We start from the raw sequence: 55,495 nt of genomic DNA, 5'->3' as shown, positions 1-55,495 counted from the left end.
TTGTTCAGGGGTGGGCCCGACTTCGAGTTCGACCTGGACATCCTCTTCGAGTTCGGGCTGGCCAGGTTCATCGACGGGCTCGGCGTGTGGATCAGCTCCCGAACGTGACGACCACCTTGCCGCGGGCGTGCCGCGACTCCACGGCCGCGTGAGCCGCCACCACCTCCTCGAACACGAACGGCAGCACCGGCAGGGTGATCCCGCCCGCGGCGGCCAGCGCCACCACCTCGGCCAGCCGCTCCGGGGAACGGCCCGCGCGCACCACCCGGGCGCCGTGCTCGGCGGCCGCCTTGTCGTCGACGATCGTGCCGACCCGCTCCGGCGGCACACCCAGCGCGATCGACTGCGCGATCGCCTCGCCGCCTCCGGCGTCCAGGGCCACGGTCGGCTTCAGGCCGGTGGCCCGCACGGCTTCGAGCAGGTCGATTCCGTACGGCACGGGCGTCGCGCCCATGGCCCGCAGCCGGTCGTGGTTGCCGGGACTCGCCGTGCCGATCACGGTGGCCCCGGCCCGGACCGCCAACTGGGTGGCGATCGTCCCGACACTGCCCGCGCCGGCGTGCACCAGCAGCACGTCACCGGCGGTCACGTCGAGTTCCAGCAGGGCGCCGCTCGCCGTCTGCGCCGCGGCGACCAGTCCGGCCGCCTCCGCGAAGGGCAGGCTGTCCGGTTTGGCGACCACGTTCGCGGCCGGGACGGTGAGCAGCTCGGCGACGGCGTTCAGCATGGTCGAGCCGAGGACCGGGTCGCCGGCGCGGACGTTCTCCACCCCGGGGCCGGCGCGCTCGACGACACCGGCGTACTCCTGGCCGATCTGCTGCGGGAACTCGGCCCGCACCCAGGGCATCGCGCCACGGCGTACCGCGACGTCGAACGGTTGGACACCGGCGGCCCGCACCCGGACCAGCACCTCGCCGGGCCCGGGCACCGGATCCGGCAGCTCGGCGACGTGGAGGACCTCGGGCGGACCGAAACGGTCGAAGACGGCAGCTCGCATGAACGAAGCCTGCAAGCTCAACGAGGGTTGAGGTCAAGCGGCAGGCTGGACGGCATGACATCACCGACCGCCATCCTGGGTGAGCGCCTGCTCGGCGCGCTCACCGGCGCCCTCGAACTCTGTACCGTCGAGCTCGGCCGCCGGCTCGGCCTCTACACCGCGCTGCGGGACGGCCCGCGCACCCCGGCCGGGCTCGCCACGGCCGCCGGCATCGACGAACGGTACGCCCGTGAATGGCTGGAACAGCAGGCCGCGGCCGGCTTCCTGAACCTCGGCGACGACGGGTTCGCGCTCGCCCCCGGTGTGGCCGAGGTGCTCCTCGACGAGGACGGGCCGGCGTACGCGGGCGCCGCCGGCGAGTTCGCCCTCGGCATCGCCCTGCTCACCCCACGGGTCGTCGAGGCCTTCCGGACCGGCGCCGGAGTGCCCTACACCGAGTACGGCCACGTGCGCCACGGCATCGCCGGCTTCAACCGCCCGATGTTCACCCATCTTCTCGGCGGCGAGTGGCTGCCCGCCGTGCCCGGCATCGACCGCCGCCTGCGCGACCTGCCCGGCGCCCGGGTGCTCGACCTGGGCTGCGGCATGGGGCACTCGTCGGTGGCCATGGCCCGCGCCTACCCCGCGATCACGGTCCACGGCGTCGACCTGGACGAGCACTCGATCAGCGAGGCCCGGCGGGTCGCGGCCGAGGCCGGGGTCGCCGACCGGGTCGGCTTCAGCACCGGGGACGCGGTCGCCGCCGCGGGCGCCTACGATCTGGTCACCGTGTTCGAGGCGCTGCACGACATGGGCGACCCGGTCGGGGTGCTGCGCAACGCCCGTGAGCTGCTCGCCCCCGGCGGCAGCGTGTTCATCGCCGACGAGCGGGTCGCCGACGAGTTCACCGCGCCGGCCGGGGAGGTGGAGCGGTTGCAGTACGCGTTCAGCGTCCTGCACTGCCTGCCCGCCACCCGGGCCGAGGACCCGGTGCTCGCCAACGGGACGATCCTGCGCACGCCGACCCTGCTCGGCTGGGCACGCGAGGCCGGATTCACCACGCCCGAGGTGCTCGGCATCGAGAACGAGTTCTGGCGCTTCTACCGGCTGCGGTGACCGTCGGCCCGCTCCCCGCGAGGAGTGGTTGACAGACCGCCCGGCGCGGGGCTCGATACGGTAAACGGGTGTCTCAGATCCCGTGGTGGGGACTGCCCCTGGTGGCTGTCGTGTTCGCGCTCGCCGGTGCCGCGGTGGCGCACCTCGTCGCCGCCCGTAACAAGGTGCTGCTGACCCGGGAACGCCGGGACCGGCAGTGGTATGAGGAACGCAAGGACGCCTACTGCCGGTTGCTGGCCGCCTTCGACCGGGCCACCCACAAGCTGCGGGCCGCGTACGAGGCGGGTGAGAAGCCGCCGACCGCGCTGGTGTACGTGGACCAGGTCGGCCCGGCCCTGATGCCGGTGCGGCTGCTCGCCTCCGGCCCGGTGCGCAGCGCGGCCCTCGCCGTCCATCTCCAGCTGGAACGCCTGCACGGGGAGATGAATCCGGCCGCCGTGGTCGGGGTGCACCCGCACACCCACTTCCGTGAGCTGCTGGCGCAGGTTCCGCTGGTCATGCAGCAGTTCGAGGCGGCGGTGCGCGATGAGCTGGGCATCGTGGACACCCCGCCGAAGCCGTCGCCGTCGCTGAACGGGCGGGCGCGGTCGCTCAGCGAGCCAGACCGAGAACGACGCTGAAGACGACCAGTACGACGGCCGCGGCCAGGAACGCCCACAGCAGATGACGGTTGTCCTCTTCCCGAGGGGACGCCGGTAGATCGGCCGTGACCGCGGTCAGATCGCCGTGGGTGCGGCAGGCGAGGGCGCGGTCGACGCGCTCGGTGAATTCATCAAGTGTCAAACGACCTGCGGCCGCATGCTTTTCGAGCATTGCGACGACACGGTACCGTTCCGCGTCGGAGGCCCTGAGGGTTGGGTCAGTCACGGCGACAGGGTAACCTCCGCGAACTTTCCCCCCACCTGAACGGGAGATCGAGATGGCCAACAGTTTGCTGGTGATAGAACGCCTGCTCCGAGACCGGGACGGCATCTGGAACCAGATCAACGAGGAGCGCGACCTCAAGCAGCTCACCGGGCAGATGCTGGTCAGCTCGGCGCTGAGCCTGGCGCTGTACGGCGCGGTCCTCGGCTTCTCCAACGGCGCGGTGCAGGCCGCCGCGTCCTTTGTGAAGCTTCCCCTGCTGTTCCTGGCCACCCTGGCCATCTGCCTGCCGACGCTGTATCTGTTCAATCTGGTCTTCGGGGCCAAGCTGTCGGTGCTCCAGGCGCTCACCCTGATCATGGTGACCATCACGGTGACCGCCGTGCTCACCCTGGCGTTCGCGCCGATCAGCCTGTTCTTCCTGATCACGGCCCAGAGCTACGCGTTCTTCAAGCTGCTCAACGTCGGGATCCTGATGCTGACCGCGATGGTCGGGCTGCGCTTCCTGACCGCCGGCATGCGGGCCCTCAACGAGCACCAGGAGGCCAAGGCGCTGGCCGCCAAGCGGGCCGCGCAGGCGCCGGTGGTCGCCGTGACCGCCGAACCGGCCGTGGACACCGCCGACAAGAACGGCGCCGTGCTCACCGCCCCGGCGCCGGTGAAGACGCAGGTGCAGATCCCCGATTTCGGCTCGCGTCCCCCGGCCGCCACCGACGGCTCGACCAGCATGACCCTGCTCTACATCTGGATCCTGCTGTTCGGCTTCGTCGGCACCCAGCTCGCCTGGACGCTGCGGCCCTTCTTCGGCAGCCCGGGCAAGGACTTCCAGCTCTTCCGCAGCATCGGCGGCACCTTCTACGCCGACGTCTTCGACACGATCGGCCGCCTGCTGGGCGGCTGAGCCCGGCGATCGGAGAGATCTGGCTGCAAATGTTTGCATCGGGCAGGATCGAAACGTGACCGATCAACGTGCTCCCCTCGATCCTGTCTCCGCCGCCATCGTCGACAGCGGTCTCGTCGCCGTCCTCCGGGCCCCGACCGCCGACGGGTTCGCCGCCGTCGCCGATGTGCTGGTCGCCGCCGGCATCACCGCCCTCGAGGTCACCCTCACCTCGCAGGGTGCCCTCGAGGCGATCTCCGGCCTGTGCCGGCAACTGCCGGCCACCGTGATGGTCGGCGCGGGCACCGTTCTCACCGACGACGACGCGAAGGCCGCGGTCGACGCCGGCGCGACCTTCCTGGTCGCGCCGGTCAGCGGCCTCGGCCCGCAGTCCGTCCCGTTCTACCCGGGCACGTTCAGCCCCACCGAGATCCACGCCGCGTTCCAGGCGGGCGCCCCGCTGATCAAGCTGTTCCCGGCCGGTGGCCTCGGCCCCGGCTACCTCAAGGACGTGCGCGGCCCGCTGCCCGGCGTGCGGATCATGCCGACCGGCGGGATCGGGCTCGACGACATCGCCAAGTGGCTCACGGCCGGCGCCGTCGCGGTCGGCCTCGGCGGCCCGCTGATCGGCGACGCCGCCACCGGTGGCAGCCTCACCGCCCTGGCCGCCCGCGCCCGCCACGCGGTGGACGCCGTCGCCTTCGCCCGCTCATGACCGGCGGGCTCCTCACCCTCGGTGAGTCGATGGGCATCTTCGTGGCCGACGGGATCGGCCCGCTGGAGCACGCCCGCGGCTTCACCCTCGGTGTCGCCGGCGCGGAGAGCAACGTTGCCATCGGCGTGGCCCGCCTCGGCGGTTCCGCGACCTGGCTGGGCCGTCTCGGCCCGGACGCGACCGGCGCTCTCGTCGCCGCCCGCCTCCGGGCATCGGGGGTCCGCGTGCTGGCCGTCCCCGGCGAGGCGCACACCGGCCTGATGATCCGCTACCGCAGGTCCGGCGAGTTCATCCAGGCCGACTACCACCGGGCCGGCAGTGCGGGCTCCCGCCTGGCCCCGGTCGACATCCCGCGCGACGAGGTGGCCGCGGCCGGGATTCTGCACGTCACCGGCATCACTCCGGCGCTGAGCGACACCGCCCGGGCGGCCGTCTTCCACGCCGTCGAGGAGGCCCGCGCGGCCGGCGTCCCGGTGTCGGTGGACGTCAACTACCGCGGCAAGCTGTGGTCGGAGTCCGATGCCGCCCCGGTGCTGCGCGACCTGGTGAGCCGGGCCGACGTGGTGTTCGCCGGCCCGGACGAGGCGGCCCTCGTCGTGGGCTCCGCCGACCCGGTGGACGGTCTGGCGAAGCTCGGGCCGTCCGAGGTGATCGTCAAGGACGGGGCACGCGGCTGCACGGCCTCGATCGCCGGGGAGCGGTTCGACGTCCCGGCGCTGCGGGTGACGGCGATCGACCCGGTCGGGGCCGGTGACGCGTTCGTGGCCGGCTATCTGGCCGACCGGCTGGCCGGGGCGGATCCCGCCCGGCGGCTGCACACCGCGATCGCCTCGGGCGCCTTCGCGGTCACCGTCCCGGGCGACTGCGAGGGCCTGCCGAACCGTGCCGAACTGGCCGCGCTGAACGGAAGTGACATCGTGCGGTGATTAGCCCGCGGGTGGGTGGGTAGGAGATGAACAACGGCGAATTCATCGATTTGAGGAGGCCGTGATGCAACCTACGCCGTTCACCCCGTGGGCCTGGCGTGAGCCGTCGGCACTGGGCAACGACCCGGTGACCGTGGAGAGCGCCGAAGAAACCGGGCGGGCCGGCGTGGACCTGGTCGGGTACCGCGTCGAGGCGACCGATGGTCACATCGGATCGATCGACAAGGCCAGCTACGACGTCGGTGACGCGTTCCTCGTGGTCGACACCGGACCGTGGATCTTCGGACGGAAGGTTCTCCTCCCGGCCGGCACGGTGCAGACCTTCGATCACACCGAGCGGAAGGTCTACGTGGACCGTACGAAGGAGCAGATCAAGGACTCCCCGGAGTACGACAAGGAGACCTTCGAGACGCCGGAGTACCGCCGGCAGGTCGGTGACTACTACACCGGTAGTTACCGCGACTTCCCGTACTGATCGCCGCGATCCGCCGCCCCGCCCGTAACCCCCACGGGCGGGGCGGCGTCCGTCCGCTCCAGGAATTCCGCCAGCCGCGCCGACCCGGTCAGCATGGCCCGGCCGCGGGCGGTGAGCCGCTCCCGCCACTGCTCGATCGACGCGGCCAGCGGCCCCGGACCGCCCGCCGCGCGGACCTGCTCGATCACGGTCGCGATGTGATCCAGCAGGTACCCACCGCGGCGCAGCAGGTGTGCCAGTTCGGCGTCGCGGACGTCGTCGGGGGAGTAGACGCGGGCACCCTTCGACCGCTCCGGGGTGAGGATCCCGGCCCGCTCCCATTTGCGCAGCGTGGCCGGGGTGAGGCCGAGCCGGTGGGCGAGCACGCCGACGGGGAGCGGCCGGTCCGCGGACGGCCCGGCCGGAGCCTCGACCAGGGCCGCGGCGACAGCGGCCACGGTGTCCCGGTCGCGGCGCGACTGCACGTGTGCGGCGTCGATCAGCGCCAGAGCGGCGTCGACGTCGTCCCGCAGCACCGCCCGCATGATCTCGCCGGCCGTGGCGTGGCCATACCCGGGAATCAGTCCCAGGTAGGCGGCCAGCGCACCCACATGATCGCCGGTGTAGATCCGGTACCCGCTCGGCGTGCGGCCGGCCGGCGGGATCACTCCGGCCCGTTCGTAGTTGCGGATCGCCTGCGCGGACAGCCCGTGTGCCCGCGCCAGATCCACCGGCCGGTGAACCCCGTTTTGAGACTTCAGCGCACTCTCTCCAGGTAGATCGAAGGAAAGTTTCAACCGCTGGTTCAACGATACGGTTGAGGTCATGGCTTTCGACACCGAGCTCCAGTCCCTGATCTCCGGGCGCCGGCCGCAGCTGCTCGCGCTCGGCGAGCCTTACCACGCCGAACCGGCCTTCCCGCGCCTGCGCAACCGGATCCTCGAGACGCTCGCCGGGCACGGGTTCCGGTCCATCGCGATCGAGTCGGACCGGGCCGCCGGGCTCGCGGTCGACGACTACGTGCGCGGCCGCCGCGACGACCTCGACCTGAGCACCGGCATCAGCCACGGCTGGGGCGACCACCCGGCGACCCGCGAACTCATCGACTGGCTGCGCGCCCACAACGGGAAGCTGCCGCCGCACGAGCGCGTCGCCTTCCACGGTTTCGACGCCCCGACCGAGATCGAGGCCGCCCCCAGCCCCGGAAAATACCTTCGTGAGCTGCGCGAATACCTCGGCGTCCCGGCGCCCGACCTCGATCGCCTGATCGGCGACGACGCCCGCTGGACCGCGCCGGAGATCATGTACGACGCGGCGCGATCACCCGGCGGGTCACCGGAGGCCGCCGCGCTTCGCGGCATCGCCGAGGACTTCAAGACTCTCCTGTACGCCCACGCGCCCCGCCTCGTCGCGGACACCTCCCCGGCCGCCTGGCACCGGGCGAAGGTGCTCGCCACCACGGCCGTCGGCCTGCTCACCTACCACGCGGCGATGGCAGTGCCCGGCACCCAGTCGGAGCGGATCGGCCGCCTGCTCGGGGCGCGTGACGCGATCATGGCGCAGAACCTGCTCGACATCCTCGCCGTCGAACACGACCGCGGCCCGGTGCTGGTCGCCGCCCACAACACCCACCTCCAGCGCGGCCCGAGCCGATGGGAGACCCACTGGGAGGGCGTCGACCACGCCGCCGAGTGGGCCGGCGCCGGCTCGATCGTCTCGGCGCTGCTCGGCGACCGGTACGTCTTCGTCGCCGGCAGCCTCGGCGCCAGCGCCCCGGCCGGGCTCGGGCGACCGGAGACCGGCACCTACGAGGAACGACTCGGCGCCGAGACCGCGCTGCTCCCACCGCCGGCCGGCGAGGACCTGCGGGAGCGGCGGACCGACCTGCTCGGCCACTTCCCGCTGTCCACCGGGATCGTCGAGGCGAGCGACGCGATCCTGCACATCGGTCACGGGCCCGGCGCGGCCGTCGCCGCCCGGATCAGCGGGATGCCCGGCGTGACCGAGACCCGGATCGAACCCGGCTCCGAGATGCCATCCTTCACCTGGGGTGACCGGTTCTTCTTCGCGGGCGAGGACCGGATGCGGCCGTTCGCCACGATCGTCCACGCCGACGTGCCCGACTTCGACGAACGGTCCCGGCTCTCCGGGGACGGCCGTCACCGGCTCAACATCGAGGTCGGGCGGGACGAGTTCCGCACCCTGTTCGGCTACGGCCCGGAGGAGTTCGCCGCACACAGCGAGAAGATCGACTTCGCGGAGGCGGACACGCTGATCCCACATCCGGCCTACGCCGTGCAGGGCTGGGTCAGCGTCGTCGACCCCGGCCCGGCCACCGCCGACGAGGTGGAACGCCTGGTCGGCCGGGCCCGCGCGCGGTCCGCCGCCCGCGAGCGGCGCCGGGGCGGGGAGTCCTAGGCGCGGGAGCGCAGGCGGCGCAGCATGCGGGCGTCGGCGAAGCCGACGGCACGGGCCGCGGACTCGGCCGTCGCGCCGTGGCCGATCAGGTACTCGGCTCGCTCCACGCGGAGCAGCTGCTGGTAGCGGAGCGGGGTACGCCCGGTCGCCGAGGTGAACAGGCGGGTCAGGGTGCGTTCGCTGACGCCCGCGACGGCGGCCAGGTCGGCCAGGGGCAGCGCAGCGGCGAAGTCGGCGTCGATGCGGTCCTGCACCCGGTGGACCACGTCGCTCAGGTGGGCCCGGTGGCGCAGCATCGCGCTGTGCTGGCGTTCGTCGCCGTTGCGGCGGCCGTACACCACCATCTCGCGGGCGACCCGGGCCGCGACCGCCGGGCCGTGGCGCTGGGCGACCAGGTGCAGGGCCAGGTCGATGCCGCTGGCGATGCCGGCCGAGGTGACCACCCGGTCGTCGCAGACGTACAGGACGTCGCGCACCACGGTGGCCGCCGGATAGCGGCGGGCCAGCCGGTCCTGGAGGCCGTGGTGGGTGGTGCAGCGGCGCCCGTCGAGCAGGCCGGCCCGGCCGAGCGCGTCGGCGCCGGCGCAGACGCTGGCCACCGTGCCGCCGCGGGCGTGGTGCTCGGCGATCCGGGACAGTGTCGGGGCGGCGAACCAGCCGTGACCGTCACGCCAGCCGGGCACCAGCAGGAGATCATCGGCGGTCAGGCCGGGCCAGGTGAGGTCGGCGCCGAGCGGCACACCCTGCCAGGTCGGCACGGGAGTCTCCTCGGCCACGTAGCGGAGCCGGTAGCCCGGCGCGGTGGAGAACACCTGCGCCGGGCCGGCCAGGTCGAGCAGGTGCACCTGCGGCGTCAGGACGAACAGCACCGTGCTCACGATCCGGTCACTCCCCGATGATCTCCGCGACGGTCCGGACGGTGGCGAAACGGCCGGCCAGCGCGTACTCGGTGCGGGTCACCACGTCCTCCGCGGACAGCGTACGCGGGTCGGCCAGTAGTTCCTCGACGCCTCGCTCGGCGGGGGCGTCGCGGTGCGGGATCGGGAAGGTGGCGGTGGCGTCGATCGCGAACGTCACCTCGTACCCGAGATCGGAGGCGACCCGCGCGGTGGTCTCCACGCACTGTTCGGTGCGCAGCCCGCAGACCGTGACCGAGCGGACCCCGGCCACGGTGAGCAGGTGTTGCAGGTTGGTCGTGGTGAACGCGTTGTGCACGGTCTTGGTGAGTACCGGCTCATCGGCGGCGGGCGCGAGGTCGTCGACGACCCGCACGTAGCCGCTCTCCGGATCGAAGACGCCACCCGTTCCCGGTTCGGCGTGGATCACCCAGATCACCCGGTCACCGGCGGCCCGGGCGGCGTCCACGAGCTGCCCGGCCTTCTTCACCACATCGGGGTTGCTCACCGTCGCCCACAGCGGCCGGGCACGGAACGATTCCTGAACGTCGATCACGACGAGCGCGTTGGTCATACCCCGATCCAACGCCGCCGGCACCCCGCGCGGCAGACACCATCTCGCCCCAGGCCGGAACGATCCGGTCAACAACAAATGCGACGGTACGGTCCTGGGGAGAAACACCGGCGGCGAAGGGCCGGCCAGGCGTCCGGTCCAGGCCGTCGTCCGCCCCCGGGCGTTCCTGCCAAAGACCCCAAAACAACCACCCACAAGCCAAAGCCAAAACAAGCTCCCGCTCCCGCTCCCGCTCCCGCTCCCGCTCCCGCTCCCCCTTCCGCGCCCGCGATCTTGGACGTTTTCCCACCGCTGGGGGTGGCTGATCGTCCAAGATCGCGCCGGGCGGGCGGTGCCAGCCGCTACCCCCGCCGTGCATGCGCGATCTTGGACGATCCACCACCGTTGAGGGTGGCCGATCGTCCAAGATCGCGCATGCTGGGGTGGTGCCAGCCGCAGTGGGTCGGGCGCGTGAGCGGCGTTACGGCAGTGAGGCGCGCGATGGGTGCCTGGCGTGCCTCAGAGTGCGGGGTCGCGGTGGGTGAGAGGCGTCTCGGCCGTGCGGTGTTGCGGGCGTGCAGGGGTCGCGGTGGATGGGGTGTTGTGGATGGGCAGGGGTCGCGGTGGATGGGGTGTTGTGGCTGGGCAGGGGTCGGGGTGGGTCAGAGGGACTGTGGCTGGGCGGGGTCGGGGTGGGTGACGAGGGGACGGGACGCCGTGGGTGAGACGGACTGTGGCTGGACGGGGGACGTGGTGGGTGAGAGGTGTGGGGTCGCGGTGGGTGAGGGGGACGGGGGCGCCGTGGGGTGAGAGGGACTGTGGGTGGGCGGCGGCGTGGTGGGTGGGAGGGGCGGCGGCCTGTGGGGCGGGCGGTTGTGGAGGGTGACCGACCGCTCAAGCCCGGCGGGCGCGGCACGGGCCTGAGTTGCAGCGGGTCGCGGTGATGCCACGGGACTCGGCACGTCCGTACGAAATGGAAATGGGAGAGGCCGGACCCGTCTGGCACCGGGTCCGGCCGTCTCACCGGTGGCTCCGCGCTGCTCACGCCGGGGGAAAGCGCTGGGGGAGCGCTTCGGCGTGGCGGCCGCGGGAGCCGTTTCCTACTTGTAGGTGATGTTCGAGGTGGTGAACTTGCAGTAGGTGCCGTCGCCGCCGGTGCTGCCCTTGTAGGTGGCCAGCTTGGTGGGTTCGGCGCCGGTGTTGTTGCCCTTGTAGGTGACGCAGATGGAGATCTTCTTGCTGCTGTCACCGGTGATGGTGATGCCGGAGAAGGTCGCCGTGTCGCCGTAGTTCGAGTTGATGCCGACGAGGCTCGATCCCGGGTAGGTGACGGCCACGTTCTTCACGACGACGGCCCGCTTGTACTGGGTCTTGCAGTTGCCGCAGGAACGGTACAGCTTGCCGAAATCGCTGACCGCGAAACCGCTGATCGTCAGGGTGCCGCCGCCATTGTGCTGGAACACCTTGTCGTCGGCGCCCTTCGCGCCGCCGCCGGTGACCGTGTACTTGGCGCTGGAGCCGCCCTTGAACGTGGCGGCGTCCTCGCCCACGTTCTCCCACCACACGTTGGAGATGGTGCAGGAGCCGAGGCAGTGCACGCCGTCCGCGGCCGGGGAGCCGATGATGACGTTCTTCAGGGTGGCGCCGTCGGCCAGGATGAAGAGCGGGTCCTGGCCTTCGTCCTGGTCACCGGTGCCGAGTGCGCCGCTGCCGTAGTAGCGCTTCAGGCCGCCGTCCAGGGTGCCGGACACCGACTTGCTGGCGGTGAGCGCGACCGAGCCGGTGGCGGACGGCCACGTCGCGGCCGAGGCGCCCTGCGTGTAGACCACGGCGCCGAGCCCCAGTCCGAGGGCGGCGATCGCCACCACACCGGCCCGCCACCGCTTCCGCAGATTGTTGAACACGCGAAGCCTTTCGTCGGGGAATCGCTCCCCGGGGAATGGGAGCGCGACCATCCTGAATGGCTGGAGCGTGCATTGTCAACTGCCGGGAATCAATTAAGTAACCGTCTATAAATGCGAATACAGAATTGCTTCCTACTGTCTAAGTGTGCGAAAAGCCCGGAAAGGTTGCCGGTAATTTTAGGCAACAGTGCGGTCACTTGACGTCGATGTCGGTGTCGTCCGCGACGTCTCCGACCGGCACCACCAGCACGTCGTGGGCGCGCAGATAGTCCCGGGCGCCCCGGTCGCCGACCGCGCTCGCCGCCACCCCGGCCCAGTGGTCGCGCCCGAGCAGCACCGGATGCCCGCGACGGTCACCGTAGCCACCCTGGGCCAGGGCGGACGGCGACGCGTGTGCCAGCACCCGCCGGACCGCCTCGGCGCTGACCCCGGGCATGTCCACGAGCAGCACCACGGCGGCCGTCGCATCGGTTTCCGCCAGAACCCCGAGCCCGGTCCGCAGCGAGGAGCCCATCCCGGACTCCCAATCCGGATTGACCACCGTCGAAGGCAGGTCCGGTGCGGCCGCCCGGACCTCGTCGGCGGCCGCACCGAGCACCACCAGGACCCGGTCGCAGCCGGCCGCCCGCAGCACCCCGGCGGCGTGCTGCACGAGCAGCCGGTCGCCGTGGTGGACCAGGGCCTTGGGCATGCCGTACCGGCGGCCGGCGCCGGCCGCCAGCAGCAGACCGGCGATCACCGGGGCAGCACCAGGCCACGGACCGCGGCCAGCGGCAGCGCGGTCCGCGGATGGTAGGCGGCCCGCCACAGTCCACCGTGTGCCGCGCCGGCCGCCTCGTCCTGCCAGGCCGCCGGGGAGGCCGCCCGCGGTTTGCGGAGCTGGTGCACCAGCAGCAGCGCCATGAGCCGGCTCGCGGTGGCCGGTTCGAACGTCTCCACGTCGAAGAGGTGCGCTCCGGCGTACGCGGCGGCCAGCAGACGGTTCTGGAGCACCGACCGGGTACGGGTGGGCGGCGCCACCGCGAAGCTCACCACCCCGTCCCGCCGGGTCACTGTGGCCCGCCAGCGGTGGATGCGCTTGGCGAGCGCGTAGTTCGGTCCCTGCTGCGGGACCAGGCTGTCGTTGAGGCCGGGGGCCACGTCGCACGGGTAGTTGGGGCGCAGCAGACGGCCACCGGAGAGGGCGGCGGTCGCACGGGCGCGGCGGGACCGGGCGGCGTACCGCTCGCGGGCGTGGGTGACGGCGGCGGCCGGGACCGCGTAGACGTCGGTCGGGGTGGCCAGGAAGGCGAGCGCGGTGTCCGGCCGGTGGTGCCGCAGGTGGGTGCCGAGCGCGTCGACGGCGGCGGCCAGCAGCGGGTACGCCGAGCCCGGCGCGTACACGTAGTTGCCGAGGACGAGCCGCCCGTCGATGCCGAGCAGCCACTGCGCCACCGCTGCCAGGTCCCGGAGCAGGTCGGCCCCGGGGGTGGGGCCGGCGGCCGGGGCGAGCAGCCGCCCGGCGCTCTGCGCGGCGACCCCCTCGACCCGCTCCCACAGGTGCGGGCGGGGCAGGTCGACGGCGACGACGGTGCCGCCCCAGCCGAGCACCGAGGCGACCGGGCCCATCTCGGTGCCGGCGCCGAGCGCGACCAGGGTCTGGTCGCTGAGGTCCAGCCAGTCCGGGGAGCCGGCCACCTCGCGGACCGCCTCGGCGCACGAGTCCTCGATGACGCCGGCGGCCACCCACGCGTCCAGCCGTCGCCGCAGCCCGTCGCCGCGCAGCAGCTCACCCCGGTACGGCAGGACCACCTCCCGCTCCGGCTCGCCGGAGCCCTTCACCTCGACCGTGTCCAGGGGCCGGTCCGGCGTCGCCAGCAGCGCCTGGGCCAGGGTGAAGTCGCCGTCGTCGCGGCGGTACCGGACGCGGGCCTGCACCGACGCCAGCCCGGCCTCGGCGATCTCGTAGCCGACCGACCCGTCGGCGGCCAGACCGGTCTCCACGAGGGCCCGGAAGTGCCGGAGGTAGCCGCGCCGCCAGTCGCTCTCCCGCTCGGCGGCCGCGGCGGCCGCCGGGTCGACATGGCGCAGGGCGTCGGCGACGACGGACCGGCCGAACGCGATGCTGCTGCGCCGTCCGCTCTCGTCCGCGGGGAAGTCGGTCAGGCCAGGGCTGTGATCCACCGCGCCAGTATTACCGCCTCCTACCCCGGTAGGAGAAGGGCTCCGACCAGCGGCCATCACAGCGACCGCCGGTCGGGCGATCCGGGCCGTTCCCGGGACGAGCCTGAGGACATGACCACCGTCGATTCGCTCGTGCGCAGCCCGGCCCGCTGGAACCGGCCGCTGCTCTGGCTCACCGCGGCCGCCGCGGTGCTGGCTCTCGTCTCGGCCGTCGGGATCGTCGCCGACGACCGGATCCTCACCGGTGTGCCGATCTGGCTGAAGCCGTTCAAGTTCGCCGTCTCGTTCGTCCTCTACGCCTGGACGCTGGCCTGGATGCTGGCGATCCTGCCCCGCCGCAGCCGCGCGGCCGAATGGTCCGGGATCGTCATCGTCGGCGTCGCGGTGGTGGAGCTCGCGATCATCGTGACCCAGGTGGCCCGCGGCACGACCAGCCACTACAACGTGGCGACACCGTTCGACGCGATCCTCTGGTCGGCGATGGGCACCTCGATCATGGTGCTGTTCCTCGCCCAGGTGGTGATCGGGGTGGTGACGCTGCGGCAACGGATCCCGGACCGGGTGGCCGCCTACGCGATCCGGCTGGGCCTGGCCGTCTCACTGCTCGGCATGGGGCTCGGCTTCCTGATGACCTCGCAGGTGACCGACGGCGGCGCGATCGGGGCGCACTCGGTCGGTGTCGAGGACGGCGGGCCGGGCATGCCGATCACCGGCTGGAGCACCGTCGGTGGCGACCTGCGCATCAGCCACTTCGTCGGGCTGCACGCCCTCCAGGCGCTGCCGCTGCTGGCCTACGCGATGGGACGGTGGACCGGCTGGGTGCCGCGCGCGCGGGCCCGCCTCATGCTGATCATCGGGTGCGCGTACGCCGTACTCGTGCTGTTGTTGACCTGGCAGGCGCTGCGGGCGCAACCGCTGCTGCAACCGGATGGTCTCACCCTGGCCGCGCTGGCCGCCCTCGCCGCGGTGACCACCGTGGCGAGCATCGCCGTGGTCCGGAGGACGACGTGACCGAGTTGCTGTTCGACCTGACGTTCCTGCTGGCCGCGCCGTTCTGGGCACTGATGGTCCTGCTGCCGCGATGGTCGTGGACGCACCGGATCGTGCGGAGCCCGCTGATCGTCCTGCCGATCGTGGCGATCTACGCGGTGCTGGTCGTGCCGAACTTCGGAGAGGTGTGGGCCGGGGTCAGCGACCCGACCCTGAGCGGGGTGCGTGAACTGCTCGGTTCCGCGGACGGCGCGGCCGCCGGCTGGGCCCACATGATCGCCTTCGACCTGTTCGTCGGCCGGTGGTCCTACCTGGACAGCCGGGAGCGTGGCGTGCCGGCGCTGGTGATGACGCCGATCCTGCTGCTCACCATCATGCTCGGGCCGCTCGGGCTGGCCGCCTACCTCGCGGTGCGCCAGCAGTGGCCGCAGCGCCTAGGCTGATCGGCATGGGCTGGGCGGGTCGGCTGTTCAACGTTCGCGACACACTGCCGCGGATGATCCTGCTGGAGCTCAGCGGCCTGTCCTACCTGCTGGTGTCCTGCCGGACGGAGACTCCGCCGACCGGTCCGCAGTGGGCGCTGGCGATCGCCGCGTTCGCGCTCGGCCTGCTGCTGCACAACCGGCAGCCGGTCAACCTGACGGTGCAGACCGCGCTGTTCGCGGTGGCGCTGAGCATTCTCGACGACGCGACGATCAACCAGGTCGGCACCGCGTGGGCGCTCGGCGAGCTGGCCTTCTGGGCGCCGCGGTTCGCCCTCGTCGGGGTGGGCGCCGGGGCGGTCGCCGCCGTCTACCTGATCTTCGGGCTGCCCGGGTCGGGCGACTCGGTGACCGAGGCGATCGTCGGCCTGGCCATCAACCTGGGCCTGCCGGTGCTGCTCGGCACGGTCGGGCGGACCAACCAGCAGCTGGCCGTGCAGGCGATGCGCCGGGCCGAGTCGGAGCAGCGGGCCGCCCGCGCCGACGAGCGCAGCGCCATCGCCCGGGAGCTGCACGACGTGGTCGCCCATCACGTCGCGTCGATGGTGCTGCGGGTCGGGGTGGCGCGCCACGTGCTGCCCGGGATCGGCCCGGAGACGGCCGCCGTCTTCGACGACGTCCATCGGACCGGGACCGCGGCCTTGGCGGATCTGCGTCGGCTGGTCGCGGTGCTGCGAGACCCCGATGGCGTACGGGGAGACGCCGCCCTGACCGCGATCGAACCGTCCGCCCTGCCCGCCGCGCTGGACGGCGCCGTGGAGACGGCCCGCCGGGCCGGGGTGATCGTGGAGGCCGAGATCGACCCGGCGGTCGGCGGCCTGGACGCGGTCCGCGGTCTCGCCGTGCTCCGGCTCACCCAGGAGGCGCTCACCAACGTCGCCAAGCACGCCGGCCCGTCGGCCACCGCCCGGCTGCGGGTGTCGGTGTCCGGCGCCGACGTGGACTGGGAGGTCGCCGACGACGGTGGCGCCCGGATCGCGCGGCCGGAGACGCCGCCCGGCGGTGGGCACGGGCTGACCGGGATGCGGGAGCGGGTCGAGGTGCTCGGCGGCGTGCTGACGGCCGGGCCGTCCGGGCACGGCTGGCGGGTGGGTACGGTGCTGCCCGGGGAGGCGTCATGATCCGGGTGTTGCTCGTGGACGATCAGCGGCTGGTCCGGGCCGGGCTGCGGATGCTGTGCGACGCGGCGGACGGCATCGAGGTGGTCGGCGAGGCCGGGGACGGCCGGCAAGCGGTCGAGCTGGCCGCCCGCCTGCTGCCCGACGTGATCGTCATGGACCTGCGCATGCCCGGCGTCGACGGGATCACCGCCACCAGCCGGATCATCGGCGCCCGGCCTGCGGCCCGGGTCCTGGTGCTGACCACCTTCGGCGACGACGACCACCTCTACCCGGCTCTCCAGGCCGGGGCCTGCGGTTTCCTGCTCAAGGACGCCCCGCCGGACGAGCTGCTGAACGGGATCCGGCAGGTGGCCGCGGGGGAGAGCCCGTTCAGCGGGGAAGTGCTGCGGCGGCTGGTGCGGCGCGCGGTCGACGCCCGCCCGGAGGCGCCCCGCCCCCGGGCGGCCGGGCTGACCGCCCGCGAGGAGGAGGTGCTCGGCCTGGTCGGCGAGGGTCTGAGCAACGCCGAGATCGCCGAGCGCATGCACATCGGGGTGACCACGGTGAAGACCCACATCACCGCGCTGATGACCAAGACCGGGAGCCCGAACCGGGTGCGCCTGGCGCTGCTCGCCCACCGGTCCTGAGCGGTCACCAGTCCAGCGCGGCCGCGTACTTCTGTGCGATCACGGCGGACTCGGCCAGGTCGGCCTCCAGCACCGGCAGGCCCGGCCGAACCACGATGGCGCCGAGCTCGACCAGCAGCTGTCGCAGGATCGCCTCGGCCGCGGCGGCCTGCGGCGCGACGCCCGCGGTCACCACCGGGACGCTCAGCTTCCCGGCCAGCGCCTGCGCCGGCAGTCGGTCGAGCAGCACCTTGAGCACTCCGGTGTAGCTGCCCTTGTAGGTGGGTGTCGCGACGACCAGGAGGTTCGCCTCGGTGATCACCGCGAGTGCCGCCTTCGTCGCCTCGTCGCCCGGGGTGAGCAGGCCGGTGCCGAGCGAGCCGACCTCGATCACGTGCGGCTCGGGTGACCCGAGCCGCCCGGCGATCGCCTCGCCGACCGCGATGGCCAATGTGGACGTCCGGGACCCGGCCCGCGGGTTGCCGGAGATCACCACGATTCCAGACATGTCGGTGCGCCTCTCAGGGGGATGGGTTCCGGCGTGGGAGCGGTAGGCATCGCACTTCTCCCACTGCTCCCACATACTCTAGGGTTTCAATAGGAAATTCGCACTATCGCGCCGGCGCCGGACGGCGAAGCGGAGATCAGTCAGGCAGTGATCTTGTGGCGAGGGATAAGGGTGTGCTGATCCCTGGGGGTATGACGCCGGACACCGCGGGGGGTATACCTATCTAGCAGATAGGAAATGTATCCTTACGCTGCGCCACCCGCACTCGGGGGGCGTTCCCCTGGGAAGGAGCCCGTCGTGTCCGCTCTCGCCGTTGCCCATCCGAACAGCACGTATTCCCGCCCGGTCCTGCTCCGCCCGGTGCCCGACCCGCCGCCGGAGGCCGGCGCCGACGAGCCGGTGACCGTGACGATCAGCATCGCGGGCGGTGCCGGTGGCCGGGAGCGGGTGCTCGCCGCGCTGCGGGAGCTGGTGCACGCGGCCTCCGCGGTGGAGGTGGACGAGCCGGTCGCCGTGCCCGCCGCCGGGCTCCGGCTCGACCCCCTCGCCCGGACCGCGTTCCGTGGCGGCCGCCCGCTCGAGCTCAGCCGCCTGGAGTACGACCTGCTGCTCTTCCTGGCCCGGCACCCCCGTCAGGTGTTCAGCCGTGCTCAGTTGCTGACCCACGTCTGGGGTCACCGGCACACCACCAACCGCACGGTCGACGTGCACGTCAGCCGGCTGCGCACCAAGCTCGACGACCCGGAGCTGATCACCACGGTGTACGGCCTGGGCTACCGCCTCGCCGACGACGCCGGGATCACCGTCGTCGACCACGGGTGACGCCGGTGTGTCGATGTTGGTGCCGTGCCGGTCAGCGACGTTCATCCCGAAAGGGTTATAGGCCCACGGTATGACGCGATCGTTTTACCTGGTCAGAGTGCCGTTGACCGGCAATCGGTGATCGTTCACATGTCTTGCAATTAGATAGATCAATTTAAATACTTGCGAGCACGGGCGCGCCGGACCGGCGTGCCACCCCCGTTCCCCCAGGGAGGAACCGTGCTCAACCCCAAGCTGCGCCGGCCGATCGTCGGCCTGGCCGCGGGCATCCTCGTCGCCAGTGGACTCGCCGCCTCACCCGCGACGGCCGCCCCGGTTGCCGGTGACCCGTCCTTCGCCCCCTCCGCACTCGCCTCCGGCCTCGACGCCCGTCTGGGCGCCCGCGACGCCGGCTCATACATCGACGCCTCCGGCAAGATCGTGGTCAACGTGACCGACGCGGCGACCGCCGCCGAGGTGACCGCGGCCGGCGCGACCGCCCGCTACGTGGCCCGCAGCGGCGCCACCCTGGCGGCCGCCGACGAGAGCCTGAAGGTCAACCTCAAGACCCCCGGTACGGCGTTCGCCATCGACCCGGTCAGCAACCAGGTCATCGTCAGCGTCGACGAGACGGTTACCGGCGCCAAGCTGGCCGCCGTCCAGGCCACCGTCGCGAAGCTCGGTGACGCCGCCCGCATCGAGTCCGTCCCGGGCAAGATGACCATCAAGATCTCCGGTGGCGACGCCATCTACTCCGGCGGCGGCCGCTGCTCGCTCGGCTTCAACGTGCGCAACAGCGCCGGCACGTACTACTTCCTCACCGCCGGCCACTGCACCCGCGGCACGTCGTCCTGGAACAACGGCTCGGCGACGCTCGGCACCACCGCCGGCAGCAGCTTCCCCGGCAACGACTACGGCATCGTCCGCTACACCAACACGACGATCACCAAGACCGGCGGCGTCGGCACCTCGGTCGACATCACCTCGGCGGCCACCCCGGCCGTCGGCGCCACCGTCTACCGCCGCGGCTCCACCACCGGCACCCGCTCCGGCCGGGTCACCGCGCTCAACAGCACAGTGAACTACGCCGAGGGGTCGGTGTCCGGGCTCATCCGCACCACCGTCTGCGCGCAGCCCGGTGACAGCGGCGGCTCGCTGTACTCCGGCACCACCGCGCACGGTCTCACCTCCGGTGGCAGTGGCAACTGCACCAGCGGTGGCGTGACCTACTTCCAGCCGGTGGTCGAGGCCCTCAGCGCGTACGGGGTCTCGGTCTTCTGATCCCACGGCCCGGTGTGAAGCGACCGTTCGCTCTCCGAACAGAGCCGGGCCGGAACGGGCGCCCGCCCCCGATCACCTGATCGGGGGCGGGTGTCATGTATCACAATCTATGGATGACCACAGTCGACAACAACCGCAAGGTGGACCGGGGCGACCGGGCGCCGGGCTGTCCGATGCGGGCCGGCGCCGACGGCGTCTGGCACATCCAGGACTACCCCACGGCCCGGGCGTTCCTGCGGCACACCGACACCCGGCAGGCGGGGCTCGGCATCGAGAACGCGCTGCGTCACGCCGGCCGGATGCGGCTTCCGATGCTCTACCGGGACGGGCCGGAACACCGGGAACAGCGCCGGCAGACCGCCCGGTACTTCACCCCGAAACGGGTCGAGACGGCGTACCGGGATCTGATGCACCGTCTCGCCGACCAGCAGTGCGAGGTGCTGCGGCGGCGCGGCGCCGCCGACCTGTCGGCGCTCTCCTTCCAGCTCGCCGTCGCCGTCGCCGCCGAGGTCGTCGGCCTCACCGAGAGCCCGCCCGGGATGCCCCAGCGGCTCGACCGGTTCTTCGCCATCCCGGACCCGAACGCGCGCGGGCTGTCCGCCGTCCGGCAGAAGGCCTTCAACAACTTCGTCCTGATGTCGTTCCTCTGGCGCGACGTCCGCCCGGCCGTCGCCGCCCGCCGCAGGTCCCGCCGCGACGACCTCATCTCGCACCTGATCGACGAGGGCTGCAACACCGCCGAGATCCTCGGTGAGTGCGTCACCTTCGCGGCCGCCGGCATGGTCACCACCCGCGAGTTCATCACCGTCGCGGCCTGGCACCTGCTCACCGACGAGACGCTGCGTGAGCGCTACACCACCGGCGACCAGAACGAGCGGGCCGCGATCCTGCACGAGATCCTCCGGCTCGAACCGGTGGTCGCCGACCTGCTGCGGTGGACCACGGCCGACGTCGAGGTCGGCGGCGTCACCATCCCGTCCGGGGCGCGCGTCGACGTCGGCGTGGCCGCGGCGAATCTGGACGCCACCGAGGCCGGTGAGCAGCCGGGCGCGGTGTGCCCGGGACGGCAGATCGGGGCTGGTCTCTCCTTCGGCGACGGCGCCCACAAGTGCCCCGGCGCCCACATCGCCATCCAGGAGACCGACATCTTCCTCAGCAGGCTCTTCGCCATGCCGGGCCTGCGGATGATCCAGGAGCCGACCGTGACGATCCGCCCGGACATCGCCTCCTACGAGCTGAAAGGAATGATCCTGGCGGTGTAGACCGGTCCCTAGGCGTCGTGGGCCCGCTCCTCGCCGCGGCGGCGCAGCATCTTGAGGCCGGGCAGCCCGGCGATGGCGAGGTGCAGGTCCTCGGTCACCTCGAGCAGCTTGTGCAGGTCCGGCCCGACCTGGTCGAGCTTGCCGAGCAGCGGCATCACGTCGTGGACCAGGTGCCGCTGGAGGGCCGGGAACTCGTCGATCATCCGGATCGCGGCGGTCACCTCGTCCGGCGTCAGCTCGGCGACGAAATGGGCGGCCAGCGGGGCGGCGTCGCGCAGCGTGGGGGAGTAGTCGCCGACGAGCACCTCGACCTCGCCCGCGACGGACTTCGCCCGGGTCGCGATGGCGCTGACCTCGCCGAGGGCGGTGGCCGCGTCGCCGACCACCACGCCCGCTGCCTCGGCGGTCACCGACACCCGCCGGATCAGGTCGCCGGCGGTGGTCGCGACCGCCGCCGCCTCGTCCACGGCCAGGGTCGCCGCGGTGGTGAGAGCCCGCGCCTCGGCCACCGTCTGCTCGGCCGCGGCGGCCACCGCGGTCACCCGCTTGATCAGGTCCTCGGCCTGGGCGACGGCCAGGGTCATCCGGTTGATCAACAGCTCGGTCTGGCCGATCAGCCCGATCGCCCGCACCGGGATGGTCGCGGCCGTGGCAGCTGTCTCGATCACTTTGCCGGCGGCTATCACGGTCACCTGGAGAACGGAGGACACGAGAGAGGGCATGCCTCCATTGTGCGCCGCGGGCGCACCCGCCGAGCGGTGACGGAACGTGCCGGTAGGGAAGCCGAGCGTCGAAAGTCGGGAATCCACAGGATTCCGGTGAGCCATGGAGGGCACCGGCACGGCAGTATGCATGGGTGCGACGTACCCGAAATCTGATTCTGATGGTGGCCGCCGCCGGCATTCTGGGGGGATCCGTCCTGGTGGCGAAGGGCATGCTGGGCGACGGCGAGGGCGGCGGGACCGGCCCGCTCGCCGGATCGTTCCAGGACGCCCCGAAGGCGTCGCCCACGCCGACCGGCCCCACCCCCGAGGAGCTGGCCGCCATCGAGCGGGCCAAACGGGTCAAAGCGCTCGACGCGGCCCTCAAGACGTATGCCTCCGGCAAACCGGAGTTCTCGGTCGCCGTCTTCGACCGCAAGACCGGGCAGACGTACGCGTACCGCGGCGAGGAGAAGTACGAGACCGCCAGCGTGGTGAAGGTGCAGGTGCTCGCCTGCCTCCTGCTCACCGCCCAGGACGACGGCCGCAAGCTGACCACCAGCGAGAAGTCACTGGCCGACAAGATGATCCGGTACAGCGACAACGCGTCCACCACCTCGCTGTTCGGCAAGATCGGGCGGTACACCGGGCTGACCGCCTGCAACAAGCGTCTCGGCCTCACCCAGACCAAGGTCAACAGCTCCTGGGGCCTCACCCGGACCACCGTCAAGGACCAGGTGAAACTGCTGGACCAACTGGTCGACGACGAGAGCGAGCTGTCCGAGGCGTCCCGCGCCTACGCGCACAAGCTGATGAGCACGGTCGCCCCGGATCAGGACTGGGGTGTGCCCGCGGTGGCGAAGACCGGCGAGGACGCCACCGTCAAGAACGGCTGGCTCCAGCGCTCCACCGAGAGCAACCTGTGGATCATCAACACCGTCGGTCAGGTCACCGGGGACGAGACCGACGTGTCGATCGCCGTCCTGTCGCACACCAACAAGACCATGAACGGCGGGATGGCACTGGTCGAGAAGGTCGGCAAGATGACTAGGACGTACTTGAAGTACTAGCGCGCGCCGCCCGCCGTCCCCACCACCGCGAGATCCAGGTGATCGACTGGTTCACCACCAGGATCACCACGATCGCGGCGAGCACACCCTGCCACGGCTCGGGGAAGATCGACGCCCCGAGCAGCCCGATCGTGGAGTAGACCAGCGACCACAGCACGCAGGCGGGCAGGTTGGCGATCACGAAGGTGCGCCACGACACCCCGGCGAAGGCGGCCGCCAGCAGCACCGGCACCCGCCCGCCCGGGATCAGCCGGGACACCAGCAGCACCGTGACCTGCCTGCGCTGCAACCGGGCCCGGACCGCGTTGAGCCGCTCCTCGTCGTTGAGCCAGTGCAGACGGCGGGCCAGCTGCTCGCCGCCGTACCGGCACATCGCGTACATCACCAGGTCGCCGGTGTAGGCGCCGGCCGCGCCGGCCGCGACCACCAGGCCGATGGCGTACGGGTACTCGTGCAACGCGAACGCCGCGGCGCTGCTGACCGCCGCCCCGGTCGGCACCACGGGCACGATCGCCCCGAACGCGACCACCAGGAACAGCCAGCCGAGCGCTCCCAGCGTGTCGATCACGCGGCCGGCTCCAGGCTGAGACTCTCGCCGTGGGCCAGCACCCGGACCCGGCTCTCCGGCGCCACCCGGGCGGCGTGCTCGGCGAACCTCTCGCCCGGCCCGTCGAACATGTGCCGCCGAATCCGGCCCATCCCGATCGGCCACAGCGTGCCGTAGTGCACCGGCACCGCCCACGACGCCCTCACCCGGCGCAGCGCCTCGGCGCCGTCGGCCGCGTCCAGATGCCCGTGCGAGCCCAGGGTGGGACCCCAGCCGCCGACCGGGACCAGCGCCAGATCCAGCGGGCCCAGCTCGTGCATCCCGTCGAACAGGCCGGTGTCGCCGGCGAACCACGTCCGCGCGGCGCCCTCCACGACGAAGCCGATCGCGATCGCCCGGTCCCTCGACCACGGGCCACGGCCGCCGTCGTGCCGCGCCGGAACGGCCCGGACCCGCACACCGCCGACCACGGTCGTCTCACCGGGCGCCAGCTCGACACACCGGTCCCCGGCCTCCGCGCCCATCACCCTCGCCGTGAAGGCGGCGGCTCCGCGGGGCACGATCAAGAGCGGCTTTCCCGGTACGGCGCGGAGCGATCCGACGTGGAAATGATCGGCGTGCAGGTGGGAGAGCAGGACCGCGTCCGGCGCGCCGGGCAGTCGCGGCGACGGGCCGGCCATCCGCCGCAGATGGGCGAGGCGGCCGGTGAGCACCGGATCGGTCAACAGGGTCGTGCCGGAATCGGCGAGCCACACCGTGCTGTGCCCCCACCAGGTGACCTCGGTCGTGCTCACCGCCCTACGGTACCCAGGCGGCGCACCGCCGAGCCGCACAGCCGCGCGTAGGCGTGCTGGAATCCCACCGCGAACGGCCCGGCCAGGCGCATGAACGTGCCCGCCGGACGGGAGAACGCGGTCACCGAGAACCACACCTCGCCGTGCTCGTCCAGCTCGGCCAGGAACGCCTCCTCGCCGGTCGCCGGATGCCCGGGCCGGGTGCCGTAGGCGAACCCGATCCGATCGTCCTCCTCGACCGTCCAGACCACCTCGCAGGGCGCCCGCAGCGGCCCGATCCCGACGGTCAGCAGCACCCCGGTGGCGGCCCGGTCCACGTCCGCCGTGATCCGCGTCCCGATGGCCCGGTGCATGCGGAAGCTCAGGATCGCCTCACCGGCCCGGCGCAGCACCTCCTCGCCGGTCCCGATCCGGGTGCGGTAGCGCAGATGCCGGTAGCCGGACGGCAGGCGCCCGGTCCGGGTGGACCCGACATGCGGGTAGGTCAGTTCCGTCACCCCTGCAGTGTGCCCTTCCGCTGTCGGGGGTGGCCGTCGAGTCGCCGCCGTGACATGACTCCGGCACACTGAGCGACGTGACTGGACCCCGCTCCGCGGTCGTGGTGAACCCCACCAAGGTGGCCGATCCCGATCACCTTCGGCGCACCCTCCACGAGGGCCTGCGCCGGGCCGGCTGGCCGCAACCCACCTGGTACGAGACGACGGCCGAGGACCCCGGCCGCGGCCAGGCGAGACGTGCCGTCGCCGACGGGGCCGAGCTGGTCTTCGCGTGCGGCGGCGACGGCACCGTCACGGCGGTGGTCACCGCGCTGGCCGGCACCGGCGTGGCACTGGCCGTGCTGCCCGCCGGCACCGGCAACCTGCTCGCCGCCAACCTGGGGCTGGGCAACGACCCGGCCACCGGGCTGGAGGTGGCGCTCGAGGGCGGCCGGCGCCGCATCGACGTCGGCGCCATCGACGACCGGTGCTTCGTGGTGATGGCCGGGATGGGCTTCGACGCCCAGATGCTCGAGGACACCTCGGAGAAGGCGAAGAAGCGGATCGGCTGGCTGGCGTACCTCGGCGGCGCCGCCAAGCACCTGCTGGACCGGCCGATGCGGGTCCGGATCCGGCTGGACGGGGGCCCGCCCATGCCGCGCCGCCCGGCGGCCGTGATCGTCGGCAACGTGGGCCGCCTCCAGGGCGGGGTGCGACTGCTCAGCAAGGCCGAACCGGACGACGGCAAGCTCAACGTGGCCATCCTCAGCCCCACCAACCTGGCCCACTGGGCGGCGCTCGTCTGGGCGGTGCTCAGCCGGCGCGAGCGGGTGCCGCTCATGGAGACCTATACCGCACAGCGGGTGGAGATCTACAGCAACCGGGCGCGGGCCCGTCAGCTCGACGGTGACACCATCGCACCCGGCAAGGTCATGAAGATCCACGTCCGGCCGAAGGCTCTGCTGCTCTGTGTACCGCAGCCCGACGCCGACCCGGACCTGGCGTACGACGCCGATGCGGCCGCGCGCCGTGCCGAACCGGTGCGGGAAGCGGCAGAGGAGAAGGCTTGAGCAGCACCGAACCCGTACCGGAGACCCGGATGATGCCGGGCGACAAGCTGTCGGCCGACGACGCGTTCCTGGCCCTGCGGCACTATGGCCGCTGGCCGCTGCTGCACGACGCGTTCGTCCGGTTCCGGTACGGCGACGGGTTCAGCCACTCCCGGGCGTTCGCCTTCCAGCTCTGCCTCGCCATCGTGCCGTTCCTGATCGCCCTCTCCGGGCTCGCCACCGATCTCGGCGTCGAGGACGGCGGCCAGGTGGTCGCGGACACCGTCATCGCCCTCACCCCCGGCGCCAGCGAGCCGCTGGTCACCGAGCTGCTGATGGACGACGACCGGACCGAGGAGGCCGGCGAGCTGGCGCTGACCCTCGGCATGATCACCGGCCTGTTCGCGCTGACCAGCGCCATGGCCCAGATCGAGCGGGGCGCCAACCGCATCTACGGGGTCGAACGCGACCGGCCGGCGCTGGGCAAATACCTGCGGGCCGCGATCCTGGCACTGGTCGCCGGGCTGCCCGCGCTCTTCGGCTTCCTGCTGCTGGTCGCCGGACGGGCGGCCGGCGAGTCGGCGGAACGACATTTCGGGCTGGCGCACGCGCCCCGGGTGGCCTGGGACGTGATCCGCTGGCCGCTCAGCCTGGCGCTCATCGTCTTCGCGGTCGGCCTGCTCTTCCGGCATTCGGTCCGCCGCAACCAGCCGGCCCTGTCCTGGCTGCTGTTCGGCGCCGTCGTGTCGACCGTGCTGTGGTGGCTGGCGAGCCTGCTGCTGGCCGGGTACATCCGGGTCAGCGACGGGTTCGGGGCGACGTACGGGCCGCTCACCGCGATCATGGCGCTGCTGCTGTGGGCGAACCTGACCGGCATCGCCCTCTTCCTCGGCCTCGCCTTCGCCGCCCAGTTGGAGGCCCGGCGGGTCGGCGTGCACCGCCCCGCACTGGAGGACCGCTGGGAGCCGGCGCCGGAGGAGCCGGTCACCGACTTCCCCGAGACCGACCCGGCTCCTTCGGTGCCCACCCAGCGGAAGCCCGGTGTGACGGCCGAGCCGTCCGGGTAAGGAACGGCGCACCCCGATTCGTTGGAGTACGCCGTGACCGATGACAACCGTGTAGTGGAACGCTCCGGCTGGGCGCCGGTACGACACTTCGCCGAGCGCAGCGTGCTCGGCCTGTTCGTGGTGGCCGCGATCGGCCTGACCTTCGGTGTCCTGCTGCTGCTCGTCCGGTTCCACTGGCAGCCGTTGCAGGACCTGGACCGGGCCGTCGCCGACGGGCTGAACCGGTGGGCCTCCGGTTCGGACGCCGTGGTCGCGGTCCTGCAACAGGTCTCCTCGTTCGGCGGGCGCGGCGTGCTGGTGCCGCTCGTCGTGCTGCTGGCCGCGCTGCTGCTGGTCCGCCGCCGCCCCCGCCCGGCGATCTACCTGCTGGTCACCGGCGCCGGGGCGCTGATCCTCGACCCGTCGCTGAAAGCGCTGATCGGGCGGCTGCGCCCGGTCGTCGAGGTGCCGGTCGCCTCGGCCCCCGGCAACAGCTTCCCGAGCGGGCACGCGCTCGGCTCGATGGTCGTCTACGGCATGATCGTGCTGGTCCTCCTGCCCGCCGTCCGCCGCCGGTGGAGGCCCTGGTTCATCGGCCTGGCCGCGGTGCTGGTCGCCGCGGTCGGCTTCACCCGGATTGCCCTCGGCGTGCACTTCCTCTCCGACGTGCTCGGCGGCTGGATGCTCGGGCTCGCCTGGATCAGCGTGACCGCCTACGCCTTCCGGATCTGGCGCCGCGAGGCCGGCCGCCCCACCCCGCCGATCACGGCCGGTCTGGAACCGGAGTCCGGCCACGACCTGCGCCCGGCCCCCGCCGAGGGCGCCGTGCTGCCGCACCCGTGGGCCAAGGGCGCCGAGATCCTGGTCGGCTGGGTCTTCGTCTTCGGCCTGCTCTACCTGACCGGTTACACCGTCACCCGCTGGACCCCCGCCTTCGACGAGGCCGTCCCCGCGTGGCTGCAGAGCTTCCGCACCCCGTCCCTGGACCACCTGAGCTGGATGTGGAGCAAGGCCGGCGACACGCACGCCATCCTGATCATCTCGCTGATCTTCTGCCCGATCGCGCTGGCCCTCTGGCGGCAGTGGCGGCCGGTGCTCTTCCTGGCCCTCACCATGATCGGTGAACTGACCCTCTTCCTCTGCGCGGCCGCCGCCGTCGACCGCCCGCGCCCGCCCGTCGAACAACTCGACGGCCAGATGCCGACCTCGTCCTTCCCGTCCGGTCACATCGCCGCCACCATGTGCCTCTGGGCCGTCATCGCGATCATCGTGATGGCCCGGGTCCGCCGGCCGTGGCGCTGGATCCTCCCGGCCCTCGCGGTGATCATGCCGCTCGGCGTGGCGCTCTCCCGCATGTACCGCGGCATGCACCACCCCACCGATTTTCTCGGCGCCATGCTGCTCACCGCCGCCTGGATCACCGTGCTCTGGTGGACGGTCCGTCCCAACGCGCACGCCGAGACCGCCACCGAGGCCGCCGAGGAGGCCGCCCAGGCCATCGACGGCCGCCACCTGGAGACAGTCGGATGAGGGCGCTGACCCGAAACGACGGCGACCGTCTGGAGGCGGCCGGATGAGAGTGCTGGCCAGAAACGGCGGCGGCCGTCTGGAGGCGGCCGGATGAGAGTGCTGACCTGGAACATCAAGAACGGCGGCGGCGACCGCCTGCCATCGATCATCAAGGTGATCGACCAGGCGCGCCCCGACGTGGTCACCCTCCAGGAACTGCAGGGCTTCCACCGGTACGGCGGGCGCCGCCTCCGGGAACTCGCCACCGCCCTGGACATGACCGCCCACCTGGCCCCCTCCGTCCTCGCCCAGCCGGTCGCCGTCCTGGTCCGCGAGCCGCTACGGATCGTGCGGCGCACCCGGATCAGCTGGCGGTTGCATCACGCCGCGGCCGTGGCGGTGGTGCCCACCCCGGCCGGCCCGTTGACGGTCGTCAGCGTCCATCTCAACCCGTTCTCGCCCTACCGTCGGATGCGCGAGGCCCGCTGGCTGGCCGCTCGCTACGCCACCCCGAACGGCCTGACCCTCATCGCCGGAGACATGAACGGCCTGGACCCGGCCGGCGACCACACGGCGGCGCTGGCCAGCCTGCCCGACCTCTATCGCAAACGGCACCTGACCCCCGACGGCCGCGCCGACACGAGGGCCCTGGCGGCTTTCCACGACGAGGGCTTCACCGACCTGTGGCACACCGCCGGCACCGACCTGTGGCACAGCGCGGGCACCGGCGACGGCCACACCGCCGGCACTGGCACCGCCGGCACTGGCACCGCCGGCACTGGCACCGGCGACGGCCACACTGTCCCCACCGCCTACGCGGGCCACGAATTCGCCCCCGTCCGCCTCGATTACCTCCTGGCCAGCCCGCCACTGGCAGCCAGGGCCCGGCGCCTCCAGGTGATCCGCGACGACCTGACCGCCCACGCCTCCGACCACTACCCGCTCCAGGCCGACTTCGGCCTCTGACCCACACCCCTCACCACGGGCCTGACAGCCAGCACTCCAGCCCCTCACAGATCTTGGACGTCTCCCCACCGAATTCGGTGGCCAATCGTCCAAGATCGCGATCGCCCGCGTCACCAGAGCATGTGTCAGACGGCGGCTACTCGCCGGTGGGGCCGCCGGCGATCTCGGCGACGATGTCGAGGTGGCCGAGATGGCGCGCATACTCCTGGAGCAGGTGGAAGAGGACCCGCTCCAGGTTGGCTGGGTCGGCGCCGTCCCAACGGGGGCCCGGTTGCCCGACCGCGGCCAGATCGCTGCCGGTGATCACGGCAGTCGTGTGCTCGCCCTGGGCGCGTAGCGTGGCCGCCAGGTCGGCCAGGGTCTCCGATGGGCCGACATGCCAGCGGTCGTCGCGCCGGTCGCCCCACGGATCGCCGACGTCACGGCCCTGGAAGCCCCACTCGATCCAGCGGAGCTCGACGAAGCGCAGGTGCTTGACCAGCTCCAACGGTGTCCACCCGCTTGGCAGGCGGCTGGAGCGCAGCTCGGCCTCGGGCAGCGCGGACGTTTTGGCCAGCAGACCTTCCCGGAAATAGTCCAGGTAGCGGACGAAGACCTCGGCCCGCCCGGCGGCCGGGATGGTGGGCGACGGAAAGACGATCGGCGCATCATCGAGCATGCCCCGATGATGTCAGCACCCCCTGACACTTTTCGGCGTCCGCCCGCGCTCGGCGTCGCCCGCGCTCGGCGTCCGCCTGTACCCGCGTCCGCCCGCGCTCGGCGTCCGCCCGCGTCTGCCCGGGCCTGCGTCTGCCCGCGCTCGGGGCCGTGTGCGGGCGGTGGTGTGTGCGGCCAGGTGCTGGTGGGCGTGCCTGTCGGTGGACGGCGCGGTGACGGCCCGGAGGGGGTGAGGTCTCGCCGCGCCATGCGCCGGTGGGCGCGTTACGGCCGTGACCCGGCGCCTGGCTCGCGTGGTACCCAGGGGACCGGTCGCCGCTCGTACCGGAAAGGGGAAGGGTGACCACCGGCAGTGCGTCAGTCCGCGACGATGCGGTCGCGGCCGCCTCGCTTGGCGGTGTAGAGGTTGCGGTCGGCGATGGAGAGCAGCGCCGAGAAGGTGTCGCGGCCCTCGGCGGTCGTGGTGACGCCGATGCTGGTGGTGACCTGGAGGGTGCCGGTGATGGGCTCCCAGCCGTGGGCGCGGATGCGCAGGCGGAGGCGCTCGCAGCGGATCGCGGCCTCCTCGGCGTCGACGCCCGGCAGGACCAGCAGGAATTCCTCGCCGCCCATGCGCGCGGCGACGGCCGGGCCGGGGGCGGACTCCTCCAGCAGCTCGGCGACGTGCTGGAGGACCATGTCGCCGGTGGTGTGCGAGAGGGTGTCGTTGATCCGTTTGAAGTGGTCCAGGTCGATGATGGCCATCGACAGCGGCAACTGGCGGGCGGCCGCCTCCAGCAGCAGGGCCGGTACGCGCTCGTTGACGTAGCGGCGGTTGTAGAGGCCGGTCAGGGCGTCCCGGTGGGCCATTTCGCGGAAGTGTTCGCTGTCGCGGCGGGCCTCGTCGGCCTCGAAGACGGCCTGCAACGCCCGCGCCCGGGCGTCGCGCTGCACCGACTGGAGGGCGGTGGCCGCGGCGTGGAAGGCGCGATGTTCCTCGTACGCCTCGGCGAACCGTCCGGTGCCGGCGAAGAGTGCGGCCTGCTCCTGCCGGACCCGGGCGCCGATGGCCGCCAGGCCTCGTTCGGCGCAGAGGCGACTGGTCGCGTCCAGGGCGGCCTGCGCGTCGTCGTGCCGGCCGGCCAGGCGGCGGGCCTGGGCCAGGGTGAGATGGCACTCGGCCACCGCGTCGCCCTCGGTGGCGGCGACCAGGTCGGCGAGCACCGGGGAGAGCAGCTCCTCGACGGCGGAGTAGCAGCCGCTCATCAGCTCGACCTGGGCCAGCGTGTCCAGCTCGTTGGCGGTGAACCGGACACCGGTCCGGTCCTGGGCCTCACGCATCTGCCCGACCAGCATCCGGGCCTCCGGCTCGTCGCCGAGTTCCATCGCGGTGTACGCCATGTTGTTGAGCAGTGCCAACGTCATCTCGTGGTCGCCGGCCGCCGCGCACAACGCGAGGGCCTCCTGGGAGCGGCGTTTGCCGTCCTCGTGGGCGCCGGTCTCCTCCAGCGAGACCGCGAGCGTCATCAGGTGCCGGGCGCGCAGGTGGGGCGGCACGTCGTCGGTGAGGAAGGCGACGCTCTGCACGGCGTGGGTCAGTCCGTCGGAGTAGTCGCCCACGTGCCGGTAGAACACCGCCAGCTCGCGGTGCGCCCGGGCCAGGAGGTACCGCGCCTCATGCTGCTCGGCCCAGGCCCGGACCTGGTGGGCCAGCCGCCCGCCCTCGCCGGTGCGCCCCTTGCGGAGCAGCACCCCGGCCTGGAGCAGGGCGGCGCGCTGGGCGACCTCCTCGGCGCCGAGTTCGGTGGCCCGCTGCCGCAGTTCGATGGCGGGCTCCCAGAGCGACCGGAACTGGGACGGGGGCCGGGATTCGAGTTCCGCCAAGGCGGACTCCAGGGCGCCGAGCTCGTCATGAGGCTCGGTGGGAACCCGGCTCGCCGTTTCCGTCGTCACTGTCCCTACTTCCTGTAGTCGCCCCGTGACAGATCACGGTCCGGTGCCACGGTGGCAGAAAGGATCCCGATCGGTTGCGAAACGGTTGCGGTGTCAACGGCTGGTGCAGACCGGCGCGGCGGCCGCGTCGCCCACCGCGACGGTGAAGCAGTAGTCGGGCTTCTCGTTGAGGCTGTAGACGACGTAGTCGGCGGCCCCGGCCGGCAGGTCCGCGATCTTGACGGGTGGCTGCCCGGCCCGGCCTCCGGTGATCAGCACCGCCTCCGTGGCGTCGCGGGGGTAGACCCACTGGAGGGAGACGCTGTCGCCGTTGTCGCGCAACCGCACGTTCTGTGGGGCGCCTGGCACGGTGGAGGGTTTCACCGGCTCCTGGACGGCCGGCCGGGTGGTCGGCTGGGTGGCCCCGTCCGCTCCGGGCAGGGTCAGGATGACCACGACGGCGGCCGCCGCCACCCCGGCGGCGAGCACCGTGGCCAGCAGCAGCGGGTGGGCGACGCGGGATCCGGCCGGCCGGTCGGCACGGACCGGGAGGCGCCGTGAGTTCGGCGGGTCGCTGCGGGTGCCGGTCGGCGCGGTGCCGACCGGCAGGGGTCGGCCGTCGTCGCCGTAGTCGGGCGCACGGTTGCCGGGCAGCGGCGGCGGCGTGTCGGCCCGGGCGTGCCGGCCGGTCAGATCTCCGGGCAGCCGGTGGACGTCGCTGAGATAGAGCGGCTGCTGGTAGACGGTGCCGTTGGGATCGGTCTCGCGATCGTCGGCCGGTGGCATGTCGTCGTAGAGCTCGTCGGCCGGAACCGGGTAGACGGTGCCGTTGGGATCGGTGGGCCGGTCGTCGGGCGGCGGCTGGCCGGGCGCCTCGGCCGGGAACACCGACGGCCGGGCCCCGGTCGTGTCGGGCACGGTGGGCCGGCGCGGGAAGGGCCGGAACGGGCGCCCGCCGGAGGAGTCCCGGGTGCCGCAGGTGTGCCGGCCGGATGCCGTGCCGCTGACCAGCGCGGCCGCCTGCCGGGCCAGCGGGTGGTCGGCCGGCAGATGGCGGGCGCTCAGCTCGCCGGCCAGCTCCAGATGCTCGCGGGCCTCCTCGTCGCGACCGCACTCGCGCTCCATGGCGCCCAGCCGGGCCAGCATCTTGATGCCGGCCGGTGCGGCGTCGCCGTGCACCCGGCTGTGCCGCCGCCAGGCGCGGGCCAGCCGGGCCCGGGCCGTGCCGCAGTGGCCGGCCGCGTGCTCGGCGGTGGCCAGGTCGGCCTCGGCGGCCAGCACCCGCGGCGAGTCGGGGCCGTCCATCAGGGCCAGCTCGCCGATCAGGTCGTGGTAGACGGAGGCGGCCCGGCCGTGCTGGCCGATCCGCTGGAGGACCGCGGCGTGCATGGCGGCGGCCGCGATGGTGCGCTCGTCGCGCGGGCCGTGCAGCCGCTCCTCGGCGGAGTGCGCGAAGGCGGCCCACAACCGGGCCGACTCGGGGTCGCCGAGGGCGATCAGGACCCGGGCGTGCAGAGCGGCGGCCACCGCGAGGTCGGCGGTGGCGCGGCGGGGATCGGCGTCGGCGCCGCGGAGGACGTCGTCGAGGACGGCCCGCGCGCCCATGAGGTCGCCGGCGGACGTGAGCGTCTGCGCCTGGGCGGTCAGTTCGGCGAGCGGAGGGGCCATGTATCCCATAGTGCTCATGCGAACACCCTGGGTACAAGTTTCCGGTAGCTAAGTGGACAGGGTAGAAACTGCGGTATGTCCCCAATAGGCGCTGTGAAACGTGAACTACTCGTCCGCCACCTGCAGGCATGGGCCGCGGGTGCGCTTCATCACGCCCGCCGGGCGACCTATGTGCACGGCTACGCCGACGCGGACGGTGGGGTGGCCGCGGAGGCGGCGATCCGGGTCCTGGCCGACCTGCCCGGCCTGTCCCGCGGGCGGGAACTGTCCATGGTGGCGGTGGGCGCCGACGTCGCCGGCGTGGGGGAGCGGCTCACCGCGGCGCAACGGGACGCCGGCGCGGGGGCCGGGCTCACGGTGCTTCCGGTGGGCGGCGGGACGGACGAGCGGCTGCCGGTGGCGTTGCGTGCGGCCGGCGCGGTGCGCGTACCGCTGCTGGGGTTTCTCGACGCGACGGCCGTGGGTGAACCGCCCGCGGTGACCACCGTCGGCGCGATCGCGGCCGGTAAGCCGGCCGAGGTGCTGCTGGCGCTGCCGCCCGGCAGCCCGGTCGACCCCTATCGGGGCCTGGGATTTCCGCTGGTGACGGCGGCCGAGCTGGCCACCGGGCCGGAGCCCGGAGAGGTGGTGGCTTTCGCCACCACCTCCGCGAAGAGCCTGGAGAGCTTCAAGGAGGCGCTCTGGGCGGTCGACGAATTCGCCGGGGTACGCCTACGTGATCCCGCCGATCCGGAGCGCCATCTGATCGACATCGCGCTCCGTCCCGATCCCGGACCGCTGCGCCGTGAACTGCTGGCCCACCTGTCCGAGGTGGGCCGGGCAACCGTGACCGAATTGCGCACCTTCGCCCTCACCGAGACCGTCTACCGGGCCGCCGACGCGACCCGGGTGCTGCACTCGATGATCGACGCGGGCACGGTCACCCGGGAACCCGCGCACGGACGGCTCGGTGGCGACGTGGTGATCGAGCGGGAACCGTCCTAGCGGGAGCGGCTCTTGTCCTGCTTCCACGACAGCGGGCCGGGCAGGTCGACGCGGTGCGCGCGGGTCTTGGAGTTCCACGACCAGCGCCCGATCTTGAGGCTCCAGGACGAGTAGCCGTTCTCGGTGAAGTTCAGGACCAGCGGACCGATCTTCTTCCGGCTGCGGTAGACGATGCCCATCGGAAAGCTCCTTTCTGATGGCGCATCGGTTCCCGATCGGCCGGATTCACAAACGTCAGCGTGGCTGCCAGGCGTCCGGGCGGGTGGTCAGCTTGCGCACGTGAGCCGGCATCCGCCCGCTGATCAGCTCGGCGAGGCTCACCTCGTCGACCACCTCACGGACCGCCGCGCGCACCGCCACCCACAGGTTCGGCAGGTTCTCGGCGGCGCCCGTGTACTGAGTCTCCTCCGGACGAAGGCCGCGCACGCCGGCGAGCGGTCCGTCGACCGCCCGCAGGATCTGACCGATGGTCACGTCCCGCGGGGGGTGCGACAGCGTGTAGCCGCCCTCGGCGCCCCGTTGCGCCCGCACCACACCGGCACGGCGCAGGTCGGCTAGGACCGCCTCGAGGAACTTGCGTGGCATGTTCTGGTCTTGGGCAATGGCCTGAGCGGACATCAGTGCGGGGTAGGCCTGCGCCAAACTGAGGGCGGCCCGGACCGCGTAGTCGCCGCGCGCGGAGATCTGCACCTGACTATCATGCCCCGGCCCCGCATCCCGGATGCACATACCCCAGGGGATTGTGGGAATTAGGGGTCAATCGGCCGGCGATCTCTGCCCCGGGATGGTGGCCGGCTGGCCGGTGATGAACCGCCCGCGGAACTGCCCCGGGCTCAGGCCGGTCTCCCGGTGGAAGAAGCGCCCGAAGTTCGTCGGCTCGCCGAAACCCAGGCCGCGGCCCACCTCGGCGACCGACATCGAGGTCGCCGCGAGCATCCGCCGGGCCTGTAGGGCGACCCGGTCGTCGACCACCTGCTTGGCGGTGCGCCCGGTGAGCGCCAGGCTGGCCCGGGTCAGGGTGCGCACCGAGCAGCCCAGCTCGGCCGCGTAGTCCTCGACCCGGCGGGTGTGCGGAAAGCGCTCCTCGAGGCGGCGCCGGAACCGTTCGAACGTCCGGCTCTCGACGTGCGCCCGCAGCTCCGAGCCCGGATCGAGGGTGGCGATCCGCAGCAGCAGGGCGGCCAGCTCGTGCCGCAGCAGCGCGGCGGGGACCGGGCCGGGCGGGCCGGCCGCGTCGGCGGCCAGGTGGGCGAAGACGTCCCGGAAGACGGCCGGGCCGGGCGGGGTGAGTGGCTCCCGGGCCGGGCCGGACGGATCGTCGGGACTCAGCCCGGGCAGTTCCTCCGGACCGAACAACCCTGGTCGGAAAACGATCGTCAGTGGATCGTCGCCGTCTCCGGGGCGGGAGAAGCGGGCCGCCTGTCCCGGACGGATCCAGAGCAGGGTGCCCGGGCCGCACAGATGCTCGGCGAAGTCGATCTCGGCGAGCAGCGGGCCGGTCGTGGTGAGGACGAGGGCGTGACACCTCAGCAGGCCGGTGGCAGCGCCGGCGGCCACCGGCAGGACGCAGCCACCGATACCCGACCAGTCCGGTGGAAGACAGGTGGGCGCCGGCTCGGTGTGATGAATGAGTGCTGGCATCGCGCCTGACGGTAGTCGTCGATGCGTGCCCGCGCATCCACTAGCGCACCGACTGAGGTTTATGTCCGATTTCCAGCTCGGTATTCGCTATACGTCCGATTCCGATTTCTTTTCGGAGATCCATTAATTTATCGGACAAAGGGCGACCCGCGCGGACCGGCAGTGTCCGCACGGGTCGCCCCGTTATCGCTTATCGGCCCGCCAGTAGTCGGTTGACCGCGGCGTCCACGTCCAGGTGGTCCGACTCCCGGCCGCGGGGCACCACCACGTAGGTGCGCCGCAGGAAGCGGACAAGGACGCTGCGCGGCACCTCGAACAGCGCGTTGCCGTCGGGCGACGACAGGGCCAGGGCGACGAAATCGCCACGCGGCGTGGCCCACGGCCACACCCGGACGTCGCCGATCCCGGCCGGCTCGTCGAGCCCGGTCACGAGAAGCTCCCGCGCGAAGGACCAGCTCACGGCTTCCCCACCGGCTGATTCTGCGTGGAACAACACGTGGACCGCGTACGGGTCGGCTGGGTCGTAACGCAGGCTGGCGCGCACGGGCAGTGCCGTCGCGTCAGGCGCTACGAGCCGCAGCGAGGTTTCGACCTCGACGGTCGTTGGACGAATGGTACTCATGGACGAACTCCCCCCGGCACCGCTGCGAGGCTGGTGAACCCCGCGTTTCCCATACTCAGGTGATCCCTGTCATTACGCTCCGCCATACGCTGATCTCACCCAGTAGTGGGAAGACGGTTCCGAAAACCCTTCCGCGCAGGACGAGAAGCGATATCTTGTCCTGTTCTGCCTGAGTACTCGGTTCCGCCCGGCGTCAGTGGTCCAGCGGTTGACTTACTCCGGTAACGTCCATTCCTCCCGGGTAGTGACGGGGCTCCCGGACACTGGGGGATGAAATGGGTGTAAAACCGGACGACGGGGTTCTTAGACGTGCGTGTGCTTGACCGTATCCGGTCCAACTCCACCGGTCGGCTCGCTCTGAAGGTCGGCATCGGTGTGCTCGGTGGCCTGGTGGTCGCCGTCGGGATCGTTCTGATCCCGTTCCCCGGCCCCGGCTGGGCGATCGTGATCCTCGGGCTGGCGATTCTCGCCGTCGAGTTCCACTGGGCTCGAGGGCTGCTCGCCTTCACCAAACGGCACGTGCAGAGCTGGACCCACTGGGTCGGCCGGCAGACGCTCGGCGTGCGCGCGCTGATCGGCCTGGTCGGCATGATCTTCATCAGCTTCGTGGTCTGGCTCAGCGTCCTGCTCAGCTTCGACCTCAACCTGTTCACCTGGTCACTCGACTTCGTCGGGTGGCGGTGACCCCCTGAGTCGCGCTGCTCGGGCGCCGTCTAGTAGAGTTCCATCTCGTTGAGGGCGATTAGCTCAGCGGGAGAGCGCTCCGTTCACACCGGAGAGGTCACTGGTTCGATCCCAGTATCGCCCACGAGTATTTTTGATCTGCGAAAAGGCCTGCCGCGATGATCCGTTGCGGTGGGCCTTTTGTCGTGATTACGGGCGCAGGTCGGGCTGACCACCGTCGACCTGAGCCTGGCGGTCGACTCCTGCCAGATCCACATCGTCGTGCGCGCCGGCGGCCGACCGCGGCCTGAGCGCTGTTTTAACGGTCGTCTCAGGTCCGCTCGGTATGAAGTGGGCATCGCCGGGCGACGCGGTCTACCGCGGCTGGGTCAGCGTCGGCCCCCACCGGACGGTGACTGAACCGTCCATTCGGCCCTGAAAGGCAGCCATTCATGATCTCTGTGCTCGTGGTGGACGCCCAGCCGCTGCAGCGCTTCGGGTTTCGCATGCTGCTGGAGAGCACCCCCGACACCGAGATCGTCGGCGAGGCCGAGAACGGCGCCGAGGCCGTTCGGCGGATCACCGAGCTGCGTCCCGACGTGGTGCTGATGGACATCCGCATGCCGGGCGTCGACGGAATCGAGGCCACCCGGCGCATCGTCGCAGCCGGTGGGCGTTCCCGGATCCTGGTGCTGACGACGTTCGACGTGGAACGGTACGCGTTCGCGGCGCTGCGGGCCGGGGCGAGCGGTTTCCTGCTCAAGGACATCCGCCCGGAGGAGTTGCTCGCCGGCATCCGGGCCGTCGCCGCAGGGGACGCGGTGATCGCGCCGGCGCTGACTCGGCGGCTGCTCGACGCGTTCGCCGACCGGCTCGACGATGATTTCTGCGGGCCCGTGCGGGAGGATCCCCGGCTGAACTTCCTGACCGACCGTGAGCGCGAGGTCCTCGTCGCCATCGGCCATGGCCTCACCAACGGCGAGATCGCGCAACGGTTCACGCTGTCGGAGTCGACGGTGAAGACCCATGTCGGGCGCGTCCTCGCCAAGATCGGTGCACGGGACCGGATCCAGGCCGTCATCCTCGCCTACGAGCTGAGACTCACCCGGCCCGGTTCAGCACCTCATCTCGCGCGTCCGTCGAGGGCGCGACCGTCGTTCTAGCTACTCCGGGCCCACGTCACCCGTTCATTGGCGACGTGTGTGAGCTCGAAGCTGCTTTTCGGCTCGTCAACCATCAGTGAGCTCACACACGTTCGACGCTTCCTCAGGACTTGCGGCGGGAGACCGTCATGATGCCCGTACACATCTCGTCGCTGGTGCCGTCGCCCCACACCACGTAGCGGGGCGGCAGCTTCTTCAGCTGCGGCACCTGTTTGCGCAGCCCCGCGTCGTGCGTACACGTCACCCTCAGCGTGTCCCCCGGACCTACCTCCACCGGCGACGGCAGCTTCACCAGCCGCTGGTTGTCGAAGTCGAACTGCGGCACGTCCAGGACGACCTTGGCCTTCGGCGTGCCCGGGTTGAGTTCGACCTTCAAGGCCCGCCCGAGCATGTGCATGTGGCCGAAACCGGCGAACAGCGTCATCGGCGCCTCCACCCTGTGGTCGCAGGTCTGGGTGTTACCGGGCTTCGGCACGCCCCGGCCGCACTCCTCCACCTGACGGTCCGCCATTTCGCCGACGTCCGGCCCGAACCGCTTCGTCACGTCCGCGATCGAGGCCGCCCGGTCACAGAGCGGACCAGACTCGTCGGCGGCGCAGGGCAGGTCGGTCGGCGCGTCGACCGACCACGTTTCGAGTTCCCGGGTCTGCGGCGTGCCGTCCGTCAGCCGCAGCCGCACCGCCGAGCGGTCCGACCCGGTCGGCTTGCCGTCGGTCGCGAGCAGGTTGTAGTGGATCTGGAGGACGAGCAGGCTGCCCGGCTCCAGCTTGTAGCCGGCGTCCTGGTCGAGCAGCGTCTCCGTGGCGCCCGGCGCCCAGGTGTCCACCCACGCCGCGTCCCCCTCTTCGACCTCGGCGCCGGCAACGCCGGTCCCGCCGAAACACTGCCAGCCGAGACCAGGGGTCTTCGCGTCCTGCTTGCGCACCGCGGCAGCGCCGCCCGGCTGCACCGCGTACACGATGGCGTGGTGCGCGATGGCGACGTTCTCCGGTGCGAATTGGGTCCCGGTCAGGAACGCCGTCCTGGTCAGGCCCGGATCGATCACCTGGCACCGGTACTCGTCCGAGCCGCCACCCGAAGGCTTCGCGGGCGTGTAGGCCTCGGCCATCCTCAGGTCGACGAACCGCTCGCCGGCCCGCAGCGGCTGTGGCGGAGCCGACGACCCGCCCGTGTGCGCGCTGTGCGGGCCGGTCGCGGCGGGCGCCGCACTGTTGTCGGTGTCAGACCCGCAGGCGGCGACGACAGCGAACGCCGTCACCAGCACCATGGTGCCCGCCACTGATTTCCACGGTGGGCTATCAGGTTTCGTCATGGCTCGAAAGCTAGGTCCGACTCCGTCCCGTTTCGTCGTACCGCGGTCGTCATTCTCGGGAGAGGGGCGGTACCGCGGTACTACTCCGGAGCGCCGTTCGGCACTCGCACGAGAACCATGGACGCGAGCCGAGCTCGCACGGACCGGGTGGGCGTCGACGCGTTGCTCATCCGGCCCGACGCGCTGGGCACCTGGCTCGGTCACCCGGGCTGAGCGCCGTTCTAACGGTCGTCTCAGATTCGCTCGGTACGAAGTCGGCCTCAGACGAACGACGTAACGCGTATGTAGGAGGCTATTGATGGCAGTCAACGCAGCGCTGTCCAGGGAAGCGCCGCCCGGTCGACTGGCAGGCCGATGGGTGCCGTGGTTGGTGATCGGCCTGTGGCTGGCCCTGGCGGCGGTCATGGTGCCGTTGAGCGGAAAGTTGAGTTCGGTCACCACCGACAGAGCCGTGGACACCCTGCCGGCCAGTGCCGAGTCCACCAAGGTGGCGGTCCTGGAGGACAGTCTCCCCGGCGGCGAGGACAACACGTTCGTCTTCGTGTACCACCGCGCCGGCGGCATGACCGACGCCGACCGCGCGACGGTCGAGCGCCACTACAACACCCTTGCCAAGCGGTACCCGCCGAAGGCGGCGGCCGGCGAGGACGACGACGGCCCACCGACGAGACTCTCCACCGACGGCAAGGCGATGATGTTCACCCTCGACGTGAGCACGACCTACGGCGGACCGGAAACCATCGTCGGCCCGTTGCGTGACGCCGCGAAGGACCGGCCCGCCGGCCTGGAACTCGAGGTGACCGGTCCGGCCGCGGTCGACGGCGACATGGACGCCGTCTTCGACGGCATCGACCTGCAGGTCTTCCTCACCACCGTCGTCGTCGTCACGGTCCTGCTCATCCTCACCTACCGCAGCCCGGTGTTGTGGTTCATCCCGCTCGTGGTCGTCGGCGCGGCCGCACTGACTGCGATGGCGACCGTCTACCTGCTCGTCAAGGGCTTCGGCATCGTGGTGAACGACCAGAACTCGGCGCTGCTGACGATCCTGGTATTCGGCGTCGGCACGGACTACGCGCTGCTGCTCATCGCTCGATATCGGGAGACGCTGCACCACCACGAGAACGTCCGGGTCGCGATGGTCCACGCGCTACGCGGCGCGGCGCCGGCCATCGTCGCGTCCGCGGCCACCGTGGTCGCCGGCCTGCTCTGCCTGCTCGCCGCGGACCTGAACAGCACCAGCGGGTTGGGCCCGATCGGTGCAGCCGGCATCCTGTGCGCGCTGGTGGCCATGCTGACACTGTTCCCGGCGGTGCTCGTGGTGCTCGGCAGGCGGATCTTCTGGCCGGCCATCCCCCGGTTCAGTACGGCCGTGGAGGAGAAGCCGGGGCTGTGGGGACGGCTAGGCATCGCCATCAGCCGCCGTCGATGGGTGGCGACGCTCGGCTCGTTCGGAGTCCTCGGCGTGCTCGCCATCGGGCTCGCCGGCAACACCGGCGACCTGCGGGAGCAGGACCAGTTCCTGTCCGCGCCGGAGTCGGTCACCGGCTTCACCGTTCTCCGCCAGCACTTCCCGGAGCTCGGCGGCCAGCCGATGACGGTCTTCACGCGGCCGGCGTACCAGGAGCGGGTGCTCGATGTCGTCAAGGGCACTCCGGGCGTGGCCGTGGCCATCCCGGGTCAGACCGTCGGTGGCTGGGCCGACATCTCCGTGTTCCCGACGGACGCGCCGGACACGGTCGCGGAGTACGACACGATCAAGCGGGTACGCACCGCCGTGCACGCGGTGAGCGGGGCGCAGGCGATCGTCGGCGGGCCGAGTGCGGAGAACCTCGACACCGAGGTCACCACCAGCCGTGACGAGAAGTTGGTGATCCCGCTGGTGCTCGCCGTCGTCCTGATCGTCCTCGGGCTGCTGCTGCGCGCGATCGTGGCCCCGCTGATCCTGATGGCCACCGTGATCGTCTCATTCGCCGCGGCCTTCGGCGGCAGCGTGTTCATCTTCGACACGATCCTCGGGTTCAAGGGCATCGACTATTCGGTGCCGCTGCTGGCGTTCCTGTTCCTGGTGGCGCTCGGCGTCGACTACAACATCTTCCTGGCCAGCCGGGCCCGGGAGGAGACCGTGCGTCTCGGCACCGGACAGGGCATGCTCAAAGCCCTCTCCGCCACCGGTGGCGTCATCACCTCGGCAGGCGTGGTCCTGGCGGCCACGTTCGCGGTCCTCACCACACTTCCGCTGGTGATGCTGATCGAGGTCGGGTTCCTGGTCGCCTTCGGCGTGCTGCTCGACGCCCTGCTGGTGCGGTCGGTCCTGGTGCCCGCCCTCACGCTGCTGATCGGTCGGCGGATCTGGTGGCCGAGTCGGCTGTCCCGGCCGACGGCGGAGCCGCCGAACGGGACACAGCCGCTCGCCGACGAAGAGGAGTTCGCGTTGCAACGGTGAGCGCGGCGACACGGAGGAGATCCGGGACGGGAACCCAGGCCCGTCCCGGATCTCCTGCGCCAGGCGCCGGGCAGGTCAGCGCATCGCGGTGTCTTCCCCGGCGGTGAGACGCGCGATCGGTGCGGTCGGGGCCGCGGCCGGAAGGTCGACCCGAAGCAGCGCGCCACCGCGTGCGGAGCGGGCGACGGTGGCCCGGCCGCCGTGGGCGTGGACGACCCGCTGCACGATCGACAGCCCGAGACCGGATCCCGGCAACGCCCGGGCGCTGTCGGCACGGTAGAACCGGTCGAACACCCGCGGTACGTCGGCGGCGTCGATGCCCGGCCCGGCGTCGTCGACCTCGAGCACGGCCGACGCGCCCTCGGCACGGAGCCGGACCTGGACCGGCTGGTCCGCGGGGGACCACTTGCCGGCGTTGTCGACGAGGTTGAGGACCGCTCGCTGGAGCGCAGCGGGACGCCCGCTCACCCACACGGAGGTCACGTCGAGCGCGATCTCGAGGTCGGGCACGCGGGAACGCGCCTGGGTCGCGGCGGCCACCACCACGTCGGCGAGGTCGAGCAGCTCGGTGCTCTCGTCGCTTGCGTCACCGCGCGCCAGGTCGGTCAGTTCGGCGGCAAGGGTGCTCAACTCGGCCACCTGGGCGCCGAGATCGTTGAGCAGCCGGGTCCGGCTCTCCGCCGAGAGGGCGGTGTCGAGGGTGCCGCGCCGGTCGAGCCGGACCAGCAGCTCGATGTTGAGGCGCAGGCTGGTGAGCGGGGTCTTGAGCTCGTGGGCGGCGTCCTCGGCGAGCAGCCGCTGGGCCCGCCGGGAGTCCCGGAGCGCGGCGAGCATGTCGTTGATCGCCTGGATCAGCCGCCGGATCTCTCCACCGCCCTCATCCGGGATGTCGGCGTCGAGATCCTGGGTGTTCGCGACACGTACCGCGGCGGCGGTCAGCCGGTCGATCGGTGCCAGTCCGGTTCGCGCCACGGTCCGCCCGACCAGGGCGCCGCCGACCACGCAGAACAGCCCGATCAGCAGCATGCCCAGCCCGAACCGGTTGATCGGGCTGTCGTCGGCGACGTGGGCCACCTGCACCGCGCCGTCGCCTGCCCGCAGCGTGTAGATGCGGTAGCCGTCGTCGTCGCTGTCCATCGACTCCATCAGGTCGGCTGACGCGCCCCGCGCCACGAGCCCAGCGTGCTCGCTGACCGGGGGCAGCCCGGGTTGGCCGGCCGGCGTCCGGGTCGAGCCGTCGGGCAGGATGACCCGCACCAGCCGACCGGATCCCGGATACGGCGGTAGCTGAACCCGCGCCAGACCGTCGCGCTGCGCGTTCGTCGCCAGGACGCGGGAGTCGGCGCGTAGCTGATTCTCGGCGGTGTTCCGCAACTCCCAGTCCAGTAGCTCGCTGGCCACCTGGAAGGCCGCGAACACGCTGGCCGCGATGGCCGTCGCCGCGATCACCGTCATCCTGGTCCGCAGGGACCGCCGGCGCCACCATCGGGTCAGCCGGCGCGGTTCCCGGTGGGGGCGCCTGCTCACGGAGGGGTCTCCCGCAACGTGTATCCCAGGCCGCGCAGCGTGTAGATCAATCGCGGCTCACCCTCGGCCTCCATCTTGCGGCGCAGGTAGCTCACGTACACCTGGAGGTTGTTGGCGGTGGTGCTCATGTCGAAGCCCCATATCGCCTCGAACAGCGCGTCGTGGGTCAAGATCCGGGTCGCGTTGCGCAAGAGAACCTGCAGGAGGGAGAACTCGGTCCGGGTCAGACGCAGCGGCCGCTCGCCCCGCCACGCCTCGAACCTGTCGGGATCGAGCCGGACGTCGGCGAACGACAGGATCTGCGACTCCCCGTCGGCGGTCGTGCGCCGGCGCAGCAGGGCCCGCACCCGGGCCAGCAACTCCTCGGTGGCGAACGGCTTGGGCAGGTAGTCGTCGGCGCCCGCGTCCAGCCCCGTGACCCGGTCGGAGACCTGATCACGGGCGGTCAGCATCAGCACCGGCAGATCCCGGCCCGCGGCCCGCAACCGCCGGCAGGTCTCCAACCCGCCGAGGCGGGGCATCATCACGTCGAGGATCAGCAGATCCAGCGTGTCACCGGCCGCCCCGTCGACCCCGTCGAGCACGGCGAGACCGTTGGCGACGGTGCTGGTGTCGTAACCCTCGACCTGGAGCACCCGCTCCAGCGACTCACGGATGGCCGCGTCATCATCCGCGATCAGGATCCGCACGCCGGCCCGCCCCCTTCCAGTCGATGCTTTTGCCGCTCATTCTCCCCGGCCAACCTGAAGCCAGGATTAGAGCTTGGCGATGAGCCGTTCCTGTTTCGCACCTACGGCGGGCGACTCCTCAACTCACCCACGGCGGCACCGATTCGTACCGGTGCCAACCGTGGGAAGGGGCGGAGGATGCCGCTCGCAATGGTCGCCGTTTACACCGGAGCCGGCTTGATTGCGCTGCTGTACGCCGTACTGACGTACCGGCGGCGGTCCGAGACGCCCCTGGCGCTCCCGCTCAGCCTCGTCATGGCCGGCGCGGCGGAATGGGCGCTGGCCAACGCCGGCGTCCTCGTGGCGCCGACGCGCGGGCTGGCGCTCGGTCTCAACTATGCGATCTTCCCCGGGGTGGCGCTGGTCATCGTGGGCTTCTTCTGGCACACCACGGTCTCCGCGGGGCGCCGGCCGCCGCGGATCCCGCTGATGCTGATCCACCCGGTGCTGCTCGTGGCAGTCACCGCCACCGATCCGTGGCATCACCTCTTCTACCGGCAGGCCGAGGTGGCCGCCCTCGGGATCGCCGTGCAGCACGGCCCGGCGTACTGGGCTCACGTTCTGTACGGCTACGCCATGATGGGCTTCGGCACGGTGCTGGTGATCAGCGCGATGCGCCGGGCGGTCCGCGGCCAGCGGCGGGTGTACCGGTGGTTCCTGGTCGGCGCGCTCGCGCCGACGGTGGGCAACCTGGTGACCGTGTTCATCTTCGTGGACATGCAGGGGCTCGATCTGACGCCGGTGCTGTTCCTGGTCTCCGGTGCCGTCTGGTGGTGGACCGACCGCTCCGGCGTGAACTCCGAACAGGTGCCGGTCACCTATGCGCAGGTCATCGCGGCGCTCAGCGACGCCGTGATGGTGCTGGACTCCAACGGACGGTTCCTCGACGTCAACCCGGCGGCGGCCAGACTTCTCGCCGCGGTGCACCCGGCGGGCGGCACCGTGATCGGCAAGCGGTGGCAGGAGATCGCCGGCCCGCACTTCACCACCATGGTCGCCGACGCCGGCCAGACCACCATCCACGGCGCCTCGGGCGACGTGTACGACTTCCGGGTCGTCAAGATCGAGTCGGCCGACGGGAGCTGTCCCGGCACCGTCGTCGTGGTCCGGGACATCACCGAGCTGGAGCGGCTCCGCGCCGAGCTGACCGAGCAGGCGATGCGTGACGGCCTCACCGGGGCGTACAACCGCCGGCACCTGACCGCCGTGCTGGAGGCGCAGGCCCGCGCCGCCACCGACGGCCAGCCGCTGTCGATCGTGATGATCGACGTGGATCACTTCAAAACCATCAACGACCGGTACGGGCACGCAGTCGGCGACCAGGTGCTCGTCGAGGTGGCCAGGCAGCTGACCGGTTCGGTCCGGGAGTGCGACATGGTGGCCCGCTACGGCGGCGAGGAGTTCGTGGTGGTGCTGCCGGGGATCGGCGCGCAGGCCGCGGCCGAACGCGCCGACTGGTGGCGCCGGCAGTGCGCCGCCCGGGCGGTCGACACGCCACTCGGCACCCTGAACGTCACGTTCAGCGCCGGCGTGGCGGAACTGACCGCCACCGGCGGCCCCGGTCATCTGCTGAGCCTCGCCGACGAGGCGTTGTACCGGGCCAAACGGGCCGGCCGCAACCAGGTCCTGGCCGCCGAGCCCACGCTGTCGATCATCGGGTGACTCGAACCGTCGCCGCCGGCTTCGCCTCTCGCTCCCTGCGCCCCCTCTGAGCTGCTGAAACCTGAGTTATCCACAGGTTTCGGAAGGGCGTTGAAGAGGGCCGTCCGAGACATCTAGCTTCCTAGATGTCATAGGTGCGGATGGGGGAAGCTGTGGTCGACCGGGGAAACGACGCGGTGTCGGTGACGCCCGCGGATCTGATCAGCCACGCCGGGCACATCGGTGTGATCGCCGACGTGCTCGGTGACGTGGGGCAGGCGTCCGAGGCGGTGCGGCTCGGCGCTCAGGCGTACGGCGAGTTGTGCGCCCTGGTCCCAGGGATGCTGAACGGGCTGCACGATGCCCTCGCCGACGGGATCCGGGTGGCCGAGGAGTCACTGCTCGGATCGGCCGCGCGGGTGCGCGCCACCGGCGAGCGCTACGCGGCAGCCGACGTGGCCGCCGCCCGGCGGGCCGGGTCGTGAGTGACGGCACACTCGTCGCCAAGCGGGTCGACCAGCCGCCCGACCCGTGGGCCGGGGTGTGGATCGTCGAGGACATCGAGATGATCGCCGCCGGCGTCCGTGACCGGGACTGGGTGGAGGGCGGCCTCGGCGGGGTCAGCGCCGGTCTCGACAGCCTGGCCCTGGTCTCCGACCCGATCGGGGTGCTCCTGCAGTACGGCGTCTCCTGGATCATCGAGCACGTCGAGCCGCTGCGGGACACCCTCGACCGGCTCGCCGGTGATCCCGCGCAGATCACGGCGTACGCGCGGACCTGGCGCAACATCGCCGAGGCTCTCGAGGAGGAGGCCGGCCGGCTCGACCGCGCGGTCCGGGGGGACGTGGCCGGCTGGGCCGGCCCGGCCGGGGCGGCCTACCGCGCGACCGCCCGGGAGCAGCACGGCACACTGACCGCGCTGGCCGCGGCGTCCGGCACGATGGCCGCGCTCACCGAGGGCGCCGGCCTGCTCGTCGCCGGGGTCCGCGAGCTGGTCCGGGACGCGATCGCCACCCTGGTGTCCCGGCTGGTCACCTACGCCGCCGAGGTGGCCGCCACCTTCGGCGCGGCGACCCCGCTGGTGGTCGAGCAGGTCGGCACGCTCGTCGCCTCCTGGGCCGCGCGGATCGCCCGCTGGGTGCACGATCTCATCGCCAGCCTGCGCAACCTTCTGCCCAGGGTGCGGCGTCTCGACGACCTGATCGAGGAACTGCGCAAGCTCAACCGGCTGCCGGACGGCGGCGCCGACCCGCCGCCGCGGCCGGGGAAGGACGGTGAGGACAAGCGGATCCACGACCTCGGTGACGATCCGGCCGTCGGCAGGCACCGTCCGGAAGAGTCGGAGAGCGCTCAGCGGATCGAGGCGGAGACCGGCGTCCGGCTCACCCGGGCCGAGACGGGCTCGTCCGCCGATTGGGTCGACGAGAGCGGGAAGACGTACGACGCGGTCGGCAACTTCGACAGCCGCTACTTCGAGCGGCAGTGGCCCCAACTGCAGTTCCAGATCGAACGGCATCTGGACAAAGCCGACCTGGTGCCGGTCGACGTGTCAAGGTTTACGCCGGAACAGAAGGCCATGGTGGAGCGGTTCATCGAGCAGCGCGGGCTGGGCCCGCGCGTCTTCGTGGTGGGGAAGTGATGGCGGGACTACTGGTGCTGAGACCGGATCTGGACTGGAGCGCCGGCGGCGGCCTGTTCTACTGGACCGTCGACTTCCTGGCCGACCGGCTGTCCGACCCGGAGGCGGTCGCCTACCTGCGGGAGATCTCCCGGGAGAACCTCGGGTCGCTGTGGCTGGCCGAGCTGCCCCCGGGCGCCCGTGCCCAGGCCGTCGAGCTGCTGCGCGACCAGCTGGTGCCGGCCGGCGACCGGGACCTGCCCGGCGGGGAGGGGAAGGCGGCGGTGCTCGACCGGCTCCGCGAGCTGGCCGACATGGCCGGCCGGCTCGGCTGACGGCCCCGGCGACCGGGCGCCTCGCTGCGGCGATCCGGTTTTGTCGTACCCGTGGGATACAACTTCGGCACCTGTTTCTGAGGAGGTCTGGTTGTGACCAACGGGGGTGCCGTCCATGAGCGGCGCAGCGCAGCGCCCGTCATCGCGCCCGCCCGGCCGCGCAAGCTGGCCAAGGCGCCGTTCGTGGAGCTGGCCGACGGCCGGCTCCAGGGGGTGGTCTCCAGCGGGTCGGATGTGGAGCGTGTCTACGTCTCGTCCATCACCGCCGGCGACCACGGCCTGAGCTGCAACACCAACAACAACCGGCCGTGCGGTGGCCTGTCCGGCGGGTCGCGTGCCTGCAACCACCTGCGTGCTCTCGCCGACGCCGCCGTCGCACAGTACGGTCTGGCCCGCGTCGCCCGCTATCTGAAGGTGACGCTGCCGGAGGACTCCGAGGACCTGTGGGCCGGGCTGCACACGACGACCGCGCCCAACCGCGCCGCCGAGGTGTTCAGCGGTTTCCTGCGCCACCTGGCATATCTGGAGGTGCCCCCGACCACCGATCCGCTGCCCGAGTTGCAGTGGTTCCCGGCGGCCGGGGCGGTGCGCTGATGCTCGCCGACACCCTGCGGGCGGTCCCGGCCGGCCTCACCGAGGCGCTCGGCCTGGTCGACGGCCTCGACGACGCCTTGGTGCACGGCCTCGCCCGGATCGACGAGGAGCGGGCCGCCGCGTGCGAGACCTTCGCCGCCGCGTTCGCCGGCTCGCCGCTCGCCGACCGGGTCGCCGACTCAATCGGCAAGATCATCGCTGGTGCGGTCACCGACGAGCATCTGGCCGTGCTGGCCGGGGCCCGCGCCGCCCTGCTCGGCGCCGCACACGACGCGCTGCTCGCCGGCCTCGACGAGGCGCTCGGCCGGTCCCGTGAGCGGTGGGCCGTCCCCGGCGGCTCCTCGCCCTCCGGTGGCCTGCTTGCCGGCGGCCGGTCCTGGCTTCGTGAGCTGGCCATCGCCGGCTGGCGCGGGGTCGACCACGAGCTGGCCGGCGGCGCCGCCCAGACCGTGCAGGCGCTGCTCGCCGACCCGGCCACCCGGCGGCTCGCCGTCCTGCTCGACGGTTTCGCCGCCGAGCTGCGCGGCGCCGCCCCGGTCGCCACCCTCGACCGGGTCCCGGTGCGCCGCTGGGCGGATCTGTGGACCAGGTCCGTGCTCCTGTCCCAGGATGGTTTTCCCGAACAGCCGGCCACCCCGGCGGAGGGCCGGTTCCTGCTGCTCGGCGCCGACCTGCACGAGCACCCCACGGTGTTCCGCGCTCAGGCGCACGGCCTGCTGGAGACGCCCGGCGGGCAGGTGCGGCTGGTCCGGGCGAGCGTGGCGGCCGCCAAGGTCGACACGATCAGCGGCCCGTCCGCCTGGCGCATGCTCACCGCGTTCCCGGTGTTCCGGGCCGCCCTGGCCGGGCACCGCGTGGTCGAGATCGCCGGCATGCCGCTCACCCCGTCCGGCGATCTGCTCTGGGACGAGTCACGGGCCGTCCTGGGCGAGCCGGCCGACCCGTTCGCGACGGCCCGGGTCCGCCTGGGCGGGGCGACCGCCGCGCCGGTGCCCCCGCTGGACCGCCATCCGGCCGTCATCGCCGAGCCGGTGCTGCTGGAGGGCTACACGGCCGGGGCGGAGTCGTTCGAGCTGGCCGGTGGCGTCAACCTCGCCGTCGATGTGGACCGGCTGCCCGAAGCCGGTCCACTGACCCCGGCGCTGGTCGCCGCCTCGACCGCCTGCCTGGGCCTGCTCCGCTGGGATGCCGGTCGTTGGGCGGTGCAGCCGCTCGCGGTCCAGGCGGTGGTCCGGAAGAAGCCGGTCACCGCCCACACCGCCGACTGGGCGCTCGGCCCCACCGACGCCAGGGCGGCAAAGGCCGAGGCCGCCGCCGGCACCGCGGTCGACGTGCTGCGCGAGCGCGCGGGAAGGCTGCTGCGGAGATGAGTGAATCATCGGGCGCGCCCACGGAGGAGAGCCGCCGTCAGATCCTCTACTGGCGGCTGTTGTCCCGCCTGTTCGACCCGGAGGAGCAGACCGCTCTGGAGTCGGCGAGCATGGCGATCGTCGGTGACCTGGGGTTGCCGGCCGCGCTGCTCGATCCGGCCGTCTCGGTGGACACCGTGATTCAGCGGTTTCCGGGGCTGGAGCCGGAGTTCGACGGGCTGATGAGCGACCCCGGCGACGACCGCGACGGCGAGGTCCGGCGCGCCGCCCTGGTGTCGAAACTGCTGCTCAACGTCTTCGGGACCGGCACCGGCAACGTGACCGCCGAGCAGTTGCAGCGCTGGCAGGCCGACGCCGGCCGGTTCGAGCGGGCGATGGGCTGTGAGCCCGGGCAGCTGCGCGGGCGGGCCGCGGGCGACGACTCCGGTCTCGGCGCGGCGCTGGCCGGTATCGAGGGCGACCTGGTCAGCCGGATGCGGCTGCGTGAGGTGCTGGCCGACAACCGGCTGGCCCGGCAGCTCACCCCGAGCATGTCGCTGATCGAGCAGCTGCTGCGCGACAAGGACAATCTGGACGGCACGGCGCTGGCCAACGCCAAGGCGCTGATCCGCCGGTTCGTCGACGAGGTGGCCGCGGTGCTGCGCACCCAGGTCGCCCAGGCCAGCGCCGGCACGATCGACCGCTCGGTCCCGCCGAAACGGGTCTACCGCAACCTCGACCTGGACCGCACGATCTGGAAGAACCTGCCGAACTGGAGCCCCGAGGACGAGCGGCTCTACGTCGACCGGCTCTATTACCGGCAGACCGCGAAACGGATCGAGCCGGCCCGCCTGATCGTGGTGGTGGACCAGTCCGGGTCGATGGTCGACTCGATGGTCAACTGCACCATCCTCGCCTCGATCTTCGCCGGTCTGCCCAAGGTCGACGTGCACCTCATCGCCTACGACACCCGGGCGCTCGACCTCACCCCATGGGTGCACGACCCGTTCGAGGTGCTGCTGCGCACCAACCTCGGGGGTGGCAACGACGGGCCGGTCGCGATGGCCCTGGCCCGGCCCAAGATCGCCGATCCGCGGAACACCGTGCTGGTCTGGATCTCCGACTTCTACGAGTTCGACCGGTCGCAGCCGCTGTTCGAGGGGATCGAGGCGGTGCACCGTTCCGGGGTCAAGTTCATCCCGGTCGGCTCGGTCAACAGCTCCGGCACCGAGAGCGTCAACCCCTGGTTCCGGCAGCGCTTCAAGGACCTGGGCACGCCGGTGATCTCCGGTCACATCCGCAAGCTCGTCACCGAGCTCAAGAACTTCGTCGCCTAAAGGTAAGGACTTTCCCGATGTCTGACATGCTGCGTGCCCCGGCCGAGGTCAAGTACGCCGAGGAGCTGGACTGGCTGGAGTCCGTCGACGACGGCCCCAAGCCGTTCTCGTGGCGCCTCAGCCCGAAGATGGTGCGACTGTTCATCCTCGGCTCGGAGCGGGCCGACGGCCTGGACCGGGAGATCGCACCGAAGTGGTTCGGCGACCGCAGCTTCGTCGAACGCTCGATCGTCACCCTCGCCTCGGACCGCGGGCTGCTGCTGATCGGCGACCCGGGCACCGGCAAGAGCTGGCTCGCCGAGCTGCTCGCCGCCGCCATCAGCCGCAACTCCACCCTGGTCGTGCAGGGCACCGCCGGCACCACCGAGGACCACATCAAGTATTCGTGGAACGTCTCGATGGTCATCGCGAAGGGCCAGTCCCGCGCCTCGATGATCCCGTCGCCGATCATGACGGCCATGGAGGGCGGCGTGATCGGCCGCTTCGAGGAGCTGACCCGGGCCACCAGCGACGTCCAGGACGCGCTGATCTCCATCCTCTCCGAGAAGTACGTGTCGATTCCCGAGCTGGACGACGACAACATCGTCTTCGCCAAGCCCGGGTTCAGCGTCATCGCCACCGCGAACAGCCGGGACCGCGGCGTCAACGATCTGTCGTCGGCGCTCAAGCGGCGTTTCAACTTCGTCCGCATCCCGGTGGTGACGAACCGGAAGAGCGAGGCGGAGATCGTCCGCTTCCGGACCGAGGAGCTGCTGCGCCGGCACAACATCGAGCTGGAGGTCCCGCCCACCCTGCTCGACGTGCTGCTACAGAGCTTCGCCGACCTGCGCGCCGCCTCCGCCGCGGCCTCCGGTGACGACGAGCGGCTGGAGTCGGCGCTCTCCACCGCCGAGCAGATCGGCGTCCTGGAGGACGCCATCCTGCACAGCACCTTCTTCGGCGCCAGCGCGCTGACCGCGGAGGCCCTGGCCGGTTCGCTGGTCGGTTCGCTGGCCCGGCGCAGCCCGGAGGATCTGGCCATTCTCAACAAGTACTGGCACGGCGTGATCGAGCCGCGCAGCCGTGAGCAGAGCGGGGAGTGGACCGGGTTCCTGGAGGGCGGCCGCCAGGCGATTGCGACCCTGTCGTGACCTTCGATTCGCTGCGTGAGCAGCTGATCTCCGCCGCCGAGGCGCTCGGCGGCGGGCCGGCGGCGCTGCCGGAGATCCTCACCGGGATCGTCGACGACGTCGACCACGCGCTGCGGGAGCCGCTGGAGATCTTCCCGGTCTGCCACCACTCGCCGGCCTCCGCTCTGGCCATGCTCCGGCGGCTGCGGGAGAAGCAGCCCAAGGTCGTCTACCTGGAGCTGTGCGAGGATCTCCAGCCGCTGCTCACCGAGCTGCGCAACTGCCGGCTTCCGGTGGCGTTGCAGGCTTTCGCCTCCGAGCTCGACGGCTTCGGAAAGGAGTCGGCGCCGCTGTCGGTGATCGCGCCGATCACCGAGGCGTCAGCCGAATACCAGGCCGTCTCCTACGCGCTGGAGACGCCGGGGGTGGAGCTGGTCCTGGTGGACCGGTCCACCGACCACGTCTTCCAGTGGGAACCCGACGTGACCCCGGCCGGGTCGGGTGAGCCGGAGGATGACCTGCACGGCGACGCGGTCGGTGTGGAGATCGGTGACCTGCGGCCCCGTTTCGCCGAGCTGGAGGAGCACCTGCTGCACCACGGCCGGGTCCGGCACTGGTCCGAGTGGTGGGACCAGTATGTCGAACAGCCCCTGGCCGGCGCCGACCACGAGACCTACCGGCAGGTGATGGTGCTGGTCGGCAGCCTGTTCCGGCGGCTGGCCCCGCACGACACCCGGCGCTACGCGAGCGACGAGGACCGGGAACGCTACATGTGGACCCGGATCCGCGAGCATCTCGCCGCCACCGGCGCCGACCCGGCCGACTGCCTGTACATCTGCGGCGCCTTCCACGCGGCCAGCCGGGTCCCGGAGGCAGGCTCCGCCCCGGGGACACCGGATTTCGCGATCAGCCCGCGGACCGGCACCACCTGGCTGTACGGCCTGATCCCGTCCAGCCACTCGGCGATCGAGGCACAGTTCGGGCTGGCGCCCGGCTCGGTGTCGATCGCGGCCGCCACCTGGCAGAAGCAGCTCACGAAGCACCGGCTCACCCCCTTCAAACTGGAGGGTCAGAGAAGCGGCCGGAAGAAGGCGCTACCCGTTCCGGCGGCGGCGCCCGGCCCGGTGACCGACCACCTCAGCGGCTACCTTGCCGGCCCGCCCGTGCTGGACGGGCTGGACGAGGAGGAGCTGCGCGGCTGGTGCGTCGACATCGTCCGGCTGGCCCGCCGCAACGGCTATCTCGCCAGCACCGCCGACGCGATCGCGGTCTTCGAGACGTCCATCCTGCTGGCCGGCATGCGGGGGCGGGCGCGGCCGACGCCGTACGACTTTCAGGACGCCGCGGTCACCTGCATCGAGAAGGACACCGTGCCGGGCCGGCGCGACGTGCGGCGGCTCTGCGAGATCCTGCTCGGTGGCGACCGGATCGGCCGGGTCGGCTACGAGGCCATGCCCCCGCTGGCCCGGGACGTGTTCGACCGGCTCGAACCGCTCGGCCTCAACCTGGAGCAGCGCAGCATCCAGCGGGCGCTGCTCGATCTGAACGCCCGGCCCGAGCTGGCCGCCTGCTCCCAGTTGCTCTGGATGCTGCGGTACCTGTTGCCCGGCCAGGCGATCCGCCCGATCATGGGCAGCCGCCGGCTCGGCGAGAAGCACTTCCAGGAGAGCTGGGACCTCGACCTCGGCCGCCACCAGCGTGCCGTCATCGAGCTGGGCTACGAGGGCGTCACCGTCGAGCAGGTCCTCGAACAGCGGCTGCGCCGGGAGGCCTGGGACCCGAAGGCGACCGCGGCCATCGCGCTCAAGGCCGTGGAGGACTCCCTGCTGTTCCTGGAGAGCCCACGGCTGACCGACGAACTCGGCACCCGCGCCATCGAGCTGCTGTCGGCGGAGCGCACGGTCGACGACGCGCCCGCGGTGCTCCGCCGGATCCGCCGGCTGCTCGGCCACTACCGCGCCACCGCTCCGGTGCTTCCGGCGTGGTGCGAGCGCTTCGTGACCACGGGGTACGCGCACTACTGCACCCTGCTGCCGACCGCCTTCGTCGACGAGGCGACCGGGGTGCGGCAGGTCGGGGCGATGCTCGGGTTCCTGTTCAGCATGGAGAGCCTCGCGCTGTCCCTGGGATGCGACCGCACCCAGCTGGAGATCGCGGTCCGGCAGTCGCATCCGGAGTCCCCGGCGAAGGTGGCCCTGCTCTGGGCAGCGCTGCACCAGCTGGGCGCCCTGCCGCTGGCCGACCTGCGGGCCCGGGTCGGTGAGCTGCTCGGCAACCCGCTGGTGGTGCCGGCCGTCCCGCAGTACGTGAGCGGCTTCGTGCAGGCTCTCGAACCGGTGCCGAGGCTGGCGCCGTTCGTGGTGGAGACCCTGTCCCGGGCGTTCGGGCAACTGCCCGACCCGGTGCTGCTGCCCTGGCTGCCCAATCTGATCATGACGTTGCGGCAGCAGGCCGCCGAGCTGGTGCCGCTGCTGACCAGGGAGGCGGGCCGCACCTTCCCGGGCACACTCGCGGCTCTCGACTCGTGGATCCCGCCGTGGAAGGCGCCGGTCCGTGCCCGGTCTTCCGTCGTGTCGGCGGGTCCGGCGAGCGCCGCCGCGGTACTCCTGGCGGCCGGCCGACCGTCGGCGGACGCGGTGGCGGCCCTTCTCGGTTGCGAGGGGGAGTGGACACCGGTCGCGGCGGGGCCGTTCTCCGGGGCGGGTGGGGAGGAAGCGGTGGTGGCGGCGCTGCTTACGGCGTACCCCGAAGCGGCGAACGCCGTCGCCGACCTGGTCGGCGCCTGATCGCCCGCGAAAGAGCGGCCGGCCACCGGGTCGGCGTGCCCGTGAAGGAGCGGCCGGCCACCGGGTCGGCGTGCCTGCGGAGAGTCGCCTGACCGGCAAATGCCGGGCAGGCGGCGGTGGTGGAAACGGGGCCGCGCCGGCCGGGAGGGGCCCGGCCGGCGCGGTGGAGAGGGGACGGCTACTTCAGGTAGGCGGTGGCGGTGCCGACCTTGCCCGGCGCCGGGGTGGCGCTGGTGCTGAGGACGTAGATTCGGAGGTTGCCCTTCGCGTTCAGGCTGACGGTCAGGGAACCGCCGGTGACGGTCTTGGTGTCACCGGTGACCGCGTCGACGTA

General features: G+C 71.9%; 57 protein-coding genes and 1 tRNA gene (2 of these 58 cut by a window edge). 34 read left to right on the top strand and 24 right to left on the bottom strand.

What is annotated here, in order from left to right; translation table 11 throughout:
* A protein-coding gene (locus IEZ13_RS01280; RefSeq protein WP_183215778.1) for a TetR/AcrR family transcriptional regulator C-terminal domain-containing protein crosses the window boundary here: on the top strand, positions 1-108 show its end. Its footprint begins 783 nt before the window's first position; the window shows 108 of its 891 coding nt (coding positions 784-891); the start codon falls outside the window, past its left edge; its stop codon occupies positions 106-108.
* On the opposite strand, the gene IEZ13_RS01275 is transcribed toward IEZ13_RS01280, so the two are convergent.
* The gene (locus tag IEZ13_RS01275) at positions 92-997 is read right to left on the bottom strand and encodes an NADP-dependent oxidoreductase (protein WP_183215776.1); all 906 of its coding nucleotides are present in this window, start codon (positions 995-997) and stop codon (positions 92-94) included. The genes IEZ13_RS01280 and IEZ13_RS01275 overlap by 17 nt on opposite strands.
* A 54-nt stretch (positions 998-1,051) precedes the next feature.
* Here IEZ13_RS01275 and IEZ13_RS01270 point away from each other — a divergent pair, with 54 nt between their 5' ends.
* Both IEZ13_RS01270 and IEZ13_RS01265 read left to right on the top strand, forming a co-directional pair.
* Positions 1,052-2,092 carry an SAM-dependent methyltransferase gene (locus IEZ13_RS01270; RefSeq protein WP_183215774.1) on the top strand — a complete coding sequence of 347 codons (1,041 nt, stop codon included), beginning with the start codon at positions 1,052-1,054 and terminating at the stop codon, positions 2,090-2,092.
* A gap of 68 nt (positions 2,093-2,160) precedes the next feature.
* Positions 2,161-2,712: a hypothetical protein gene (locus tag IEZ13_RS01265; protein ID WP_183215772.1), complete on the top strand. Its 552-nt coding sequence runs from the start codon at positions 2,161-2,163 to the stop codon at positions 2,710-2,712.
* Here IEZ13_RS01265 and IEZ13_RS01260 read toward each other — a convergent pair.
* On the bottom strand, positions 2,684-2,959 hold the full coding sequence (locus IEZ13_RS01260) for a DUF1707 SHOCT-like domain-containing protein (RefSeq protein WP_229794393.1): 276 nt from the start codon (positions 2,957-2,959) through the stop codon (positions 2,684-2,686). The genes IEZ13_RS01265 and IEZ13_RS01260 overlap by 29 nt on opposite strands.
* Before the next feature lie 52 nt (positions 2,960-3,011).
* Here IEZ13_RS01260 and IEZ13_RS01255 point away from each other — a divergent pair, with 52 nt between their 5' ends.
* From IEZ13_RS01255 to IEZ13_RS01240, 4 genes are all read left to right on the top strand, one after another.
* On the top strand, positions 3,012-3,857 hold the full coding sequence (locus IEZ13_RS01255; protein WP_183215769.1) for a hypothetical protein: 846 nt from the start codon (positions 3,012-3,014) through the stop codon (positions 3,855-3,857).
* Positions 3,858-3,912: 55 nt separating this feature from the next.
* Positions 3,913-4,551 (top strand): bifunctional 4-hydroxy-2-oxoglutarate aldolase/2-dehydro-3-deoxy-phosphogluconate aldolase, encoded by a 639-nt coding sequence (locus IEZ13_RS01250; RefSeq protein WP_183215767.1) that lies wholly within the window; start codon positions 3,913-3,915, stop codon positions 4,549-4,551.
* Positions 4,548-5,477 carry a sugar kinase gene (locus IEZ13_RS01245; RefSeq protein ID WP_183215765.1) on the top strand — a complete coding sequence of 310 codons (930 nt, stop codon included), beginning with the start codon at positions 4,548-4,550 and terminating at the stop codon, positions 5,475-5,477. The genes IEZ13_RS01250 and IEZ13_RS01245 overlap by 4 nt, the downstream gene beginning before the upstream one ends.
* Before the next feature lie 64 nt (positions 5,478-5,541).
* Entirely contained in the window at positions 5,542-5,952 is a 411-nt protein-coding gene (locus IEZ13_RS01240) for a PRC-barrel domain-containing protein (protein WP_183215763.1), read from the top strand.
* Here the strand turns inward: IEZ13_RS01240 and IEZ13_RS01235 are convergent.
* Positions 5,931-6,692, bottom strand: coding sequence for a TioE family transcriptional regulator (locus IEZ13_RS01235; RefSeq protein WP_229794447.1), 762 nt, complete (start codon positions 6,690-6,692; stop codon positions 5,931-5,933). The two genes, IEZ13_RS01240 and IEZ13_RS01235, sit on opposite strands and share 22 nt — an antisense overlap.
* A gap of 64 nt (positions 6,693-6,756) precedes the next feature.
* Here IEZ13_RS01235 and IEZ13_RS01230 point away from each other — a divergent pair, with 64 nt between their 5' ends.
* Entirely contained in the window at positions 6,757-8,349 is a 1,593-nt protein-coding gene (locus IEZ13_RS01230) for a DUF6194 family protein (protein WP_183215760.1), read from the top strand.
* On the opposite strand, the gene IEZ13_RS01225 is transcribed toward IEZ13_RS01230, so the two are convergent.
* The 5 genes from IEZ13_RS01225 to IEZ13_RS01205 form a co-directional block, all read right to left on the bottom strand.
* On the bottom strand, positions 8,346-9,227 hold the full coding sequence (locus IEZ13_RS01225) for a GlxA family transcriptional regulator (protein WP_183215758.1): 882 nt from the start codon (positions 9,225-9,227) through the stop codon (positions 8,346-8,348). The two genes, IEZ13_RS01230 and IEZ13_RS01225, sit on opposite strands and share 4 nt — an antisense overlap.
* Before the next feature lie 7 nt (positions 9,228-9,234).
* A complete protein-coding gene (locus IEZ13_RS01220; RefSeq protein WP_183215756.1) occupies positions 9,235-9,819 on the bottom strand; it encodes an isochorismatase family protein in 585 nt (194 codons plus the stop codon).
* 1,079 nt (positions 9,820-10,898) lie between these two features.
* Positions 10,899-11,702 (bottom strand): pectate lyase, encoded by an 804-nt coding sequence (locus IEZ13_RS01215; RefSeq protein WP_229794392.1) that lies wholly within the window; start codon positions 11,700-11,702, stop codon positions 10,899-10,901.
* Positions 11,703-11,895: 193 nt separating this feature from the next.
* Positions 11,896-12,441, bottom strand: a complete 546-nt coding sequence (locus IEZ13_RS01210) for a nucleotidyltransferase family protein (protein WP_268240062.1) — start codon at positions 12,439-12,441, stop codon at positions 11,896-11,898.
* Entirely contained in the window at positions 12,438-13,865 is a 1,428-nt protein-coding gene (locus IEZ13_RS01205; RefSeq protein ID WP_229794391.1) for a hypothetical protein, read from the bottom strand. Before IEZ13_RS01205 ends, IEZ13_RS01210 begins: the two co-directional genes overlap by 4 nt.
* Positions 13,866-13,976: 111 nt before the next feature.
* Between IEZ13_RS01205 and IEZ13_RS01200 the strand changes: the two genes are divergently transcribed.
* The 4 genes from IEZ13_RS01200 to IEZ13_RS01185 are packed head-to-tail and all read left to right on the top strand — an operon-like array spanning position 13,977 to position 17,084.
* Positions 13,977-14,876 (top strand): hypothetical protein, encoded by a 900-nt coding sequence (locus tag IEZ13_RS01200; RefSeq protein WP_183215752.1) that lies wholly within the window; start codon positions 13,977-13,979, stop codon positions 14,874-14,876.
* Entirely contained in the window at positions 14,873-15,298 is a 426-nt protein-coding gene (locus IEZ13_RS01195) for an ABA4-like family protein (RefSeq protein WP_183215751.1), read from the top strand. The genes IEZ13_RS01200 and IEZ13_RS01195 overlap by 4 nt, the downstream gene beginning before the upstream one ends.
* Before the next feature lie 5 nt (positions 15,299-15,303).
* Positions 15,304-16,458 carry a sensor histidine kinase gene (locus tag IEZ13_RS01190; RefSeq protein WP_183215749.1) on the top strand — a complete coding sequence of 385 codons (1,155 nt, stop codon included), beginning with the start codon at positions 15,304-15,306 and terminating at the stop codon, positions 16,456-16,458.
* Entirely contained in the window at positions 16,455-17,084 is a 630-nt protein-coding gene (locus tag IEZ13_RS01185) for a response regulator transcription factor (protein WP_183215747.1), read from the top strand. Before IEZ13_RS01190 ends, IEZ13_RS01185 begins: the two co-directional genes overlap by 4 nt.
* 4 nt (positions 17,085-17,088) lie before the next feature.
* Here IEZ13_RS01185 and IEZ13_RS01180 read toward each other — a convergent pair whose 3' ends face one another.
* Positions 17,089-17,571, bottom strand: a complete 483-nt coding sequence (locus tag IEZ13_RS01180) for an NADPH-dependent FMN reductase (protein ID WP_183215745.1) — start codon at positions 17,569-17,571, stop codon at positions 17,089-17,091.
* Positions 17,572-17,868: 297 nt separating this feature from the next.
* On the opposite strand from IEZ13_RS01180, the gene IEZ13_RS01175 reads away from it, so the two are divergent.
* From IEZ13_RS01175 to IEZ13_RS01165, 3 genes are all read left to right on the top strand, one after another.
* Complete coding sequence (locus IEZ13_RS01175; RefSeq protein WP_183215744.1) at positions 17,869-18,393, top strand: winged helix-turn-helix domain-containing protein; 525 nt, start codon at positions 17,869-17,871, stop codon at positions 18,391-18,393.
* Positions 18,394-18,612: 219 nt separating this feature from the next.
* Positions 18,613-19,653, top strand: a complete 1,041-nt coding sequence (locus tag IEZ13_RS01170; RefSeq protein WP_183215743.1) for a S1 family peptidase — start codon at positions 18,613-18,615, stop codon at positions 19,651-19,653.
* 113 nt (positions 19,654-19,766) lie between these two features.
* Positions 19,767-20,915: a cytochrome P450 gene (locus IEZ13_RS01165; protein WP_203833618.1), complete on the top strand. Its 1,149-nt coding sequence runs from the start codon at positions 19,767-19,769 to the stop codon at positions 20,913-20,915.
* A gap of 8 nt (positions 20,916-20,923) precedes the next feature.
* On the opposite strand, the gene IEZ13_RS01160 is transcribed toward IEZ13_RS01165, so the two are convergent.
* Entirely contained in the window at positions 20,924-21,637 is a 714-nt protein-coding gene (locus IEZ13_RS01160; protein WP_183215742.1) for a hypothetical protein, read from the bottom strand.
* Positions 21,638-21,771: 134 nt separating this feature from the next.
* Between IEZ13_RS01160 and IEZ13_RS01155 the strand changes: the two genes are divergently transcribed.
* Positions 21,772-22,686: a serine hydrolase gene (locus tag IEZ13_RS01155; RefSeq protein WP_229794390.1), complete on the top strand. Its 915-nt coding sequence runs from the start codon at positions 21,772-21,774 to the stop codon at positions 22,684-22,686.
* On the opposite strand, the gene IEZ13_RS01150 is transcribed toward IEZ13_RS01155, so the two are convergent.
* From IEZ13_RS01150 to IEZ13_RS01140, 3 genes are read right to left on the bottom strand one after another with little or no spacing between them, the layout of a single operon-like run.
* Positions 22,664-23,254, bottom strand: a complete 591-nt coding sequence (locus tag IEZ13_RS01150; RefSeq protein WP_183215741.1) for a DedA family protein — start codon at positions 23,252-23,254, stop codon at positions 22,664-22,666. The two genes, IEZ13_RS01155 and IEZ13_RS01150, sit on opposite strands and share 23 nt — an antisense overlap.
* Complete coding sequence (locus tag IEZ13_RS01145) at positions 23,251-24,027, bottom strand: MBL fold metallo-hydrolase (protein WP_183215740.1); 777 nt, start codon at positions 24,025-24,027, stop codon at positions 23,251-23,253. The genes IEZ13_RS01150 and IEZ13_RS01145 overlap by 4 nt, the downstream gene beginning before the upstream one ends.
* A complete protein-coding gene (locus IEZ13_RS01140; protein ID WP_183215739.1) occupies positions 24,024-24,524 on the bottom strand; it encodes a DUF1990 family protein in 501 nt (166 codons plus the stop codon). The genes IEZ13_RS01145 and IEZ13_RS01140 overlap by 4 nt, the downstream gene beginning before the upstream one ends.
* Positions 24,525-24,601: 77 nt before the next feature.
* Here IEZ13_RS01140 and IEZ13_RS01135 point away from each other — a divergent pair, with 77 nt between their 5' ends.
* The 4 genes from IEZ13_RS01135 to IEZ13_RS01120 all read left to right on the top strand — a co-directional run bounded on the left by IEZ13_RS01135 (position 24,602) and on the right by IEZ13_RS01120 (position 29,073).
* Positions 24,602-25,573, top strand: coding sequence for a diacylglycerol/lipid kinase family protein (locus tag IEZ13_RS01135; RefSeq protein ID WP_183215738.1), 972 nt, complete (start codon positions 24,602-24,604; stop codon positions 25,571-25,573).
* Entirely contained in the window at positions 25,570-26,619 is a 1,050-nt protein-coding gene (locus IEZ13_RS01130) for a YihY/virulence factor BrkB family protein (protein WP_183215737.1), read from the top strand. The genes IEZ13_RS01135 and IEZ13_RS01130 overlap by 4 nt, the downstream gene beginning before the upstream one ends.
* Positions 26,620-26,652: 33 nt before the next feature.
* Positions 26,653-28,128 (top strand): phosphatase PAP2 family protein, encoded by a 1,476-nt coding sequence (locus IEZ13_RS01125; RefSeq protein WP_183215735.1) that lies wholly within the window; start codon positions 26,653-26,655, stop codon positions 28,126-28,128.
* A gap of 90 nt (positions 28,129-28,218) precedes the next feature.
* Positions 28,219-29,073, top strand: a complete 855-nt coding sequence (locus IEZ13_RS01120; RefSeq protein ID WP_183215733.1) for an endonuclease/exonuclease/phosphatase family protein — start codon at positions 28,219-28,221, stop codon at positions 29,071-29,073.
* Between the two features lie 136 nt (positions 29,074-29,209).
* On the opposite strand, the gene IEZ13_RS01115 is transcribed toward IEZ13_RS01120, so the two are convergent.
* From IEZ13_RS01115 to IEZ13_RS01105, 3 genes are all read right to left on the bottom strand, one after another.
* On the bottom strand, positions 29,210-29,731 hold the full coding sequence (locus IEZ13_RS01115; RefSeq protein ID WP_183215732.1) for a DinB family protein: 522 nt from the start codon (positions 29,729-29,731) through the stop codon (positions 29,210-29,212).
* Positions 29,732-30,087: 356 nt separating this feature from the next.
* Positions 30,088-31,662, bottom strand: coding sequence for a GGDEF domain-containing protein (locus tag IEZ13_RS01110; RefSeq protein WP_183215731.1), 1,575 nt, complete (start codon positions 31,660-31,662; stop codon positions 30,088-30,090).
* Positions 31,663-31,755: 93 nt separating this feature from the next.
* Complete coding sequence (locus tag IEZ13_RS01105; RefSeq protein ID WP_229794389.1) at positions 31,756-33,327, bottom strand: fibronectin type III domain-containing protein; 1,572 nt, start codon at positions 33,325-33,327, stop codon at positions 31,756-31,758.
* Between the two features lie 75 nt (positions 33,328-33,402).
* Between IEZ13_RS01105 and IEZ13_RS01100 the strand changes: the two genes are divergently transcribed.
* On the top strand, positions 33,403-34,293 hold the full coding sequence (locus IEZ13_RS01100) for a hypothetical protein (RefSeq protein WP_229794388.1): 891 nt from the start codon (positions 33,403-33,405) through the stop codon (positions 34,291-34,293).
* Here the strand turns inward: IEZ13_RS01100 and IEZ13_RS01095 are convergent.
* From IEZ13_RS01095 to IEZ13_RS01080, 4 genes are all read right to left on the bottom strand, one after another.
* Complete coding sequence (locus tag IEZ13_RS01095) at positions 34,290-34,472, bottom strand: DUF4236 domain-containing protein (protein WP_043522949.1); 183 nt, start codon at positions 34,470-34,472, stop codon at positions 34,290-34,292. The genes IEZ13_RS01100 and IEZ13_RS01095 overlap by 4 nt on opposite strands.
* Positions 34,473-34,527: 55 nt before the next feature.
* Entirely contained in the window at positions 34,528-34,983 is a 456-nt protein-coding gene (locus IEZ13_RS01090; protein WP_183215729.1) for an RrF2 family transcriptional regulator, read from the bottom strand.
* Between the two features lie 66 nt (positions 34,984-35,049).
* The gene (locus IEZ13_RS01085) at positions 35,050-35,934 is read right to left on the bottom strand and encodes a helix-turn-helix domain-containing protein (protein ID WP_183215728.1); all 885 of its coding nucleotides are present in this window, start codon (positions 35,932-35,934) and stop codon (positions 35,050-35,052) included.
* 190 nt (positions 35,935-36,124) lie between these two features.
* Positions 36,125-36,556: an SsgA family sporulation/cell division regulator gene (locus tag IEZ13_RS01080; protein WP_014446635.1), complete on the bottom strand. Its 432-nt coding sequence runs from the start codon at positions 36,554-36,556 to the stop codon at positions 36,125-36,127.
* A gap of 309 nt (positions 36,557-36,865) precedes the next feature.
* Between IEZ13_RS01080 and IEZ13_RS01075 the strand changes: the two genes are divergently transcribed.
* The 3 genes from IEZ13_RS01075 (at position 36,866) to IEZ13_RS01065 (ending at position 38,382) form a co-directional block, all read left to right on the top strand.
* On the top strand, positions 36,866-37,240 hold the full coding sequence (locus IEZ13_RS01075) for a TIGR02611 family protein (protein ID WP_183215726.1): 375 nt from the start codon (positions 36,866-36,868) through the stop codon (positions 37,238-37,240).
* A 52-nt stretch (positions 37,241-37,292) separates the two neighbouring features.
* Positions 37,293-37,364 (top strand) — tRNA-Val (locus IEZ13_RS01070).
* A gap of 307 nt (positions 37,365-37,671) precedes the next feature.
* Positions 37,672-38,382, top strand: coding sequence for a response regulator (locus tag IEZ13_RS01065; RefSeq protein WP_183215725.1), 711 nt, complete (start codon positions 37,672-37,674; stop codon positions 38,380-38,382).
* A gap of 103 nt (positions 38,383-38,485) precedes the next feature.
* On the opposite strand, the gene IEZ13_RS01060 is transcribed toward IEZ13_RS01065, so the two are convergent.
* Positions 38,486-39,694 (bottom strand): monooxygenase, encoded by a 1,209-nt coding sequence (locus IEZ13_RS01060; protein WP_229794387.1) that lies wholly within the window; start codon positions 39,692-39,694, stop codon positions 38,486-38,488.
* Positions 39,695-39,992: 298 nt separating this feature from the next.
* On the opposite strand from IEZ13_RS01060, the gene IEZ13_RS01055 reads away from it, so the two are divergent.
* Complete coding sequence (locus IEZ13_RS01055) at positions 39,993-42,137, top strand: MMPL family transporter (protein WP_183215724.1); 2,145 nt, start codon at positions 39,993-39,995, stop codon at positions 42,135-42,137.
* A 75-nt stretch (positions 42,138-42,212) separates the two neighbouring features.
* Here the strand turns inward: IEZ13_RS01055 and IEZ13_RS01050 are convergent, their stop codons facing one another.
* Entirely contained in the window at positions 42,213-43,664 is a 1,452-nt protein-coding gene (locus IEZ13_RS01050; protein WP_183215723.1) for a HAMP domain-containing sensor histidine kinase, read from the bottom strand.
* Positions 43,661-44,353: a response regulator transcription factor gene (locus IEZ13_RS01045; RefSeq protein WP_183215722.1), complete on the bottom strand. Its 693-nt coding sequence runs from the start codon at positions 44,351-44,353 to the stop codon at positions 43,661-43,663. The genes IEZ13_RS01050 and IEZ13_RS01045 overlap by 4 nt, the downstream gene beginning before the upstream one ends.
* 177 nt (positions 44,354-44,530) lie before the next feature.
* Between IEZ13_RS01045 and IEZ13_RS01040 the strand changes: the two genes are divergently transcribed.
* The 9 genes from IEZ13_RS01040 (at position 44,531) to IEZ13_RS01000 (ending at position 55,161) form a co-directional block, all read left to right on the top strand.
* Entirely contained in the window at positions 44,531-46,054 is a 1,524-nt protein-coding gene (locus IEZ13_RS01040; protein ID WP_183215721.1) for a histidine kinase N-terminal 7TM domain-containing diguanylate cyclase, read from the top strand.
* A gap of 140 nt (positions 46,055-46,194) precedes the next feature.
* Positions 46,195-46,518 carry a type VII secretion target gene (locus IEZ13_RS01035; protein WP_220148561.1) on the top strand — a complete coding sequence of 108 codons (324 nt, stop codon included), beginning with the start codon at positions 46,195-46,197 and terminating at the stop codon, positions 46,516-46,518.
* A complete protein-coding gene (locus IEZ13_RS01030; RefSeq protein ID WP_229794386.1) occupies positions 46,515-47,672 on the top strand; it encodes a WXG100-like domain-containing protein in 1,158 nt (385 codons plus the stop codon). Before IEZ13_RS01035 ends, IEZ13_RS01030 begins: the two co-directional genes overlap by 4 nt.
* Positions 47,672-47,986, top strand: a complete 315-nt coding sequence (locus IEZ13_RS01025; RefSeq protein ID WP_183215717.1) for a hypothetical protein — start codon at positions 47,672-47,674, stop codon at positions 47,984-47,986. The genes IEZ13_RS01030 and IEZ13_RS01025 overlap by 1 nt, the downstream gene beginning before the upstream one ends.
* A gap of 93 nt (positions 47,987-48,079) precedes the next feature.
* Positions 48,080-48,580, top strand: a complete 501-nt coding sequence (locus IEZ13_RS01020) for a hypothetical protein (RefSeq protein ID WP_183215715.1) — start codon at positions 48,080-48,082, stop codon at positions 48,578-48,580.
* Positions 48,580-49,950, top strand: coding sequence for a hypothetical protein (locus IEZ13_RS01015; protein ID WP_183215713.1), 1,371 nt, complete (start codon positions 48,580-48,582; stop codon positions 49,948-49,950). The genes IEZ13_RS01020 and IEZ13_RS01015 overlap by 1 nt, the downstream gene beginning before the upstream one ends.
* The gene (locus IEZ13_RS01010) at positions 49,947-51,266 is read left to right on the top strand and encodes a VWA domain-containing protein (protein ID WP_183215711.1); all 1,320 of its coding nucleotides are present in this window, start codon (positions 49,947-49,949) and stop codon (positions 51,264-51,266) included. Before IEZ13_RS01015 ends, IEZ13_RS01010 begins: the two co-directional genes overlap by 4 nt.
* A 17-nt stretch (positions 51,267-51,283) precedes the next feature.
* Positions 51,284-52,396, top strand: a complete 1,113-nt coding sequence (locus IEZ13_RS01005) for an ATP-binding protein (RefSeq protein ID WP_183215709.1) — start codon at positions 51,284-51,286, stop codon at positions 52,394-52,396.
* Positions 52,393-55,161, top strand: a complete 2,769-nt coding sequence (locus IEZ13_RS01000) for a DUF5682 family protein (protein WP_183215707.1) — start codon at positions 52,393-52,395, stop codon at positions 55,159-55,161. The genes IEZ13_RS01005 and IEZ13_RS01000 overlap by 4 nt, the downstream gene beginning before the upstream one ends.
* A 178-nt stretch (positions 55,162-55,339) precedes the next feature.
* Here the strand turns inward: IEZ13_RS01000 and IEZ13_RS00995 are convergent, their stop codons facing one another.
* On the bottom strand, positions 55,340-55,495 hold the end of the coding sequence (locus IEZ13_RS00995; RefSeq protein WP_229794385.1) for a carbohydrate binding domain-containing protein. It continues 2,715 nt past the right edge of the window; 156 of the gene's 2,871 nt are visible here — the last part of the coding sequence; its start codon lies off the right edge, out of view — the gene reads right to left on this strand; its stop codon occupies positions 55,340-55,342.

The sequence above is a fragment of the Actinoplanes campanulatus genome (assembly GCF_014647795.1).
GTDB lineage: Bacteria > Actinomycetota > Actinomycetes > Mycobacteriales > Micromonosporaceae > Actinoplanes > Actinoplanes campanulatus.
This window is presented reverse-complemented; position numbering and strand designations above follow the sequence as displayed.

Bases quoted from the DNA above. Each gene is read 5' to 3' on its own strand.
- IEZ13_RS01025 (WP_183215717.1), top strand. From the start codon at position 47,672: ATGGCGGGACTACTGGTGCTGAGACCGGATCTGGACTGGAGCGCCGGC.
- IEZ13_RS01240 (WP_183215763.1), top strand. From the start codon at position 5,542: ATGCAACCTACGCCGTTCACCCCGTGGGCCTGGCGTGAGCCGTCGGCA.
- IEZ13_RS01065 (WP_183215725.1), top strand. From the start codon at position 37,672: ATGATCTCTGTGCTCGTGGTGGACGCCCAGCCGCTGCAGCGCTTCGGG.
- IEZ13_RS01220 (WP_183215756.1), bottom strand. From the start codon at position 9,819: ATGACCAACGCGCTCGTCGTGATCGACGTTCAGGAATCGTTCCGTGCC.
- IEZ13_RS01080 (WP_014446635.1), bottom strand. From the start codon at position 36,556: ATGAGTACCATTCGTCCAACGACCGTCGAGGTCGAAACCTCGCTGCGG.
- IEZ13_RS01015 (WP_183215713.1), top strand. From the start codon at position 48,580: ATGCTCGCCGACACCCTGCGGGCGGTCCCGGCCGGCCTCACCGAGGCG.
- IEZ13_RS01120 (WP_183215733.1), top strand. From the start codon at position 28,219: ATGAGAGTGCTGACCTGGAACATCAAGAACGGCGGCGGCGACCGCCTG.
- IEZ13_RS01190 (WP_183215749.1), top strand. From the start codon at position 15,304: ATGGGCTGGGCGGGTCGGCTGTTCAACGTTCGCGACACACTGCCGCGG.
- IEZ13_RS01105 (WP_229794389.1), bottom strand. From the start codon at position 33,327: ATGAGCACTATGGGATACATGGCCCCTCCGCTCGCCGAACTGACCGCC.
- IEZ13_RS01115 (WP_183215732.1), bottom strand. From the start codon at position 29,731: ATGCTCGATGATGCGCCGATCGTCTTTCCGTCGCCCACCATCCCGGCC.
- IEZ13_RS01040 (WP_183215721.1), top strand. From the start codon at position 44,531: ATGCCGCTCGCAATGGTCGCCGTTTACACCGGAGCCGGCTTGATTGCG.
- IEZ13_RS01185 (WP_183215747.1), top strand. From the start codon at position 16,455: ATGATCCGGGTGTTGCTCGTGGACGATCAGCGGCTGGTCCGGGCCGGG.
- IEZ13_RS01275 (WP_183215776.1), bottom strand. From the start codon at position 997: ATGCGAGCTGCCGTCTTCGACCGTTTCGGTCCGCCCGAGGTCCTCCAC.
- IEZ13_RS01230 (WP_183215760.1), top strand. From the start codon at position 6,757: ATGGCTTTCGACACCGAGCTCCAGTCCCTGATCTCCGGGCGCCGGCCG.
- IEZ13_RS01005 (WP_183215709.1), top strand. From the start codon at position 51,284: ATGTCTGACATGCTGCGTGCCCCGGCCGAGGTCAAGTACGCCGAGGAG.
- IEZ13_RS01180 (WP_183215745.1), bottom strand. From the start codon at position 17,571: ATGTCTGGAATCGTGGTGATCTCCGGCAACCCGCGGGCCGGGTCCCGG.
- IEZ13_RS01255 (WP_183215769.1), top strand. From the start codon at position 3,012: ATGGCCAACAGTTTGCTGGTGATAGAACGCCTGCTCCGAGACCGGGAC.
- IEZ13_RS01245 (WP_183215765.1), top strand. From the start codon at position 4,548: ATGACCGGCGGGCTCCTCACCCTCGGTGAGTCGATGGGCATCTTCGTG.
- IEZ13_RS01165 (WP_203833618.1), top strand. From the start codon at position 19,767: ATGACCACAGTCGACAACAACCGCAAGGTGGACCGGGGCGACCGGGCG.
- IEZ13_RS01095 (WP_043522949.1), bottom strand. From the start codon at position 34,472: ATGGGCATCGTCTACCGCAGCCGGAAGAAGATCGGTCCGCTGGTCCTG.
- IEZ13_RS01060 (WP_229794387.1), bottom strand. From the start codon at position 39,694: ATGACGAAACCTGATAGCCCACCGTGGAAATCAGTGGCGGGCACCATG.
- IEZ13_RS01055 (WP_183215724.1), top strand. From the start codon at position 39,993: ATGGCAGTCAACGCAGCGCTGTCCAGGGAAGCGCCGCCCGGTCGACTG.
- IEZ13_RS01010 (WP_183215711.1), top strand. From the start codon at position 49,947: ATGAGTGAATCATCGGGCGCGCCCACGGAGGAGAGCCGCCGTCAGATC.
- IEZ13_RS01160 (WP_183215742.1), bottom strand. From the start codon at position 21,637: ATGCCCTCTCTCGTGTCCTCCGTTCTCCAGGTGACCGTGATAGCCGCC.
- IEZ13_RS01200 (WP_183215752.1), top strand. From the start codon at position 13,977: ATGACCACCGTCGATTCGCTCGTGCGCAGCCCGGCCCGCTGGAACCGG.
- IEZ13_RS01035 (WP_220148561.1), top strand. From the start codon at position 46,195: ATGGGGGAAGCTGTGGTCGACCGGGGAAACGACGCGGTGTCGGTGACG.
- IEZ13_RS01085 (WP_183215728.1), bottom strand. From the start codon at position 35,934: ATGCCAGCACTCATTCATCACACCGAGCCGGCGCCCACCTGTCTTCCA.
- IEZ13_RS01270 (WP_183215774.1), top strand. From the start codon at position 1,052: ATGACATCACCGACCGCCATCCTGGGTGAGCGCCTGCTCGGCGCGCTC.